This is a genomic window from Gordonia sp. DT219 (assembly GCF_049847065.1).
In the GTDB taxonomy this organism is placed as follows: domain Bacteria; phylum Actinomycetota; class Actinomycetes; order Mycobacteriales; family Mycobacteriaceae; genus Gordonia.
Genome location: NZ_JBNCNR010000008.1, coordinates 1 through 55573, shown reverse-complemented (window position 1 = coordinate 55573; position 55573 = coordinate 1). Strand labels below are relative to the sequence as shown.

The 55573-nt window shown below is 67.3% G+C and carries 56 protein-coding genes and 1 tRNA gene (1 of these 57 cut by a window edge); 21 read left to right on the top strand and 36 right to left on the bottom strand.

All coding sequences use genetic code 11. The annotated features are described in order from the left end of the window. The 8 genes from ACPXB3_RS11965 to ACPXB3_RS11930 all read right to left on the bottom strand — a co-directional run. Positions 1-558 carry the 5' portion of a TetR family transcriptional regulator gene (locus ACPXB3_RS11965; RefSeq protein ID WP_425727726.1) on the bottom strand. 147 nt of this gene lie to the left of the window's left edge, so 558 of the gene's 705 nt are visible here — the first part of the coding sequence; it begins with the start codon at positions 556-558; the stop codon falls past the left edge of the window. A gap of 74 nt (positions 559-632) precedes the next feature. After that, positions 633-1691 carry a phosphotransferase family protein gene (locus ACPXB3_RS11960; protein ID WP_425705103.1) on the bottom strand — a complete coding sequence of 353 codons (1059 nt, stop codon included), beginning with the start codon at positions 1689-1691 and terminating at the stop codon, positions 633-635. Between the two features lie 37 nt (positions 1692-1728). After that, on the bottom strand, positions 1729-2994 hold the full coding sequence (locus tag ACPXB3_RS11955; protein WP_425727725.1) for an acyl-CoA dehydrogenase family protein: 1266 nt from the start codon (positions 2992-2994) through the stop codon (positions 1729-1731). Positions 2995-3076: 82 nt separating this feature from the next. Further along, positions 3077-3898: an SDR family oxidoreductase gene (locus tag ACPXB3_RS11950; protein ID WP_425705105.1), complete on the bottom strand. Its 822-nt coding sequence runs from the start codon at positions 3896-3898 to the stop codon at positions 3077-3079. Between the two features lie 105 nt (positions 3899-4003). Then, positions 4004-5311 carry a PhoH family protein gene (locus tag ACPXB3_RS11945; protein WP_425727724.1) on the bottom strand — a complete coding sequence of 436 codons (1308 nt, stop codon included), beginning with the start codon at positions 5309-5311 and terminating at the stop codon, positions 4004-4006. Positions 5312-5628: 317 nt separating this feature from the next. Then, the gene (locus ACPXB3_RS11940; protein WP_425705107.1) at positions 5629-6501 is read right to left on the bottom strand and encodes an acyl-ACP desaturase; all 873 of its coding nucleotides are present in this window, start codon (positions 6499-6501) and stop codon (positions 5629-5631) included. A gap of 67 nt (positions 6502-6568) precedes the next feature. Beyond that, positions 6569-7900: a serine hydroxymethyltransferase gene (glyA, locus tag ACPXB3_RS11935; protein WP_425705108.1), complete on the bottom strand. Its 1332-nt coding sequence runs from the start codon at positions 7898-7900 to the stop codon at positions 6569-6571. Positions 7901-7961: 61 nt separating this feature from the next. Further along, positions 7962-9212, bottom strand: a complete 1251-nt coding sequence (locus tag ACPXB3_RS11930; protein WP_425727723.1) for a DUF885 domain-containing protein — start codon at positions 9210-9212, stop codon at positions 7962-7964. 172 nt (positions 9213-9384) lie between these two features. Here ACPXB3_RS11930 and coaA point away from each other — a divergent pair, with 172 nt between their 5' ends. Continuing rightward, the gene (gene coaA, locus ACPXB3_RS11925) at positions 9385-10326 is read left to right on the top strand and encodes a type I pantothenate kinase (protein WP_425705110.1); all 942 of its coding nucleotides are present in this window, start codon (positions 9385-9387) and stop codon (positions 10324-10326) included. A 15-nt stretch (positions 10327-10341) separates the two neighbouring features. Here the strand turns inward: coaA and ACPXB3_RS11920 are convergent, their stop codons facing one another. After that, a complete protein-coding gene (locus ACPXB3_RS11920) occupies positions 10342-10710 on the bottom strand; it encodes a cupin domain-containing protein (RefSeq protein ID WP_425727722.1) in 369 nt (122 codons plus the stop codon). A gap of 57 nt (positions 10711-10767) precedes the next feature. Here ACPXB3_RS11920 and ACPXB3_RS11915 point away from each other — a divergent pair, with 57 nt between their 5' ends. Beyond that, complete coding sequence (locus ACPXB3_RS11915; RefSeq protein WP_425727721.1) at positions 10768-11220, top strand: MarR family winged helix-turn-helix transcriptional regulator; 453 nt, start codon at positions 10768-10770, stop codon at positions 11218-11220. Positions 11221-11239: 19 nt separating this feature from the next. On the opposite strand, the gene ACPXB3_RS11910 is transcribed toward ACPXB3_RS11915, so the two are convergent. Further along, complete coding sequence (locus ACPXB3_RS11910; protein WP_425705113.1) at positions 11240-11488, bottom strand: hypothetical protein; 249 nt, start codon at positions 11486-11488, stop codon at positions 11240-11242. 253 nt (positions 11489-11741) lie between these two features. Between ACPXB3_RS11910 and ACPXB3_RS11905 the strand changes: the two genes are divergently transcribed. Next, positions 11742-11999, top strand: coding sequence for a hypothetical protein (locus ACPXB3_RS11905; RefSeq protein WP_425727720.1), 258 nt, complete (start codon positions 11742-11744; stop codon positions 11997-11999). Between the two features lie 484 nt (positions 12000-12483). On the opposite strand, the gene ACPXB3_RS11900 is transcribed toward ACPXB3_RS11905, so the two are convergent. The 3 genes from ACPXB3_RS11900 to ACPXB3_RS11890 form a co-directional block, all read right to left on the bottom strand. After that, complete coding sequence (locus ACPXB3_RS11900) at positions 12484-12780, bottom strand: hypothetical protein (RefSeq protein ID WP_425727719.1); 297 nt, start codon at positions 12778-12780, stop codon at positions 12484-12486. Positions 12781-13161: 381 nt separating this feature from the next. Beyond that, a complete protein-coding gene (locus ACPXB3_RS11895; protein WP_425705114.1) occupies positions 13162-13965 on the bottom strand; it encodes an isoprenyl transferase in 804 nt (267 codons plus the stop codon). A gap of 42 nt (positions 13966-14007) precedes the next feature. Beyond that, complete coding sequence (locus tag ACPXB3_RS11890; protein WP_425727718.1) at positions 14008-15117, bottom strand: hypothetical protein; 1110 nt, start codon at positions 15115-15117, stop codon at positions 14008-14010. A 65-nt stretch (positions 15118-15182) separates the two neighbouring features. Between ACPXB3_RS11890 and ACPXB3_RS11885 the strand changes: the two genes are divergently transcribed. From ACPXB3_RS11885 to ACPXB3_RS11870, 4 genes are all read left to right on the top strand, one after another. Next, a complete protein-coding gene (locus ACPXB3_RS11885; RefSeq protein ID WP_425705116.1) occupies positions 15183-15632 on the top strand; it encodes a MarR family winged helix-turn-helix transcriptional regulator in 450 nt (149 codons plus the stop codon). Positions 15633-15709: 77 nt separating this feature from the next. Next, on the top strand, positions 15710-16378 hold the full coding sequence (gene trhA, locus ACPXB3_RS11880; protein WP_425705117.1) for a PAQR family membrane homeostasis protein TrhA: 669 nt from the start codon (positions 15710-15712) through the stop codon (positions 16376-16378). Positions 16379-16486: 108 nt separating this feature from the next. After that, the gene (locus tag ACPXB3_RS11875) at positions 16487-17101 is read left to right on the top strand and encodes a ClpP family protease (RefSeq protein WP_425727717.1); all 615 of its coding nucleotides are present in this window, start codon (positions 16487-16489) and stop codon (positions 17099-17101) included. Continuing rightward, entirely contained in the window at positions 17098-17703 is a 606-nt protein-coding gene (locus ACPXB3_RS11870; RefSeq protein WP_425705119.1) for a ClpP family protease, read from the top strand. Before ACPXB3_RS11875 ends, ACPXB3_RS11870 begins: the two co-directional genes overlap by 4 nt. Before the next feature lie 19 nt (positions 17704-17722). Here the strand turns inward: ACPXB3_RS11870 and ACPXB3_RS11865 are convergent, their stop codons facing one another. From ACPXB3_RS11865 to ACPXB3_RS11850, 4 genes are all read right to left on the bottom strand, one after another. Further along, entirely contained in the window at positions 17723-18106 is a 384-nt protein-coding gene (locus ACPXB3_RS11865; RefSeq protein ID WP_425705120.1) for a helix-turn-helix domain-containing protein, read from the bottom strand. Positions 18107-18168: 62 nt separating this feature from the next. After that, positions 18169-19269 (bottom strand): 3-deoxy-7-phosphoheptulonate synthase, encoded by a 1101-nt coding sequence (locus ACPXB3_RS11860; RefSeq protein ID WP_425727716.1) that lies wholly within the window; start codon positions 19267-19269, stop codon positions 18169-18171. Positions 19270-19536: 267 nt separating this feature from the next. Beyond that, a complete protein-coding gene (locus tag ACPXB3_RS11855; RefSeq protein WP_425727715.1) occupies positions 19537-20013 on the bottom strand; it encodes a DUF732 domain-containing protein in 477 nt (158 codons plus the stop codon). 31 nt (positions 20014-20044) lie between these two features. Then, positions 20045-21079, bottom strand: coding sequence for an alpha/beta hydrolase (locus tag ACPXB3_RS11850; RefSeq protein ID WP_425705123.1), 1035 nt, complete (start codon positions 21077-21079; stop codon positions 20045-20047). Between the two features lie 178 nt (positions 21080-21257). Here ACPXB3_RS11850 and ACPXB3_RS11845 point away from each other — a divergent pair, with 178 nt between their 5' ends. Beyond that, positions 21258-21881, top strand: a complete 624-nt coding sequence (locus tag ACPXB3_RS11845; protein WP_425727714.1) for a histidine phosphatase family protein — start codon at positions 21258-21260, stop codon at positions 21879-21881. Between the two features lie 54 nt (positions 21882-21935). On the opposite strand, the gene ACPXB3_RS11840 is transcribed toward ACPXB3_RS11845, so the two are convergent. Beyond that, complete coding sequence (locus ACPXB3_RS11840) at positions 21936-22334, bottom strand: DUF4345 domain-containing protein (protein ID WP_425705125.1); 399 nt, start codon at positions 22332-22334, stop codon at positions 21936-21938. Positions 22335-22414: 80 nt separating this feature from the next. Here ACPXB3_RS11840 and ACPXB3_RS11835 point away from each other — a divergent pair, with 80 nt between their 5' ends. Beyond that, positions 22415-23017 carry a TetR/AcrR family transcriptional regulator gene (locus tag ACPXB3_RS11835; protein ID WP_425705126.1) on the top strand — a complete coding sequence of 201 codons (603 nt, stop codon included), beginning with the start codon at positions 22415-22417 and terminating at the stop codon, positions 23015-23017. A gap of 5 nt (positions 23018-23022) precedes the next feature. Here the strand turns inward: ACPXB3_RS11835 and ACPXB3_RS11830 are convergent, their stop codons facing one another. The 6 genes from ACPXB3_RS11830 to mca all read right to left on the bottom strand — a co-directional run bounded on the left by ACPXB3_RS11830 (position 23023) and on the right by mca (position 30304). Beyond that, entirely contained in the window at positions 23023-25020 is a 1998-nt protein-coding gene (locus ACPXB3_RS11830) for a thioredoxin domain-containing protein (protein WP_425727713.1), read from the bottom strand. Positions 25021-25147: 127 nt separating this feature from the next. Then, positions 25148-25999: a hypothetical protein gene (locus ACPXB3_RS11825; protein WP_425727712.1), complete on the bottom strand. Its 852-nt coding sequence runs from the start codon at positions 25997-25999 to the stop codon at positions 25148-25150. Continuing rightward, on the bottom strand, positions 25996-26757 hold the full coding sequence (locus ACPXB3_RS11820; RefSeq protein WP_425727711.1) for a helix-turn-helix transcriptional regulator: 762 nt from the start codon (positions 26755-26757) through the stop codon (positions 25996-25998). The genes ACPXB3_RS11825 and ACPXB3_RS11820 overlap by 4 nt, the downstream gene beginning before the upstream one ends. Before the next feature lie 52 nt (positions 26758-26809). Next, a complete protein-coding gene (locus ACPXB3_RS11815; protein ID WP_425727710.1) occupies positions 26810-29074 on the bottom strand; it encodes a 2OG-Fe(II) oxygenase in 2265 nt (754 codons plus the stop codon). 61 nt (positions 29075-29135) lie between these two features. Further along, complete coding sequence (locus tag ACPXB3_RS11810) at positions 29136-29441, bottom strand: hypothetical protein (protein WP_425705131.1); 306 nt, start codon at positions 29439-29441, stop codon at positions 29136-29138. Next, positions 29438-30304, bottom strand: a complete 867-nt coding sequence (gene mca, locus ACPXB3_RS11805) for a mycothiol conjugate amidase Mca (protein ID WP_425727770.1) — start codon at positions 30302-30304, stop codon at positions 29438-29440. Before mca ends, ACPXB3_RS11810 begins: the two co-directional genes overlap by 4 nt. A gap of 141 nt (positions 30305-30445) precedes the next feature. Here mca and ACPXB3_RS11800 point away from each other — a divergent pair, with 141 nt between their 5' ends. The 4 genes from ACPXB3_RS11800 (at position 30446) to ACPXB3_RS11785 (ending at position 33311) form a co-directional block, all read left to right on the top strand. Further along, the gene (locus ACPXB3_RS11800; protein ID WP_425705132.1) at positions 30446-30934 is read left to right on the top strand and encodes a DUF4307 domain-containing protein; all 489 of its coding nucleotides are present in this window, start codon (positions 30446-30448) and stop codon (positions 30932-30934) included. Beyond that, on the top strand, positions 30931-31683 hold the full coding sequence (locus ACPXB3_RS11795) for a queuosine precursor transporter (RefSeq protein WP_425705133.1): 753 nt from the start codon (positions 30931-30933) through the stop codon (positions 31681-31683). The genes ACPXB3_RS11800 and ACPXB3_RS11795 overlap by 4 nt, the downstream gene beginning before the upstream one ends. A gap of 136 nt (positions 31684-31819) precedes the next feature. Then, on the top strand, positions 31820-32311 hold the full coding sequence (gene greA / locus ACPXB3_RS11790; protein WP_425727709.1) for a transcription elongation factor GreA: 492 nt from the start codon (positions 31820-31822) through the stop codon (positions 32309-32311). Between the two features lie 175 nt (positions 32312-32486). Further along, complete coding sequence (locus tag ACPXB3_RS11785; protein ID WP_425727769.1) at positions 32487-33311, top strand: SGNH/GDSL hydrolase family protein; 825 nt, start codon at positions 32487-32489, stop codon at positions 33309-33311. A 52-nt stretch (positions 33312-33363) separates the two neighbouring features. Here the strand turns inward: ACPXB3_RS11785 and ACPXB3_RS11780 are convergent, their stop codons facing one another. From ACPXB3_RS11780 to ACPXB3_RS11770, 3 genes are all read right to left on the bottom strand, one after another. Further along, the gene (locus ACPXB3_RS11780) at positions 33364-34263 is read right to left on the bottom strand and encodes a hypothetical protein (protein ID WP_425727708.1); all 900 of its coding nucleotides are present in this window, start codon (positions 34261-34263) and stop codon (positions 33364-33366) included. Positions 34264-34352: 89 nt separating this feature from the next. Beyond that, positions 34353-35138 (bottom strand): DUF4352 domain-containing protein, encoded by a 786-nt coding sequence (locus ACPXB3_RS11775; protein ID WP_425727707.1) that lies wholly within the window; start codon positions 35136-35138, stop codon positions 34353-34355. A 121-nt stretch (positions 35139-35259) separates the two neighbouring features. Next, on the bottom strand, positions 35260-36045 hold the full coding sequence (locus ACPXB3_RS11770; protein WP_425705137.1) for a hypothetical protein: 786 nt from the start codon (positions 36043-36045) through the stop codon (positions 35260-35262). Between the two features lie 372 nt (positions 36046-36417). Here ACPXB3_RS11770 and ACPXB3_RS11765 point away from each other — a divergent pair, with 372 nt between their 5' ends. The 3 genes from ACPXB3_RS11765 (at position 36418) to ACPXB3_RS11755 (ending at position 38716) form a co-directional block, all read left to right on the top strand. After that, positions 36418-36726: a hypothetical protein gene (locus ACPXB3_RS11765; protein ID WP_425705165.1), complete on the top strand. Its 309-nt coding sequence runs from the start codon at positions 36418-36420 to the stop codon at positions 36724-36726. A gap of 113 nt (positions 36727-36839) precedes the next feature. After that, entirely contained in the window at positions 36840-37886 is a 1047-nt protein-coding gene (locus ACPXB3_RS11760; protein ID WP_425705138.1) for an ATP-binding cassette domain-containing protein, read from the top strand. Continuing rightward, complete coding sequence (locus tag ACPXB3_RS11755; protein WP_425705139.1) at positions 37883-38716, top strand: ABC transporter permease; 834 nt, start codon at positions 37883-37885, stop codon at positions 38714-38716. Before ACPXB3_RS11760 ends, ACPXB3_RS11755 begins: the two co-directional genes overlap by 4 nt. Here ACPXB3_RS11755 and ACPXB3_RS11750 read toward each other — a convergent pair. Beyond that, entirely contained in the window at positions 38698-42012 is a 3315-nt protein-coding gene (locus ACPXB3_RS11750) for a BTAD domain-containing putative transcriptional regulator (protein WP_425705140.1), read from the bottom strand. The genes ACPXB3_RS11755 and ACPXB3_RS11750 overlap by 19 nt on opposite strands. 80 nt (positions 42013-42092) lie before the next feature. Here ACPXB3_RS11750 and ACPXB3_RS11745 point away from each other — a divergent pair, with 80 nt between their 5' ends. Next, a complete protein-coding gene (locus tag ACPXB3_RS11745; RefSeq protein WP_425705141.1) occupies positions 42093-42608 on the top strand; it encodes an SRPBCC family protein in 516 nt (171 codons plus the stop codon). A gap of 29 nt (positions 42609-42637) precedes the next feature. Here the strand turns inward: ACPXB3_RS11745 and ilvA are convergent, their stop codons facing one another. From ilvA to ACPXB3_RS11730, 3 genes are read right to left on the bottom strand one after another with little or no spacing between them, the layout of a single operon-like run. Then, a complete protein-coding gene (gene ilvA, locus ACPXB3_RS11740) occupies positions 42638-43837 on the bottom strand; it encodes a threonine ammonia-lyase (protein WP_425705142.1) in 1200 nt (399 codons plus the stop codon). 53 nt (positions 43838-43890) lie between these two features. Beyond that, entirely contained in the window at positions 43891-45045 is a 1155-nt protein-coding gene (locus tag ACPXB3_RS11735; protein ID WP_425705143.1) for a cystathionine gamma-synthase, read from the bottom strand. 37 nt (positions 45046-45082) lie between these two features. After that, a complete protein-coding gene (locus tag ACPXB3_RS11730; RefSeq protein ID WP_425705144.1) occupies positions 45083-46483 on the bottom strand; it encodes a cystathionine beta-synthase in 1401 nt (466 codons plus the stop codon). Between the two features lie 129 nt (positions 46484-46612). On the opposite strand from ACPXB3_RS11730, the gene ACPXB3_RS11725 reads away from it, so the two are divergent. Beyond that, the gene (locus ACPXB3_RS11725) at positions 46613-47551 is read left to right on the top strand and encodes an SGNH/GDSL hydrolase family protein (RefSeq protein ID WP_425705145.1); all 939 of its coding nucleotides are present in this window, start codon (positions 46613-46615) and stop codon (positions 47549-47551) included. 31 nt (positions 47552-47582) lie between these two features. Here ACPXB3_RS11725 and ACPXB3_RS11720 read toward each other — a convergent pair whose 3' ends face one another. Next, positions 47583-48968, bottom strand: coding sequence for an MDR family MFS transporter (locus ACPXB3_RS11720; RefSeq protein WP_425727706.1), 1386 nt, complete (start codon positions 48966-48968; stop codon positions 47583-47585). Between the two features lie 86 nt (positions 48969-49054). Between ACPXB3_RS11720 and ACPXB3_RS11715 the strand changes: the two genes are divergently transcribed. After that, entirely contained in the window at positions 49055-49690 is a 636-nt protein-coding gene (locus ACPXB3_RS11715) for a TetR/AcrR family transcriptional regulator (protein ID WP_425705147.1), read from the top strand. 10 nt (positions 49691-49700) lie between these two features. Beyond that, positions 49701-50924, top strand: coding sequence for an acetyl-CoA C-acetyltransferase (locus tag ACPXB3_RS11710; protein ID WP_425727705.1), 1224 nt, complete (start codon positions 49701-49703; stop codon positions 50922-50924). A 77-nt stretch (positions 50925-51001) separates the two neighbouring features. Here ACPXB3_RS11710 and ACPXB3_RS11705 read toward each other — a convergent pair whose 3' ends face one another. The 3 genes from ACPXB3_RS11705 to ACPXB3_RS11695 all read right to left on the bottom strand — a co-directional run bounded on the left by ACPXB3_RS11705 (position 51002) and on the right by ACPXB3_RS11695 (position 55016). Further along, positions 51002-51865, bottom strand: a complete 864-nt coding sequence (locus ACPXB3_RS11705; protein WP_425705149.1) for a Bax inhibitor-1/YccA family protein — start codon at positions 51863-51865, stop codon at positions 51002-51004. A gap of 159 nt (positions 51866-52024) precedes the next feature. After that, positions 52025-52705, bottom strand: a complete 681-nt coding sequence (locus ACPXB3_RS11700; RefSeq protein ID WP_425727704.1) for a TetR/AcrR family transcriptional regulator — start codon at positions 52703-52705, stop codon at positions 52025-52027. Continuing rightward, the gene (locus ACPXB3_RS11695) at positions 52659-55016 is read right to left on the bottom strand and encodes an MMPL family transporter (RefSeq protein WP_425727703.1); all 2358 of its coding nucleotides are present in this window, start codon (positions 55014-55016) and stop codon (positions 52659-52661) included. The genes ACPXB3_RS11700 and ACPXB3_RS11695 overlap by 47 nt, the downstream gene beginning before the upstream one ends. A 177-nt stretch (positions 55017-55193) precedes the next feature. Between ACPXB3_RS11695 and ACPXB3_RS11690 the strand changes: the two genes are divergently transcribed. Next, positions 55194-55270, top strand: a tRNA-Leu gene (locus ACPXB3_RS11690). A gap of 45 nt (positions 55271-55315) precedes the next feature. Here ACPXB3_RS11690 and ACPXB3_RS11685 read toward each other — a convergent pair. After that, positions 55316-55573, bottom strand: a 258-nt coding sequence (locus tag ACPXB3_RS11685) for an HNH endonuclease signature motif containing protein (RefSeq protein WP_425727702.1), incomplete at its 5' end; no start/stop codon positions are given.

Here is a 55573-nt window from a genome sequence, read left to right as displayed (position 1 = left end):
CAATGCGGTCGCGGCCACGAGTGGGTCGAGGTCGGGATCGGCGAGACCGCGGTCCTGAAGGTCCTTGATGTGCCGGGCATTTCGGGTCGCGAACACCTGTCCGCGCCGGCGGCGCTTCTCGCGGAACTCCGGGATGTTGGCCGACACCTGTTCCAGGACGAGGCGCAGCTTCGCATTGCGCTTGTACGCCTCGAAGTATGCGCGATTGGCCGCCTCGAGGACCGCATACGGATCATCCTGCGCGCGGGTCTCCACGTGCGGAAGTCCAGGGTGGAGCATGTCCTCATGTGCAAGGGCCAGCACGGCGTCGAGGATCTCCTCCTTGCTGTCGAAATAGGTGTAGAAGGTCCCGGTCGAGCACTTCGCCTCGGCGGTGATGTCGGTCAGCCGGGCATCGGAGAATCCGTCACGCTCGAAGATCCGTCGGGCCGCCGTGATCAGTGCCGCCCGGGTGCGTTCGCCGCGCGCGGTGACCGGCGGAGCCTTTTCCCCGTCGGTCACCGCGAGCGGCGGCAACGAGTCGTCGCCCGGTCGCTTCGTCGTGTCACGTGCAGTCATACCGTCATCTTCTCACCGGCTCCATCGACCCCGGGTCCATCGACCCTTCCGGGGCCGACATCCCGGTCCTTCCACTACAGTCCGGCCGCATCGGCGACGGCACTCGCCTTGTCGACCAGAAGGTCGATGATGTCGCCGGTCGGCACCCCGGCGGCAGCACGGTTGGCCGGGTTGTCCTGAGCGCGCCGCAACACCCCCTCGGCGATGATCGCGACCTTCCACAGGCCGAGCGCATGCCAGAATCGCAGTGCCTGCGCATCACGGCCGCTGCGCTCGAGATACATCTCGGCCAACTGCTCGCGCGAGGGAAATCCGTCGAGCAGCTCCACCGGCGCCGCCAATGGGATATCCCCTGCCGCCGGCCAATACGCAAGGGTGCTACCGATGTCGGCGAGCGGATCACCGAGGGTCGACAGCTCCCAGTCGAGCGCGGCACGCACCGAGCCGGACTCCGGATCGACCATCACGTTGCGAATGTGGAAGTCGCCGTGCACCAGGCGGGTCTCGCGCTGTTCGGGAATGTTGGCCGACAGCCGCCCCGTCAGCTCGTCCAGGGCCGGTATCTCCCGGGTCTTGGATTTTTCCCACTGCGCACTCCACCGCTTGAGTTGCCGTGCGGCATAGGGCTTGTGGCTGGCGAGATCATTCAGTCCCACGTCCTCGAGATCCACCCGGTGAATGCGTGTCAGGGTATCGATCATCGACTCGGCGATGCGCCCACGCGTGGCCGGCGTCAACGCTTGCGCCGTCGGCATGCCGTCGAGCACCACACCGTCGACGTATTCCATCACCACCAGCGGCGCCGGGCTCACCGACTCGTCGGTGCACACGCCGAGGACCGCGGGAACCGGTACGTCCGTGCCGGCCAGCGCCGAGAGGATGCGCGCCTCGCGCACCACGTCGTGCGCCGACGCCAGCAGATTGCCCACCGGCGGCCGGCGCAACACCCAGCGCCCGCCCGCCTCGTCGGCGAGCAGATACGTCAGATTCGATTGCCCGAGACCGACTCTCGTGCAGGTCATCGAACCCTGCGGGCGGACCCCGATGCGCGCGAGCCACTCGCCGAGCGCTACGGCGTCGACCTCCGGGATCACGGCCAGCCCCGTCTCGTGAATCTTCCCTTCATTCACCATCGTCAACCCCCTCGCGCAGCGGCACGGCCACCATCACCTAGCGCGCCGACAATGCGTTGTCCGATACCCCGTCGACCTTCTCGGGCACGGCCGCCGACGTGCGGTACTGGCGTAGCTCCCGTCGCGCGATGGCACGCTTGTGGACCTCGTCGGGACCGTCGGCCAGCCGAAGCGTCCGCAGGTGCGCATAGGCCTCCGCCAGCGGGAAGTCGTCGGTCACACCGGCACCGCCGTGTACCTGGATGGCGCGGTCGACGATCTTGAGGGCCACATTCGGCGCGGCGACCTTGATCGCGGCGATCTCGGTGGCGGCGGCCTTGTTGCCCACCGTGTCCATCATGTACGCCGCCTTGAGCGTCAGCAGCCGCACCATCTCGATATCGATGCGCGCCTCGGCAATCCAGTCCGCGATGTTGGCGCGGTCGGCCAGCGCTCGCCCGAAGGTGGTCCGTGCCCCAGCCCGTCGGCACATGAGTTCCAGTGCGCGTTCGGCCATTCCGATAGCGCGCATGCAGTGATGGATGCGCCCCGGCCCCAGCCGCGCCTGCGCGATCGCGAATCCCTCGCCCTCCCCCTTGAGGACATCGGTGGCCGGCACCCGGACGTTGTCGAAGACCAACTCGCCGTGGCTTTCCCGGTCCACATACCCGAATACCGGGAGGTTGCGCAGGATCGTCAGGCCGGGCGCATCGGTGGGAACGACCATCATCGACTGCTGCCGGTGCGTCGGCGCACTCGGATCGGTCTTGCCCATCACGATCAGCACCTTGCAGTCCGGACGGACCGCGTTGGACGCGAACCACTTCCGCCCGTTGAGGACGTAGGAGTCACCGTCTCGGACCATCTGCAGCTCGATGTTCGTCGCATCCGAGCTCGCGACCGCGGGTTCGGTCATCGCGAAGGCCGAGGCGATCTCACCGTCGAGCAGCGGCTTGAGATAGCGCTCCTTGTGCTCATCGGTGCCGAAGAGGGTGAGCACCTCCATGTTGCCGGTGTCGGGTGCGTTGCAGTTGAACACCTCGGGCGCCCAGCCGACCCGGCCCATGATCTCGGCGAGATGGGCGTACTCCAGGTTCGTCAGACCCGGGCCCCAATCGGCATACGGATGGAACAGATTCCACAGCCCCTCGGCCTTCGCCTTGGCCTTGAGCTCGAGCAGGATCGGCGGCGTCGCATGCGGATTCGCCGACTCACGCATCTGCTGCGAATACACCGCCTCATTGGGGTAGATGTGTTCGTCCATGAAGGCCAGCAGCTTGCGGCGGTAGTCTTCGGCGCGCGGCGACGGCTCGAACAGGGTCATGCGACTTCTCCTCGATGAGAGCGTGGTGACTGATTGATGGGTCTGGTGATGAGTGAATAAGGCACGGTCCGCCAGGGCGGGCTCATGCATCCTGCGGCGCGAGCAGCGATGCCTGATAGCGGCGCATCCCGCGCAGCCACCGGTCGTAGTCGGCGCCTTTGTGGCGATACATCTCGAGCACTTGGGGGTGCGGCAGGATGAGGAAACGCTCGTCGGCGACGGAGGCCAGCACCAGCTGCGCCACCTCGTCGGGGGTGAGCACCGCGCCTGCGGTCTCCACCGCCCGCTGCATGAGGCGCCCGCCGGGCGTATCCGGGGTGGCGTCGGGACGCAGCAACTTGGTGTCGACGCCCATCGGACACAGGCAACTGACCCGAATTCCGGCGTCACCGTAGGTCGCCGAGAGCCACTCGGCGAATCCGACCGCCGCGTGCTTGGTGACCGAATACGTCGCCGACCCCAGCTGGGTCAGCAAACCCGCCGCCGAGGCGGTGCTGACGAAATACCCGCGGCCTCGCTCTGCCCACTCCGGGACGAGCCGGCGCGCGGCGCGCACGTGGGCCATCAGGTTCACATCGATGACGGTGGCCCAGTCGTCGTCGGTGGCCTCGAGGCCGGTGGCCCCGCCGATCCCGGCGTTGGCGAAGTACATGTCGACCGGGCCGAAATGCTCGGCGGCAGCGGCGATCACCTCGTCGATGTGCGCGTTGTCGGCAGCATTTCCCGAGCGCGCCACCACCTCTGCGCCGCGGTCGGCGATGGTCTTCGCCGTCGCGGTGACGGCGTCGGCGTCGAGGTCGGTCAGCACGACGCGGGCGCCCGCCGCAGACAGCGCACGGGCGATGGCTCCCCCGATGCCGCCACCCGCACCGGTGACGACGGCAACTGTGTTCTGGATCTCCATGATCCGTACCGTACTTGAACCCGGTTTCAAGTTCAAGGGCGGTGCGGGCTGCCGGTCGTGGTCCCGGGTCGGCCGGCGACGGTCACCGGCCGACCCGGGGCTGCGTCAGTAGACGGCGCCGGGAGCGAACTCCTCGAGCACCTCGGTGACCAGTGCGGCGATCGGTGAGCGCTCACTGCGGGTGAGCGTGATGTGCGCGAAAAGCGGGTGCCCCTTGAGCTTTTCGATGACGGCGGCCACCCCGTCATGCCGGCCGACCCGCAGGTTGTCGCGCTGGGCGACGTCGTGGGTCAACACCACACGCGAGCCCGAGCCGAGTCGCGAGAGCACCGTCAGCAGCACGTTGCGCTCCAGCGATTGCGCCTCGTCGACGATGACGAACGAGTCGTGCAGGGACCGACCGCGGATATGCGTCAGGGGCAGCACCTCGAGCATGCCCCGGGCGAGGACCTCCTCGAGCACCTCCGGCGATGCCAGCCCTTCGAGCGTGTCGAAGACGGCTTGCGCCCATGGACCCATCTTTTCGTCGGCACCGCCGGGTAGGTAGCCGAGTTGCTGGCCACCGACTGCGTACAACGGACGGAAGACCACGACCTTGCGCTGGGTGCGGCGTTCGAGCACGGCTTCCAGACCGGCGCACAGGGCAAGTGCCGATTTACCGGTACCGGCCTTGCCGCCGAGCGACACGATCCCGACCGTGTCGTCGAGGAGGAGATCGAGCGCCACCCGCTGCTCGGCCGAGCGGCCGTGCAGACCGAACACCTCGCGGTCACCGCGCACCAGCTGGACGGTCTTGGATTCGTTGACCCGGCCGAGCGCGCTCGACGAGCCCGGCCCGAGAAGGCGAACGCCGGTGTGGCACGGGAGTTCTCGAGCGGCATCCAGGTCGACGACCCCCTCGGCGAACAGAGTGTCGATGACCTCGGACGCGACATCGAGCTCGGTCATCCCCGACCAGCCGGAGACGACGACGTCCTGGGCGTGATATTCGTCGGCGGCAAGGCCGACGGCACCGGCCTTCACCCGCAGTGGGGTGTCCTTGGAGACGAGGATGACGTCGGCTCCCTCCGCCCGCAGGTTCAGCGCACACGCCAGGATGCGCGAATCGTTTGTGTCCGTGCGGAATCCGGCCGGCAGGACCGCCGGGTCGGTGTGGTTGAGCTCCACCTGCAGCGTGCCGCCGGATTCACCGATTCCGAAGGGCACATCGAGCCGCCCATGATCGAGCCGTAGGTCGTCGAGGAGCCGTAAGGCCTCGCGGGCGAACCAGCCGAGCTCGTGGTGGTGACGTTTGCCCTCGAGTTCGCCGATGACCACCAGTGGCAGAACCACGTGGTGTTCGGCGAAACGGGTGACCGCCCAGGGATCAGAGAGCAGGACGGAGGTGTCGAGGACGTAGGTGCGTGTGGTCACGTGGGCTCCTACAGTTGTGCGGCACCCGCACAAACCAGTTCAAGTCGACCGGCATGATCTCGGTCCGTTCTCGCCTCAGGCGAGATGGACGGGGACCGGGGCCGGCCCCCTCGCGTTGCTGTTGCACACCACGATTGAGAACCTCCCGGACGAACCGCTTCCCCGCGGCCCGTCACCCGTCAACGTACGCGGAATGCCCCGGCGCGGCGCGCCCCCGAAGGTGTGTCGGCGTGAATTCCACGTAAACGCCCGTATCGTCGGACGCAGTGACGCACTCGGCCGCCACGGCGGCCGAGTGCGTGCGCGGGAAGGCCGGATCAGCTGCCGGCGAGAGCGAGGATGCGCCGGCGTGCGGCCTGAGCGTCCGCGCCGAGTTCCTGGAGGCTCTCGAGTTTGAGGCCGTCGGCGATACTCGCGGCGATCGCGGCGTGGGTCTGGCCGTTCTCGTAATCGGCGATCAATGCGCGTTCGGCGTCGAAGTCGTCGATGTCGAAGCCGATCGGCTCGGTGGTCAGCCGGGCCAGCGCCTCGTCGACCGCGATGACGGTCGCATCCTGGTCGGCGACGAGGCCGGCGCCGAGGAAGTTCACGAAGGTGCGGGCCTGCAATTCGTCGTCAGCGCTGATCTTGACGAGGATCTGCTGATACACGTCGTCGGTCACTGCCCCCGACAGCCGCTTGATGAACTGCACGCACTGGTTCTCGTGCACGGCCATCAAGGCCAGGACGTCGAGTGGGCCGAGATCCCGCACCAGCTCCGGTCGCTGCCGATATCCCTTGGTCACGTGCTCGCGGCGGTGGTTTTCGGCGTCGACCGGGTTGATCGCGCGCCGCACGACCAGGTAGTCCCGCAGCACGACGGCATGCCGGTTGTCCTCGGCGGTCCACACACCCACCAACTGACGCCACTCGGAGAACGCCGGGAAGTGTATGGCGAGCAGCCGATGGTAGGACGGCAGGTTGTCCTTGGTGAGAAGCAGCGCGAGCGTGCCCGCACGCGCCTCGTCGGAGAGAGTCGCCTGGGCGGGGTCCCAATCGTCGCCACCGAGGAACGCGAAGTTGCGCCCGTCGTCCCACGGAATCCAGTCGTGCGGATTCCACGGCGTCGCCGCTGCGTGGTGATCCTCAGAGATCTCCGGAAGCGCCTTCTCGAGCGCAATGATCAGGTCGTCCTCGGTGAGTGCGTTCATCGCGCCCGAGGGTACGCCAAGGGTCCGCATCGACGGCAGGCCGGGCACCCTTCGAGTGCGCCGAGAGTCAGATCCGGCTCATCAGCCCCCACGACTCCAGGCCGTCGTAGAGGGGGAAGTCCAACGCGAGACGCGAGACGCGGGCGCGCAACGCCGACACATCCGCGCTCGGCCCGGCGGCCAGCGTGCCCGCGATGATGTCGGCGACCTCGGCGAATTGTTCGTCACCGAACCCGCGCGTGGCCAACGCCGGGGTACCGATCCGCAGTCCCGAGGTCACCATCGGCGGCCGCGGATCGAAGGGCACCGCATTGCGATTGACCGTGATCCCGACGTCGTGCAGCAGGTCCTCGGCCTGCTGGCCGTCGAGTGGGCTGTTGCGCAGGTCGACGAGGATCAGATGGACGTCGGTACCGCCGGTCAGCACCGATACCCCGGCCTTGGTGACGTCCTGCCCGGTGAGCCGATCGGCGAGGATCTTGGCACCCGACACGGTCCGGCGCTGGCGCTCGGCGAACTCCTCGGTCCCGGCGATCTTGAGCGCCACGGCCTTGCCTGCGATCACATGCATGAGCGGACCGCCCTGCTGGCCGGGGAACACCGCCGAGTTGAGCTTCTTGGCCCACTCCTGCTTGGCGAGGATGATGCCCGAGCGGGGCCCGCCGAGCGTCTTGTGCACCGTCGAGGACACCACGTCGGAGGCGGGCACCGGGCTCGGATGCAGCCCCGCGGCGACCAGCCCGGCGAAGTGGGCCATGTCGGTCCACAGGTAGGCGCCGACCTCGTCGGCGATGGAGCGGAAGGCGTCGAAATCGAGGATGCGCGGGTAGGCCGACCACCCGGCGACGATCACCTTGGGCCGGGTGTCGAGGGCGATCTTGCGCACCTCGTCCATGTCGACGCGGAAATCCTCTTTGCTGACGCCGTAAAAGGCGTTCTCGTAGAGCTTTCCGGAAAAGTTCAGACGCATGCCGTGGGTCAGGTGACCGCCGTGGGCGAGGTCGAGTCCGAGCAATGTCTCGCCGGGCTCCATCAGTGCGGCCAGCACCGCGGCATTGGCCTGCGCGCCGGAATGCGGCTGCACGTTCGCGAAGTCGGCCCCGAAGAGTTCTTTGGCCCGATCGCGGGCGATGTCCTCGACGACGTCGACGTATTCGCAGCCGCCGTAATATCGACGGCCGGGGTAACCCTCGGCGTACTTGTTGGTCAGCACGCTGCCCTGCGCCTGCAGCACCGCGCGCGGAACGAAGTTCTCCGACGCGATCATCTCCAAGGTGTCGCGCTGACGACTCAGCTCACCGTTCATCGCGGCGGCGACGTCGGGATCGAGTTCGGCCAGCGACATCGAATTCACCGGCGTCGAGTTCACGGATTGGGCGGACGAGGCGTTCTCGGTCATGCCCGCAAGTCTATGGCCATCGCGGCGAGCCGAATAATCCGCCCGGACCTCGCCGCATCGGTCAGGGTGTCGCACCCAGTTCCGCGCGTAGCGATGCCGGGATCAGCGGCTCGTCGAGCAGCCGGCCGAATCGGGTCGTGCGGTGGGCGCCGGCGATTGCGGGGGCGGCCGAATCGAGCCATTGCTGCAGCAGCCGGTAGCCCTCGACGTAGGTCGAGATGTACGCCCGCCACAACGGCGAGGTCAGGAATCGCAGCATCTGATGAGCCCGCTCCGGCGGCGCGAGCAGCCAGCGTTGCAGGAATTCGGCGGCGGTGTCGGCGTCGGTGTGCTGATCGTGCAGCATCCGCGCGGCGTCCTGACGCACGCCGAGCAGTCCAGCGGTGGCCCGGCCCACCCGCTGGGCTCGTCGCCCGTCGAACCGGAGTCCGAGATCGGCGTAGATCTCGGCCGCCCATATTCCCCAGTCCGGTCCGATGATCGCGCCGAGCGCGTGGTCGGCGAGTCCCTCGGCCATCAGGCATTGCGGCGTGTTGACCAGGAAGATCGTCTGCTCCTGTTGGCCGCCACCGACGAGCAGCTGCTCCTTGCGGCAGTGTTCGGTGTGGTGTCCGGGATAGGCCTCGTGCGCGATCAGCTGCGGCAGACTCGACATGTGTTGTGTCAGATCACCGTTGATCGCCACCCGCGACCGGTATCCGCCGAGGTAGTAGTTGAATCCCGACCACGGCTTGTCGGCGACGACCTCGAAATCGACGATCTCCGAGTCGGGCAGCGGATAGACCGCCCGCACCCGCTCGCGCAACGCGCCACTGAATGCGCGCACGCAGTCGTCGACCCGCTCGGGGGGTATCTCCTCGGCGCGCCGGTAGGCGGTGTACGCCGCCGTCAATGACTCCGCCGTGGCGCCCGGGACATCCAGCGCCACAGCGAGTTCGGCGTGCGCATCGCGATATGTCGCCGGATCGCCCGGCGCGATGTCGACGTCGAAGTAGGCACGGACCTCCTCGACGAAGCCGATTTCCTCGCCGGCGAACTTGCGCGCCGAACACTCCAATGCGCGCAGGTGCGCGGCGATGAATGCCGCCCGGCCCGGATCGAGGTCACCGGGCAGGTCGGTCTGCAGACCGCGTGCGGTGTCGGCCAGCCGGGACGGATGCGGCGCGGGCGCATTCTGCACTGCCGCACGCAGCGTCGGATCCCCGGTGTAGGCGTCGACGAACCCCTCCTCGAGGCGGTCGAAGGCCAGTCCCAGCAACAGATATTCGGTGACAACTCCAGACGGCGCCGCCGCCGGACGCGAAGAAGGCATACCGGCAGGCTACCGAGAACGCGGCGACAACCGATGACGCGAGCAGACAACGGACAGCCGCGGCGAGCGCGGCGAGTGCGAGGGCGCGGGACCGGGCGGCCGGGGTCCCCTTATAGGGTGGGTGCATGACGAGCACCTCAGTCGCGACCGTCACGGGTCCGGGGCGGCGCTGATGTCACGCCACTCCAGTGATCGCGATCCCAGTCTCTACATGGAACTGGACCGCAAACAGTGGCGTGAACTACGTGAATCGATGCCGATGGTGCTGACCTCCGACGAGCTCGCCCAGCTCGTCGGCCTCGGCGAACAGATCGATCTGACCGAGGTCGCCGAGGTCTACCTGCCGCTGTCGCGACTCATCCATCTGCAGGTCGCCGCCCGCCAGCGGCTGTTCGCTGCGACGTCGACCTTCCTCGGCGACCGGCGCGGCGACAAACAGGTGCCCTTCGTCATCGGGATCGCCGGCAGTGTGGCCGTGGGCAAGTCGACGACCGCACGCGTGCTGGCCGCCCTGCTCGCCCGCTGGGAATCACACCCGAAGGTCGACCTGGTCACCACCGACGGCTTCTTGTTACCCACCGCCGAGCTGCAACGGCGGGAGATCATGCACCGCAAGGGTTTTCCCGAGTCATACGATCGGCGTGCGCTGCTGCGCTTCGTGACCGAGGTCAAGTCGGGGGCCCGCGAGGTCACCGCGCCCGTCTATTCGCATCTGACCTACGACATCGTGCCCGATGTCCGCCACTACATTCGTCAGCCCGACATCTTGATCCTGGAGGGACTCAACGTCTTACAGACGGGCGAGACCCTCATGGTGTCAGACCTGTTCGACTTCTCCATCTACGTCGACGCCAAGACCACCGACATCGAGCGGTGGTACGTCTCGCGATTCCTGCAGATGCGCTCGACGTCGTTCGCCGACCCGAATTCACACTTTCACCACTACGCGTCGTTGACCGATGAGCAGGCGATGATCGCCGCACGCGACATCTGGACCTCGATCAACCTCCCCAATCTACGCGAGAACATCCTGCCGACCCGCCCGCGCGCCACTCTCGTGCTGCGCAAGGACAGCGACCATTCGATCAATCGGGTCCGCCTGCGCAAGTTGTGAATCCGGTTCCCGCGACTACTGCGCCCACGGCGGACTGATCTGCTGTCCCGATGCCGTCGTCGCCTGTAGGCCGGCAACGGCCGTGACCCACAGCGTCGCCTCATGCATACCCGGATTGTCCAGGCGCACTTCGCTGTCGGCCGGAACGAAGACGACCGCACCGACCTGAAGGGCCTCGGGACGGCCGTCGAGGTACAGCACCGGCTCGCCGCCCAGCACCAAGAAGATCTCCTCGCGGTCCACCCGGTGCGCCGTACCCTGCTGAGTGGGTCCGACAACCGTTCGCCAGGCGCATAATTCGGTGCTGCCGCGCGACGGGCTGACGAATGATTCAAATAGTGATCCGTGCATCCCATGCACGGTCGGCTGCGTGACAACAGGCATATCCCACTCCCTAGTTGGACAGATTATCTGTCTTTATAAGACAGTTAGACTGCCCTCATGTCAAGCCCGCTTCCCCCCATCGCCGATCTTCCGTTCCTACTGATGCGGGCCCAGGCGGCCGTCGCCGAACGCATCAACGATCAGATCGCCGCGCACGGCCACCCGGGACTGCGGCCGGTACACGGGGTGATCTTCGCGCGGATCGCCGCCGCCGGCGCATCGGTGAACGAGATCGCCGCGCACCTGGGTATCACCAAACAGTCGGCCGCGACGATCATCGAAGCCCTCGAGGCCGACGGTTACGTCTCCCGGCGCCCACATCCGACCGATCGCCGTGCGCGCCTCGTCGAACTCACCGACCGCGGACGCGGGGTCACCGAACTGGCCGCGCGTACTGCCGCAGCGGTGGCCGGCGAGATCGAGAGACAGATCGGGCGCGGTGCCATGGCAACCGCCCTCGATGCGCTACACCGCATGGGCGAGGGCACCCCGCCCCGGCCGGCATGGTGATCGGGACTTCAGGCGGCGCTCAGCTCGACTTCTTCTCGGCCCGCCTGGCCGGCCACTGCTCGACTGTGGTCGCGGTCTGCACGAAGTCACCGCGCGGCAACAGTCCGTCCGTACGCAGCGCCGACCCGCCGACGTTGATGCCGAGCACACACTTCGGGGAACCCGACTGCCGCGCAATGCCTTTGGCCAGATCGACCAGATCGAGGACGGCCGGCCCGGCCACCTCGACGTCGCCGCGCCCGGCCGAGTAGCTGCTCGGCGAGTTCATACCACTGAGCCGAGCGCACCACCGTCAGGACGTCGGGCGAGAGCAGTTCGCGATAGACCCGTTCCTGGGCGACCGTGCACTGGAAAGCACCGAGATCGCCGCAGTCAGTCGCGGACTGGAAGTCGTCACCGCCGAAGCCGGCACGAACGGCCGTGATGCCACCATCCGCGACTTGTCACGGATGGCTGCTCAACCCGCAACTCACCTCCACAACCCAGAAACACACCCACACGGAAGGCGCACAATGGACGTCATGAGCCCACCACCCCGCACCCACAGCACCCGTCGCGAGGAAATCCGCGCCGACCGCGCGCGACGCTCGACCGAACAGATCATCGCCGCCATCGACGCCGGCCACACTATGGCCGGAATGCCACTCACCGACGCCGACAAGGCCGCCATCACTCGCATCGACCGCGGTGAAACCACCATCGAGGAAGAACATGACCGCATGCTGGCCGAGTTCGCTGCAGAGCGAGCCAGCCAGCGCGACAGCCCCCACCGTCGGTGACAGCCGGCGGCGCACACCGAACTGCCGCACCCACCGTGTGTTCTTCACCTACTACCTCAACGAGGGCGGGTGGGACATCAACTGGCGCACCGTCGACGCCGTGCACGCCGCCCGCCACGCCAGCTTCCTCACCGACGATCCGTCCTGGTTTGCCGCGCAACTACGACCTGGCATACTCCCCGCCAGCGACACCGTCGGCTTCGCCCTCGCCGACACCACCGGCCTACGCGATGAGCAACGACCCGTGGATATCTTCACCGCCATGCTCGAACACCACGCAGCCGGCGGTGACGGCGAAACCTACGCCAGTCCGGATCAACCACACCACCCACACCCCACGGCCTCAGACCGCCCGCGACGACCATCGAGTCCACCCCAGCTCCACACCCGAAGCCCAAACCGCCCGAACCCCCGCTGCCGCCAACATCCGAATCTCGCCCACACCTTTGACCGGCTGGGCACATCATCAAAGAAGTGCCCGTCGTCAGGGTGCCGGCGCCATCCACGCCAACAGCGGCGACCGCCACACCATCCGCCCCAGCCGGCTGCGCCACGCGCCGTGCTTCGCCGCGAACAGCCAGTGACCGAACATCCACAGCCCGATCCCGGCGCCGAGCTCGATCACGTATCGCCACCCCGGCGTCGCACCGTGCACCACGAAGCCGCCGAGTCCGTCGAGCACCAGCAACACACCGGCCACCCGGCCCACGATCGACCCGAACGCCCACAACAAGATCAGTACAAGCACCGCGGCCGCGAGCAAGAACACCAGTCCGTCCATGATCAACGGTCCCCTCTCTGGTCAGGTCGATCCTCGGCGACTCCGTGTTGTGCTCGTAGTGTTCTCTCGCCCACCGACAATCTTCGACGTTGCCGTCTCGTCGGCGACTCGCCGCGATCGTCGACGGGCACGCTTCACTCGTTGATCGATAGGCGGGTGCGCGGTCATCCACGTCCCTTGCGCCTGCTTCGATAGATGCATGACCGCGGGAAATGACGGCAGGGCCAGGAACGACTCACCGCGGACAGGGGTCAGCATCGACCATGAAGCTATTTGCCCGGCACTCCGTCCATCGCCGGAACGGCGACGATCACAACAAGACGACTCGCTCGACTCCGCCCCGGCTGCCCCGTCTCGCCGGCAGCGCCCGGCCGCGGCGCGCTACTTACCGAACCGCCGATTCCGCGCCGCGTAGTCGCGCAGTGCGCGCAAGAAATCCACTCGCCGGAATTCCGGCCAGTACGCGTCGGTGAACCAAATCTCCGAATAGGCGCTCTGCCACAACAAGAATCCGGACAACCGCTGCTCCCCCGACGTACGGATCACGAGATCCGGGTCGGGTTGCCCTTTGGTGTAGAGGTTGCGGTCGATCGCCTCGACGGTGACCGCGTCGATCATCTGTTGCGGGGTCGCGCCTTCGCCGAGTTGTTCGGCGAGCAGGGCGCCCACCGCATCGGCGATCTCCTGCCGACCGCCGTAGCCGATCGCGACATTGACGTTCATCCCGTCGCAGTCCCGGGTGCGCTCGGATGCGGCGCGCAGCCGCTCGGCCACCGGCTCGGGCAGCTGCTCGAGTGTGCCCACGATGCGCACCCGCCAGTTGCCGTGGTGCGGGTCGCCGTCGGTGATCGGCGCGGAGATCTCGTCGACGATGTCGGGCACGATCTCCAGCAGCGCGTCGAGTTCTTCGGAATCACGCTGGAGGTTTTCGGTGGAGAGGAGGTAGATCGTCACGGTGGTGATGTCGAGTTCCGAACACCAGCCGAGCATGTCGGCGATCCGTTGTGCACCGACGCGGTGTCCGTGGCTGACGTCCTCGAAACCCGCCTCCCGCGCCCAGCGCCGATTGCCGTCGCAGATGATCGCGACATGGTGCGGCAGCCGCGTGGTGTCCATCAGCTGGATCAGCCGGCGCTCGTACACGCTGAGCATCGCGCCGCGCAGGCGATCGGGAAGCAGTTTCATCGGACACCAGCCTAACCGTCGTCCGGCGGCAACCGGATGAGGTCAGGCCACGACTTCCTCGGCGAGCTCCTCTTCCTGCGTCGGCGTCAGCTCCGCCGGTATCCGCTCGGTCGATGGCTGCTGTCCGGAACGCTCGTGCCGCCCGGCTCCGGTGCTCGCCGGGACGGCGGCCGGGGCCTGCCGACGACGCTCGACGATGCCGGCCACCACCACCAGGGCGGCGGCGGCGATCAGCCAGCCGATGACCTTGCCGACCGGGCCGGCGAGGGAGACCTGCGGGAAGTATGCGAGGTCACGCGCGGCCTCGTTGAACCCGGCGCCGATCCAGAAGTCGTGCAGGGCGGCGAAGAAGCGTGGTTGCAACTCGGGGGCGAAGACACCGCCGGAACTGGTGAAGTTGAGTCCGACGAATATCGTGACCATCGCCAGGGTCGTGAATCGGCCGATCAGTGGGTGGAGCCCGATGGCGAACAACATCGTGGCCAGCGCGTAGGGAATCGACAAGCCGAAGATCTGCCACTGCGCGCCGGGCAGCGCGTCGAAGCCGAACACCGCGATCAAGGTGAGGACGCCGGCGGCGAGCACCGCGGCTCCGACGGCCAGGCCCGCTCGGACGCGCAACGAGCGTCCGCCGGCGGCCACCGCGATGGCGATCCCGGTGCCGTAGGAGCCGACGGTCAGTGCCACGAGGAAGAAGAAGAGGCTCTGTCCGGATGGATCGCGGGAGGGGTCGGCGGCAACCACATCCACGACGTGCAGGGGTTGCTGATGGGCGACGGTGACCTGAGTGAAGATCCGCTCGAGCATCACCGCGGTCGGGTCCCCGGCCGCCGTCGACACCAGTAGTTGAGGGTTCGTGGCATCGGGCACGAAGGCCGCCGCGATCTCTCGGTGTTCGATCGCCGACCGGGCCTCGTCGACGCTCGTGACGGTGCGAATGTCGACGTGATCACCGAGATCCCGCTGAAGTTCCTGTGCGGTCACCGCGGTGGCGACCGTGTCGCCGACCACGTTCACCCGAAGCTCGTGCGGATCCGGCTTGTGGAAGCCGCCGAGATAGCACAGCGCCATCACGATCCCGATGACGAACGGGACGGCGACGTGCGCGGCGATCGTCTTGAGCGGCAACGCCGGATTGGGGGCCGATGACATGGGTGTACCTCTCTCACCAAGTCGAAGTTGCATTATGCAACCCCATTAAGTTGTAGAGTACAACCATGGATGCTTCCGAGCAAGCCTCGACCGCCGAACAGGTTGCCCAGGAATTGGTGACACTCTCGCGCCGATTGCGCAACGGCGCCCGTCAGATCTATGGGGAGGATGGGCTGACCTTCGTCGAGTACTCGTTGCTGACCCTCGTCGACGACCATCCCGGAATCAGCGCAGGCGCCCTTGCCCGCGCAGCGAGCATCGACAAATCCACTGCGAGCCGGCAATTGGGCGAGTTACGGCGACGCGACCTGCTCCGCCGCCACCACGACGCCTCGAGCCCGCGAACCCAGGCCCTCGAATTGACCGAGAACGCCCGGGTGATTCTCGGGCACATACGCCGACGCAGCGGCGCCGAGATCGCCGCACGATTGGCCGATTGGCCGCCGCAGGACATACAGCGATTCGCCGAGTTCCTGCACCGCTACAACAGTTCGGCGCCCCTGGACCCGATCTGAGCGACACCTCACCGGCATGCGGCACTGCGTCGGAGAACACCGCCATGCGGACACCAGGTTACGGTAGCGTAGGTTGCATGACCGCGCTGCTGACGACCCCGGCGGACGAGCCGCCCCGACTGCGCGGCGTCATCCACCACTACTCGGCGTATGTGGCCGTGGCCTGCGGCATCGCCGTCGTCGTCGGTGCCGCGTGCCTACGCGGTACCTCGGCGGCGCTCGCGTGCGCGACCTACGCACTGACCGTGATCGGCCTCTTCGCGGTCTCCGCGAGCTACCACCGCATCGCCTGGCGCACCCCGCGCGCACAGATCCGCATGAAGCGCGCCGACCATTCGATGATCTTCGTGTTCATCGCCGGTAGCTACACGCCGTTCTGCGTGGTGGCCCTACCCGACCCGGTCCGCTGGTGGGTGCTCGGCATCGTCTGGGCCGGCGCACTGGCCGGCGTCGCACTGAAACTCGCGTGGCCGGGCGCCCCACGATGGCTCGGCGTCGCCCTTTATGTACTGCTCGGCTGGGTCATCATCGCGGTGGCCCCGACCCTGATCTCCGACGCCGGCGTGCTGGTGATCGTGCTGCTGGTCCTCGGCGGGATCTTCTACACCATCGGCGGGGTGCTCTATGCGGTGCGCTGGCCGAACCCATGGCCCACGGTGTTCGGCCATCACGAGGTGTTCCATGTGTGCACCGCGATCGCCGCGCTGGCCCACTACGTCGCGGTCTGGCTGGTTCTGACCGCCTGACCACCGACCACGACACGACTGCCCCGGCGATTCTGCTCTGCGCGGTGTCCTCCTGCCGAGGGCAGCATCGGCTGTCCGGAGCCGTCATCGCGCCGCATGCTGAACCGCATGAGCGATGACAAGAGACCTCTGCCCTTGCGTAAGCACACCGCCGAAGGGCTACTGAATCAACGGATCCTGATGCTCGACTCGGCGCTCGACGACGAGATCGGCAGCCAGCTGTGTGCGCAGTTGGTGATGCTCTCCGCACATGACCCGATGACCGACATCGGCCTGTGGATCAACTCGCCGGGCGGGTCGGTACCGGCGATGCTCGCGATCATGGACACCATGGCGATCATCCCCAACGACGTGGTGACCGTGAACCTCGGAATGGCGTACAGCGCAGGGCAATTCCTACTCTGCTGCGGCACCCGCGGCAAGCGGTTCATCCTGCCCCACGCCAAGGTGCTGATGCATCAGGGATCGGCCGGGATCGGCGGCTACGCGCCCGACATCGAGTTGCAGGCCGACGATCTGCGCCACGTACGCGACACCGTCCTGGGCATCATCGCCGAGCGGACCGGACAGTCGCGGGAGCGCGTCTTCGACGACTCCCTGCGCGACCATGTGTTCACCGCCGCCGAGGCGCGCGAGTACGGCTTCGTCGACCACATCGTCGACTCGGTGGCCCAATTGGCGCCCACGGCGAGCGCCGCGGCCGGTTTCGGGGTATCGCGGTGAGCACCTACACGATTCCCAATGTCATCAGCCGGTCCCCGCAGGGCGAGCGGGTCATGGACGTCTACAGCCGCCTGCTCGACGACCGAATCGTCTACCTCGGCACCGAGATCGACGACGGCGTCGCCAACGCGTTGATCGCCCAGATCCTGCACCTGGACTCCGACAACCCGCAGGCGCCGATCGATCTCTACATCAATTCGCCCGGCGGGTCGGTGATGGCGACCTTCGCGCTCTACGACACGATGCAGTACTGCCACGCTCCAATTGCGACAACCTGTGTGGGACAAGCACTGTCGTCGACGGCACTCCTGCTGGCCGCAGGCGAGCCGGGCCGCCGCGCGGTGCTCCCCCACGCCCGTGTACTGCTCCACCAACCATCGGGTCAGGGCCGCGGCACGATTCCCGATCTCATCCTCGCCGCCGAGGAGATCCTGCGCACTCGCGAGGAGATCGAACAGGCGATGAGCCGACACACCGGCCAGGACGTCGCCACCCTGCGCCGCGACACCGACCGCGACCGGGTCCTGCGGGCGGGCGAGATCGTCGAATACGGCATCGCCGATCACATCATCGACGAGCGCATCCCGGCCGGAGATCGCTGAGCGGGCGCATCGGCGAGGTTCAGGCCGCCAGCGCCACCGGCCCCCGACACCTCTGCGGCACAGGCTGGTTCGACGTGCCGACGGACCGCATCGGGATCGCACCGGGAACCGAGCGCAGGGCCGGTACCGCGGCACGGGTCAGGTCGGCGGTCACCTCACGGGTGAGGTCGAGCAGCGTCAATCCCAGTGCCCCGGCCACCGCCGCCAGCAATTCACTCGAGGCGTCTTTGCGGCCGCGTTCGAGCTCCGACAGGTACTGACTGGACACGCCGGCGCGGCGGGCGGTTTCCACGAGCCGCTCGCCCCGCTCGTGGCGGTGACGCCGCAACACCCGGCCCGTCACCTCCCGCAGCAGTGGCTCCACGGCGTCACGGGTGTCGTCGAGCGATGTCCGATCGTCCATGCGGCGATCGTAGTTCCGCGGCGGCGAGCGCCCGGCCCGCTTCTGCTGTCAGCAGAACGGACTCAGTCGCGCGCCAGCTCGGCGAGCACGGCGGCGCTGGCCTCCCAGTCCATGCACTTGTCGGTGACCGACTTGCCGTAGACGAGCGGGTCGGCGTCGGGAGATTGTGCACCGGCTTCCAGGAAGCTCTCGAGCATCACCCCGCTCACGCGGGCCGGGTCGCCGGCTGCGCGCTGCGCGCGAATCGACGCCGCGATCTCATACGCAACCTGCGCCTGCCGAACGTGGTCTTTGCCGGAGTTGGCGTGACTGGCATCGATCATGACCCGGGCCGCCAGTCCCGCCTTGTCCAGCGCCGCCACCGCGTCGACGACCGAGGCGTCGTCGAAGTTGGGGCCGGCGGTGCCGCCGCGCAGAATGATGTGGCAGTCGGCATTGCCTGCCGACTCCACCAGCGCACCGTGGCCGAAATCGTCCACGCCGAAGAAGACATGTTGCGCCGCAGCAGCTTTGACCCCGTCGATCGCCACCTGGACGTTGCCGTCGGTGCCATTCTTGAAGCCGATCGGCATGGACAGTCCCGACGCCAGCTGACGGTGGACCTGCGACTCCGTCGTGCGGGCGCCGATCGCCCCCCAGGCGACCGCGTCGGCGATGTACTGCGGGCTGGTGGGTTCGAGGAATTCGCAGCCGACCGGCAGACCCAGGTCGATGATGTCGAGGAGCAGCGATCGTGCGGTTCGCAGACCACGTTCCACGTCGAAGGTGCCGTTCATGCCGGGATCGTTGATCAGGCCCTTCCATCCGACGGTGGTGCGCGGCTTCTCGAAGTACACCCGCATCACGATCTTGAGACTCGGTGCGTACTGCTGCGCCAGCGGGGCCAGGCGACGCGCGTAGTCGAGGGCGGCGACCGGATCGTGCACCGAACACGGCCCGATGACGACGAGCAGCCGGTCGTCGGCGCCGGCGAGGATCGCGGCGATCTCGTCGCGGTCCCGCTGCACCGTGAGCGCGCGGCGCGCCGTCAGCGGGAGTTCGGTGCGAATGGTGTCGGGCGACGGGATGGGCCGGAACGCCCTGATACGCCGATCCGAGGTCGATTCGGCGGCAAGAGTTGCCGATGCCGGCATCGAACGGGGCAGATCTCCGAGGGTGGTCACTTCTGGTGCCTTTCGCGGGTTGGGTGCCGTGTCGCCTTCATGTCCCACCCGCCGTTGCCACACCGGAGGCCCATGGAAATGACGAAAGCAGCGACCATGAGGTCACTGCTCGGGGCTCCGGGATGTACGTGCGACGCAATCAGCGCTTCATCGCAGGCTCACCCGGAGCCTCGATAAAGAAACGCCAATAGGCGCGCACGGTGCTGATCACGGAAGCGAGGCTACCACGACGCGTCACATCGCCCCAAAATCGTCCACGGACCGACCTCAGCAGAGACCTCTCGACGCATCGACGAAAGCCGCCACCTGCGCATCGGTGGCCTGTGTTCCGGTGGACTGCTTCATGACCGGGGCGGCGAACTGGCGCGCCGCATCCTCGCCACCGGTCTTGCGTACATGACAGACCGAGTGACCCAGCGAGACAGCGGTGTCCGGGTCGAGGTTGACCCCTTTGTCACGCAGCGTCGCCAGGAAGGCACTGCGGGCCCCCGACGCCGGCGGCGCCACCGTCTCGGCGGTGCCCTGGCTCGGCAGCTCGATCCGACTCGGCGGGGCCGACGGGGACGCCGACGGCGCCGGAGCATGCGACGACGTGGTGGTGCTCGCCGGGACGGAGGACGTCGCGGACTCGCTCGAGGTGGTGACCGAACCCGACGCGGCCGAATCAGCTGCGTTGTCGGAGCTGCCGCATCCGCCGAGCAGGACTGCGCCCAGGACGCACCCGGCGGCGAGAACGGCCCGCATGGGACCGCTCGCCGCCCGGCCTCGGCGGGCCTCAGGCACGGAAGAAGCCCCGGTTCAAGGCGTTGTAGACGGCATCCTGCCAGTACGGCCAGTCATGCATTCCCGACACGGGGTAGTCGGTCATGACCGGAACCCCGTTGATCATGGCCTGGATGTCGAAGGTGTGGGTCAGCGCCGAGGACAACGTCTCCAGCGGCACGCCCTGGATCAGCAACGCCGGATTCGCCAACACGGCCTGCGGGGTGGCGGTGTAGCCGGGAATGCCGCTGCCGGTGGACAGGAACAGCCGCAGGCCCCGCATCTTGCCGATCTGCACGAACGGGTCGTTGTCGAACCAGCGGGGACTCCACGGCGGTCCCCACATCGCGTCGACATTCATCGCAGGCGTGCCGCCGTCGATCGCCGGGAACACCATTGCCGCGCGGATCGCCGAGCGCATGCCCGGTGCGGTGATGTTGAGCAGCCCTGACAGTGAACCCGCGGCGTCGAAATCACGGCGGTTGTTGGCGGCGGTGATCAGGGCGGAGCTACCACTCATCGACACACCCATGATCGCGTAGTGCCCCGACGGCCCACGCAGCCCACGCGCATCCATTGCCCGGACCAGACTCCGGCTGACCACGCATCCCCACTTCTGGGTGTAGGTCTGCCGGCTGAAATTGTCCGGTGCGTTCCAGTCGGTGTAGAAGCTCTCATAGCCGCCGACCGGCTCGATCACGTTCACCCCGCGGTTGGCGAGGTCGGCCACATGGGTGCCGTGCTCCCAGCCGCTGGCGTCGTCGGTGGCGCGCAGGCCGTCGAGCAGCACGACCGTCTTGCGGTTGCCGGGGCGGGTCCAGGCGCGCACCTTGACCGTATGGGCGGGGCCGCCCGGGCTTTGCGTCGGCATCCCGCACGAGTCGATCCACCAGGTCTGCGCGGGCACTGCCGCCTGCGCGAATCCCTCCCCGACGACGAGCAGCGCACCAGCACTGGCCAGGCTGACCACGAGAACCAGAAGCCGGAGGGTCAACGATCGATGCCGTGGCCGCCGCCACGACCCACTTCTGTCCGCCACTCTCGACATCACACCGCTCCCATTCACTTCTTCACACACCGAGGTCATGCTCACGACCGAGGTTATCGACATTAGCGCACCGCCCGTTACTGCCCATACAGCGGCAAATCGGGCGAACCTCGCTGTAACGCAATGTGAATCACGACACACCTGGGTGGGAGCACGCACTCGGGTTAAGCTCATCGACGTGTCCTCTGACCGGCCCCGCCACCGCGTCCTGTTGATCCGCCACGGACAAACCGAATGGTCGCTGTCGGATCAGCACACCGGCCGCACCGATATCGACCTGACCCCCAAGGGCGAGGCCGACGCCTCGGCGTTGCATGGAATCGCCGAACGGATCGGCCTGCACAACCCGTATGTGTTCGCCTCACCCCGACGCCGAGCCCAGCGAACCGCCGAATTGGCCGGATTGCACGTCGACGAGACCGACGAGTTGTTCGCGGAGTGGGACTACGGCGACTACGAGGGCCTCACCCGTCTCCAGATCCAGGCCGATCACGAACCCGGATGGGCGATCTGGACCCACGGGGCGCCCGGCGGCGAATCGGTCGAGCAGATGACCCGGCGGGTCGACGCCGCCGTCGACCGGGTCGAGTCCCGGCTCGCGATCTCCGACGTCGTGGTGGTATCCCACGGCCACTTCTCACGCTCGTTCGTGTGCCGTTTCCTGCGGTGGCCCATCACCCAGGGCGCCGACATCGATCTGCGCCCCGCAGGTTCGGCGTTGCTCGCCGAGGCCGGCGGCGACCGCCGGTTGTCCGAACTGCGCGGGCCCGTCGGCGAATGGGCGTCGCCCACCTCGATCTGAGGTCGTCCACACCCGCCGACGCCACCAGCCTCCGCCCCGGAGAAGCGTTGTCGTTCAGACAGTTACGCCGCCGACCGCCGGCTTCGTGACCGCACGCAACAGGAAGTGGTTGACCACGGGGACGATCAATTCGACCGGCGTCATGATCAGGTAGAACCAGCTCGGCGTCCCGACCGTCACCCACGCGAGCAGACGGGCCAGTCCGCCGAGGAAGAACAGCAGACCGAGCAGATCGACGACTCGTGCCCGGCCGGGGACATCCTGTGCCGCCCAGACGAATCCGAGACCGTACGCCGCGAAGAGAATGTTGAAGAACCGCAGATCGGACTCCATCGTCGCGTCGACAGTGCCGCCGCCGATGTACGTCGTCTGCCCGAAGAACAAGTGCGCCAAGGCAATACCGAGGACGACCGACCCGAATATCACCAGCCATACACGGAAAGCCCTGAGCATTCATCACCTCTATTTCACTCGTGTGTAATAAGACGACGATAGGCTTCGGACCGAGCCGGGGCAAGGCCTAGGATGAAGCGATGCCGAGCCGCCGACGGATGTCACCGGAGGAACGCCGCGAGTCATTGCTCGACGTCGGGGAACGCCTTTTCGGTACCGGGGACTTCGAGGAGCTCTCGATGCAGGACATGGCAGCCACGGCCGGCGTCACGCGTCGGCTCCTTTATAACCACTTCCCCACCAAGGCCCATTTCTTCGGCGCAGTGTGGGAGCGGGCACACACCCGATTGCGGACGAAGGCATCGACCACGGCAACCGCCACCGTCCGAGACCGGATCGAGACCGCGCTCACCGCCTATCTCGACTTCTACGCCGAGAACCTTCCGCTCGTCCTGACCGCCAACCGTAGTTCGGTGTCTGCCGATCCCGCGGTGCGTGGGCCGATCGATCGCGTCCTGGCCTCGCTGTGGAATTCGTTCCTCGACGACGCCGGATGTACCGGTCATGCACGCGATCTGGCCGACGTGGGGTTCACCGGGTGGATTGCCTTCGTCCGCGCCGGCACGCTCGCCGCCCTGCTGGATCAAAAGATCACGCCCGAGGAGAACCACGAACTCTGCATGGCCGCACTCGACTCCACGGTCGGCGCGCACGTCGACCTCCTCGTCACGCGCCGGCACTGAGCGGCTCAGCGCAACGCGGCCTGCAGCTCGGTGACCTCGGTGACCGGTAGATCGCAGACGGTCCCCCGGCAGATGTACGCGGCGTCGGCACCACCGACGACGCCTCGGTCGTGCAGCAGCGGCAGCGAATCCCGTTGACCGGCAACCACAACCGCCCCACCAGGTGCGGCCCGGCGGGCGGCAGATGCGAGTCCCCCTGCGCTGTCGGCAGTTTGCGACACCGCGACCTGCAGGGGTCCGGCCACTCGGGCCTGCGCAACGGTCAGCCAGTGCCCCGCCGACCGGGGCACCTTGGCAGGCAACACCGCACCGCGACCGAGGGTGGCGTCGAGCAGATCGGCGTAGCGGGCGGCGCGCTCGGGCAGCGCGAGTAGCGATGCACTCAGCAGCGCCTCGGCCAGCAGCGAGGCACCTGCCGGAGTCGCCCCGTCGATCGGGTCGCGTGGCCGCGCGATCAGGTCGTCACCGGCGGCGTCGTACCAGCTACCCGGTTCGTCCGGGTCCGCGAACGTCGCTATCGTGCGGTCGAGCAGGTCCACGGCCTGCTCGCGCACCGCGATGTCGCCGGTCGCCTGATGCAGCGACAGCAGTGCGGTCACCAGTGCGGCGTGATCCTCAAGCGCCGCGGCGGGTTCACCGGCCACGCCGCCGAGCGATGCCCGGCGCAGCCGGCCGTCGCGGACATGTTCACGCAGCAGCGTCACGGCGATCTCGCCGGCGAGATCGACCCATTCCGGGCGGCTCAACGCCAGACCCGCCTCAACGAGGGCGGTGACGGCCATCGCGTTCCACCCGGTGACCACCTTGTCGTCCCGGGCGGGTTGGGGACGCTCGGCGCGCGCAGCGAGCAGCCGATGCCGTACGTCGGCGAATCGGGCGTCGTCGTCAGGATCGACGCATAGCTGCAGTGTCGAGGTGCCGTGCTCGAAGGTCCCCGACCCGGTGACACCGAAAAGTCCGGCGGCCCAACGGCCGTCGGATTCGCCCAGTACCTCGACGAGCTGCGCCGGGGTCCACACGTATGTCGATCCTTCGACGCCGGCGGCATCGGCGTCGAGGGCCGAGGCGAATCCACCGCCCACCCGAAGATCGCGGCGCAAGAACTCGACGATTTCGCCGGTGATCCGGATCGCCAGCGGGTCGTCGGTGATGCGGGCCAGATGCGCGTACACCCGCAGTAGCTGCGCGTTGTCGTAGAGCATCTTCTCGAAATGCGGTACCACCCAGTCGTCGTCGACCGCGTAGCGAGCGAATCCACCGCCCAGCTGATCGTAGATTCCGCCGCGGGCCATCACCTCGCAGGTGCGCCGGACGGCGTCGAGTGCCTCAGGGCTGCCGGTGCGTTCGCTGTGCCGGAGGAGTCCTTCCAGCAGCGCCGACGGCGGGAACTTGGGCGCGCCCCCGAAGCCACCGGATTCGCGGTCCTCGTCGCCGAGTACGGCGGCCACCGCATGCGCCAGGAGCCGGTCGTCGACGGGCAGCGAACCTGCCGGAAGCGCAGACGCGTTGGCGTGCAAATGCTCTCGCACCTGCACCCCGACCGCGGTCACCTCGTCGCGCCGCTGTGTCCACGCCTCGGTGATCGCGGTGAGCAACTGCCGGAACGATGGCATCCCGTTGCGCGGGGTACCGGGAAAGTAGGTGCCGCAATAGAACGGCTCGCCGTCGGGGGTGAGAAAGCAGGTCATCGGCCAGCCGCCCTGCCCCGTCATCGCCACGGTGGCGTTCATGTAGATTGCATCGATGTCGGGGCGTTCTTCGCGGTCGACCTTCACGCAGACGAAGCCGTCGTTCATCTGCGCCGCCGTCGCCTCGTCCTCGAACGATTCGTGCGCCATCACATGGCACCAGTGGCAGGCGGCGTAGCCGACCGACAGCAGCACGGGAACGTCGCGGCGCCGCGCTTGCGCGAGCGCGTCATCGCTCCATTCGCACCACTGCACGGGATTGTCGGCGTGCTGCCGCAGGTAGGGACTCGTCGCGGAGGCGAGACGATTGGCCATGACTGTGACTCCTCACGAGTGGCAGGCGTGCCACTTTCCTGAAGCGATGCACGGGCGTCCGGCGCGACTCCCTCTCGTCCAGCCTAGGAGGGTATGCCGGACCGGCGGCCGGGCGCGGTGCAACGCGTCAGACAGGAGGCAGCGCTTCACGCCACCCCGCGAAGACTCGGTCGATCTCTGCTGGAGCGACGAACGTGTCGAAGGCAGACTTGACTCGCTCGACACTCGCCGGGTCTTGCAAAACGCCGGCGGTCCACTCGACGCTCTGGCGGACGTCATCACCGATCTCGGGGTGGTCAAGGAACCCTGTGATGATCCGGACGGCGTCGTCCGGATCGGCCACGGCCATGAGCCGCCACAAGTCGCCGAGGTCCTTGTCGCGCACCCGGCCCTTGTGTGGCTCGCGCAGGCGTTCGCCCACCTTGGAACACTTGGCGAGGACGAGCGCAGGAATCTCGGCGACGTGGACCTCTGCCGAGAGTCGTGGATCGGCGAAGTCGATGATCGTCACCAGCGACCGGTTGAACGCCGCGAGTTCCAGGCCGAGGGCGTTGCCGACCGCGAGCTTGCCGTGTGCCGGCTGGAGAGCCGGAACGCCACGCCTGGTCCGGCTGGTGGTCCCCGATAGTCCGTGAGGAGCGAGCAGGTCGATCTTCTCGCGGAACGACCGCGTTCCGTCGGACTCGTCGTACGGCTCGCGACCCCAGAGACCGGGCCTCGCCGTGGTGCGGTGTTCGTAGCCTTCGCCGGCCAGGAGCGCCTCGATACTGGGCACCTCGCCCACCAACCCTGGTGTCACACCGAGATCACCGTCGCCCGTTGGCATTCCCGGCACGTCGAGGTTCATCGTGCGCAGCAGGACGGCATGCGCCCCGACCAGTGTCAGTGATTCGGAGTGGACCGCGAGGACTCCGACCACGTTGATGATCGCGCGGCGGCTCCACTCGGTCTCGTTGCGAGGCTCCTCGAACTCCGTCACGTCACTCGACGTCCCAACAGGATGTCAGCCTGCTCAGTCATGCGGTCGACACCGCCGTAGGCGTCGATGATGACCTGATCGCGTGCAACCACTGTCACACCGTCGACCAACACCCTGCCGAGTTCGCAGACCCCGTCGAAGGGAATCAGCGTGAGGCGTGTGCCGAACGAACCAGACTCTTTGCGTGCGAGCCCAACCGTTTCGGCTGCACGGTCGACGTCCTCGACGTACAGGACCGGCCAAGCTTCCCCCGCGCTGGAGCGATAGAGGTTCGCGCCAGTGTCGCCGGTCACGGCGTAGTCGAAACCAGCGCTGTGGAGAGAGTCGGCAACGTCATACGCGGTCGGCCCCGTCTTGAAGTCCACGGAACCCGAACGCCGCGTGAGACGAGCAGCGCGACCGGCACGGAACATCAGGTCGGCCTCCTTACCGCTGATCGCAAACCCCTTCTCGTCGACGAGCCCGATCCGAGCCCATCGTCGACGCCACACCTCGACGCCGGGCGCCACCGTGAGATCGAGCATCGGATCGAGTGCCAACCGCGCGGCGGCAATCGCAGAGACATCAGCCGAACTCGTGAATCCAATCGGCTCCCCCAACACCGCCATGATGTCCTGAGCCAGATCGAACGATGGGCTGACCGCGCCGGACTCGATCCGCGTGACGGTCGTCGGCGCGACATCGACCAGCGCCGCAAGCTGGCGGGCACTCAGGTCGTTGACGCGCCGCAGGGTCGAGATGCGCTCAGCGAGGTCCACATGAGCAGTCTAGATCAGAGTTGCAAATATGCAACGGGAGGCCACCGTCGACCTACTTCGATACTCCTCCGACCAGCCAGGCCAGGTCTGCCGCCGCTCGGTGACGTTCCGAGGCTTCGCGCTTGTGCAGGTCCGGCCGCTTGGCCAGCCGCAAGGTGTAGGGGCTGCCCTTTCGAATCGTGCGATGGGCGACCGGGAGCTCGGCGGCCTCGATCCGATGCTGGACGTGCTGGCGTCCGTCGGTTCGCAGCCGCCAATCGAGTTCGGTTGCATTGCGGTCGCCGAGGAAGCCCTGCAACGTCTCGCACCGGTCGCACCCGCACCCCGACCACACGATCGACCAGTCGTCTGCGGGTCGAGGCGGAGCGCCGAGCTGAGTCTCCAGTCGACACACGGCGTCATCGACCAAAGACGATGGCGCATCGGCACCGAGTCGGCGCAGCAGCGGAACCTCCAGATCGAGCACGCCGTCGTCGTAGTCCCTGAGGGCGCCGACGAACTCCTCGACCATCTCCGCGTCGGCCGCTCTCAAGAGCGCTTCCGCCGGGTTCACCAGCGACGCCATGCCTTCGGCCCGAGATCGCGGCCCCTCCGTCAGTTCCGCACCGAACGACTCCGACAGGATCGCCCAATTCTGTCGGCAGACATAACTGACGACGCTGACCGAGCCGGCCCGCCGCAGCTCCGATGCCAGGCCGGGCAGGGTCTCGTTCACCCATTCGCGACGTCCGTGTACCCAGCGTCCGTGCCAGTAGCCATCGACCGTGAACCAGGACTCGATCAATGTCTGCGCCCACACATCTCCGTATCGCGCGGCGACGCCCGCGAGCGCGGTGGCGTGATCTGCGGTCAGTGCATCGCCCGTGAGCTGCGTGAGCAGAAGCTGGGCAAGTTCGGCGTCATCGAGAGCATCGGCAACCGACAGGAGGCCGGTGAGCAGGTCCGAGTTACCGGCTCCGATGAAGTCGACCAGCTCCCGGGCGTCGGCCCGGGCGCGATCGAGGTCGCCCCCCTCGCTCAACCGGGCATCGAGCTCGGCGATCGCGTTGGGCAGGTCGGCCTCGGCGCGGGCGATGAAGTCCCGTGCCGTCGGCCAGAGCACGATCGCGGCTCGGCGATACCAACGGTCGAGGGTGTTGCCGTAGTTGCCCATGTAACCCTCGTACTCGGATTCGTACGGGATCAACGACGCCGTCGGGGTGACCGCGCAGACCTCACTCTCGTCGGGGTGCAGGCCAATCGACTCCCCGCGGCCCACGCCGGCACGTTTCCACCAGCCCAGAGTGATCTGGTCGTCGAGCAGCTCACCGACGTCGTACGACGGCTCACCGTCGTCGTACGCCTCGCTTTCTTCTCCTTCATCATCGTCGTACCGGTAGCGCCACGACGTGCCATCGTCGTAGGCGTTCCGCGTCTCCCGGATCTCCGCCAGCGCGAGTGCGTTCGCACAGCCGACACGGTCGGCGGCCGCCCGCAGTCGGTTCACCCACTCGACATCGCGGCCCTTGAGTCGGCCGGCGGCCAGCCCACGTTCGCTGTACTGGTGATCGAGCAGCACGGTGAGTCGGTTCGGCGCCCGAGGCGGCTCGCCGGACCAGTGTCGGATCACCGGTGTGGTGAAGTGTTCGCCGATCAAGGACGCCAACTCCTCGTCGGGGTCGATCTCGTCCTCCTCGACGTCGCGGGTGACGAGCAGGTTGAATGTCATCGTCACTCGCCGCCCGGAACGGACCGGGCGCACCTCGTGGACGCAGTCGGCGTAGAAGGTGACGAAGCCGATCGTGCTCCGGTCGGCGTGGCGGTACGCGCGGGTCTCCCCGCCGTGGCTGACCACGAGTTCCCCACCGGTGTGGACCGAGGGCAGCGACACCACAAGCGTCGCCACCATCTCGTCGTCCTTCTCCGAGTCCTGATGCGGCGCGAAGAACTGGTCCGGCCCGTAGACCAGCAGCGAATGCGGCTCCGCGCGCAGACGTGCCCCCCGCGGCAGACCGAGCTCCTCGTGCGCCTCGGCCAGCACGTCGTCGAGGACTTGGTCGAACGCGCCGCCCAGACTCACCTGGTCGGCGGTCAACTCCCAGGTGTCTCGCACCGACGTGTCGGTCAGGGTCTGCTCACCGAGCCCGAACATCGCCGGGCGCGCGACCGACACCAGCTTCCTCTCCTGCTGCGCGCCGATCGGAAGCTTCACCGGACCGACCGCTTCGACCGACAAGGTCACGCCTGCGGCCGGCGCCGACATCTCGGCGCTGAACGACCCCGCCGACTCATGGCCCTGCAACAACAGGGCTACCTTCTCCCGCGCAGACCTGACCACAACCGACAACCTACCAACGCCATCGGCGCAGTTCGGTCACGATGATCCGTCGGCGCCGTTATCAGGTGTCGGCGGACTTCTTCACCACGCCGGTGTCGTCGGCGACGTTCACCTCACCCGCCGGCTGGTCGCCGGGCGGGCTCACCGAATCGGTGCCCTCGTCGAACTCCTGGTCGGCCTCGGGATGGTTGGCGTCGAAGTTCTTCGGCAGCTTCCGCAGTTGCCGGTTCATCGACCAGATGAGCAGCGCGGTTCCGATGAGCAACAGGACGATGATCAGCAACCCCAGTGGTGAGGCCTTGCCGAACTCGGGACCCTGCGGCTCTTGCGCGGCCGCCAGGATCGCGGTGTTCAGTGGTGATGTCATCGAGGTACCTCACTGCTCGCCTCGACGCCCGCGAGCAGATCGCTCTCCGGGATCGAGGTCGTGACCCGGGTCTGCGCCAACTCGAATTCCTCGGTGGGCCAGAGCCGTTGCTGCCATTCGAGCGGCACCGCGAAGAACACACCGTTCGGGTCGATCTGGGTGGCGTGTGCCCGCAGCGCATCGTCGCGTTGTGGGAAGTACTTGCCGCACTCGACCTGGGTGGTCACCCGTGCCATCAGGTCGCCGCGACTCCCGTCCCACTTGCTCAGCCACTCCTTGAACGGGCTCTCCTGGCCGTGCCGCTCGAATTCGTCGGAGAAGAGCACCATCCGATCGCGGATGAAACCGTGTGTGTAGTACAACTTCGACACCGTCCACGGTTCGCCGGTGCCCGGGTAGGCGTCGGGATCGCCGGCCGTCTCGAACGCGGCGACCGACACCTGGTGGCACATGATGTGATCGGGATGTGGGTATCCGCCGTGTTCGTCATAGGTGATCATCACGTGGGGCCGGAACTCGCGCACCACCTTGACCAGCGCCTCCGTCGACACTTCGAGCGGAAGCGTCGCGAACGACCCCTCCGGCAGCGGGGGCAGCGGGTCGCCCTCGGGCAGCCCGGAGTCGACGAAGCCCAGCCACCGCTGCTCGACGCCGAGGGCGGCGGCGGCCTTGGCCATCTCCTCCTTGCGGACCTCGCTCATACGTTCCTTGATGCCCGCACGATCCATCGCCGGGTTCAGGATGTCGCCGCGTTCTCCCCCGGTCAGGGTCACGATGAGGACATCATTGCCCTCGGCCGCGTACTTCGCGGAGGTGGCCGCGCCCTTGCTCGACTCGTCGTCGGGGTGGGCGTGCACCGCCATCACACGGAATCCCCCGCCGGGGGTCGCAGTCGGGGCAACCCCATGCGTCGACGGTGTCGACGGATCTGATTCGGCGGTGTCGGTCTCGCGCACGGTTCCTCGCCTTCGGGTCGGTACTCCTGCCATGGTAGGTATTGACCCGTGAACAGTTCAGACGGGGGCACGCCACCGGGCCCCGACCTGCAGGATCGCCCCCACAGCGGCCCGCGGGCGAGTTATCCCGTCCCTCGTTCGGCGTCCAGTCGGCGCCTGTGGTTCATCGCACTGTCGGTTCTCGTGGTCGTCATCGGGGTCGTCCTCGCCCTCATCGGCTACCAGAAGTTCGCCGATCCCGACGTATCCGGTGAGGCCACCGGCTACCAGGTCCTCGACCCGTCCACCGTCGCCGTGCAGTTCACCGTCAACCGGGCGGATCCGTCCGAGCCGGTGGCCTGCGTCGTCCGCGCGCGTTCCAAGGACGGCTCGGAAACCGGGCGCCGCGAGGTCCTGATCGGCCCGGGCGAGGTCCAGGAAGGTCACCGCGTCGAGGTCAAGACCTCCCAGCCCCCGGTCATCGGCGAGGTGTTCGGCTGCTCGACCAGCGTGCCGGCCTATCTCACCGGAGCACCGGCCGCCGGGCGGCCGCGGTGACCGAGACCGCCACCCGCCAACGACGGGCCGTGTTCGCGACCGTCTCGAGCCCATATCTGCCGATGCTGACGGCGTTGTTCGTCGGCATCATGCTGATCAGCAACATCACCGGCACCAAGGGCGTGCTCCTGTTCGACCAGTGGCTGCACCTCGACGCCGGACCGTTCCATCTCAACGGACTCGTCACCGACGGCGCCTTCTACCTGTTCCCGCTGGCCTACGTCCTCGGCGACGTCATCAGCGAGGTGTACGGGTTCAAGACGATGCGCCGTGTCATTCTCGCCGGATTCGTCGTCCTGCTCATCGCGTCCGCGTGTTTCTGGGCGACGATTCATCTGCCCGCGGCGCCGTTCTATTCCGGCCAGGAATCCTTCAAAACCGTGGCCGGCGTCGTTCCGCAATTCTTACTGGCCGGATTGCTCGGATATCTCGCCGGTGAATTCCTGAATTCCTTTGTCCTGGTGAAGATGAAAGAGCGGGCAGGTGAACGGCGGCTCTGGGCGCGCCTCATCGGTTCGACGGTTGTCGGCGAGTTCGCCGACACTCTCGTCTTCTGTTCGATCGCAGCGTCTGCGCTGGGTATTTCGACGTGGGGCGACTTCATCAACTACACGATCGTCGGGTTCGTGTGGAAGACCTTGGTCGAGGTCGTCGTCATGCCGATCACCTATCTGGTCTGTGCGTGGCTCAAGCGGGCCGAACCCTCGTATGGGCAAGCACTGGAAGAAGCGCGCGCGGCATCATCCTGACGTGCATCCCTTCTCCTTCGCTGGTATCCTGGTCGGAAACACGGCTCCGCAAGGGGTCGTGTTGCTGTATTTGGAGCAGTCCACATGTTCTCGTGAAGACATCGCGAAGGACGCGGGCAACACAAAGGAGTAACCGATGACCGACACCCAGGTGACCTGGCTGACCCAGGAGTCCCACGACCGCCTCAAGGGCGAGTTGGATTCCCTGATCGCCAATCGTCCGGTCATTGCTGCGGAGATCAACGAACGTCGTGAAGAGGGAGACCTCAAGGAAAACGGCGGATATCACGCAGCACGCGAGGAGCAAGGGCAGCAGGAGGCCCGTATCCGTCAGTTGCAGGAGCTCCTCAACAACGCGAAGGTCGGCGAGGCACCCACCCAGTCGGGTGTTGCGCTGCCCGGTTCGGTCGTCACCGTCTACTACGACGGCGACGAGAAGGACACCGAGACCTTCCTGATCGCAACACGCGAAGAGCTCGCACAGGGCGACCTGGAGACGTATTCGCCCAGCTCGCCACTCGGGGCCGCGCTGATCGACACGAAGGTCGGCGAGACCAGTGAGTACTCCGTACCCAGTGGCGCGACGATCAAGGTGACGCTGGTCAAGGCCGAGCCGTACCACAGCTGAGCGCCAGACCGACTCGAGCAATCGCGGCCGCCCCGTTTCGGGGCGGCCGCGATTCGTCGTCAGTTGATCAATTACTCCAATTGCGGCCGGAGCCACGGGTGAACCTGTTACAAAAACAGATGTGAAACTGCTCGCCCACGTGCGCACGTTGGGGGTCACCATCACGGCAGCGGCAATGTTCGCCGCCGTCCTCGGTGCCGGCTCCGCGACCGCAGCGCCACAGCATCAGCTCTCCTATGTCAACCTCGGTGACAGCTATTCAGCCGGTTCGGGCGTGGTCCCGACAGCGCCGGGAACGTTGCCCGATTGCATGCAGTCGAGCGCGAACTACGCACACCTCGTCGCCCACCGGTTCGGGTACCGCTTCACCGATGCCAGTTGCGGCGGCGCGCAGACCGGCGACTTCTTCGCCGCGCAGTACAAGGGACTGCGCCCGCAACTCGACGCGATCGGCCCGAACACAGACCTCGTCACCTTGATGATCGGGGGCAACGACGGCATGGTCTTCGCCGGAACCGTGCAGAAATGCCTCACCGCGGCCGCCGAGGCGTTGGGACGTGGCTCGCCGTGCAAGGACACGTACGGCGATTCCATCGTCCGCGAGCTCCGCACCGTGACGTTCCCGAAGCTCGTCAACGCGATGGCGGCCGTCCGCGCCAAGGCACCCAACGCTCGCGTCGCGGTGATCAGCTACCCGTGGATCATGCCGTCGAAATACGAACCGTGCCCGGCCTTCCCGGTCGCTGCAGGCGATGTGCCCTATACCTACGAGATCCAGTCGACGTTGAACGATTCGCTTCGCCGCGCCGCCGCGCAGACGGGCGTCACCTACGTTGACGCAACGACGCCGTCGGTCGGCCACGACAGCTGTAAACCGGTCGGCACACGCTGGATCGAGCCGATCCTCACCACCGAGCAGATGGTCCCGGTGCACCCCAATGCGCTGGGCGAACGGAAGATGGCGGACATCACCGCGCGCACGCTCGGCCTCAGCCGCTGAGCCACCGACCACGGTAGTTCTTCCCGTGCTTGGGTTTTCGCCCGATCGACTTTCATGCTGCCTGCAGTACGGTGACGCCCGCCGACGCCGTCGGCATCGTTTGCGGACGAAGGCGGTTGTCGCCCATGGCGTGTGCGAGCTTGATGGCGAGTTCGACGACGGGCGTCAGATTGTCGGCGACTCTCATCCCGTGGAAGATGTCGATCACCGTCGCCTCGGTGAGGACCGACCGCTTCCAACCCTCGCTGCGTAGCGGCTGGAGTGCACGGCTGCGGGTCAATGCATGGAGCACCATCTCAGGAACCCGCCGGGCCCGGCCGTCGGCCGATCCGGCGGGCATCGGCCCCCACGGCCGCCACAGCAATGCGTCGACGGTGACCTCGGGCATGGTCGGCATCCCCGATCCCAGTACCTCCTGGACATACGCCTGCGGCTCTTCGAACAGGAGCAGTCCGCTGGGGCCGAGTCCGCTGAGGGTATCGGTGCTGAGGGTATCGGTATGGCGCACGTCGGCATCGATCTCCGCGAGCACCGCGGTCGCGGTCGCCGGCACCCATGTCGGCCGAACCTCGGCGAGTGCCGCACTGACCTGCGTCGCGGTCCGCAGCAGCCCGCGCACGTCGCGCAGCATGAGCGCATCGTCGACCGAGTCGTCGTACAGACGCGCGAACGCATCGGTGTGGCCCTTGCCCCGGCGTTCCATGGCGTTCATGCGCTTGTCACTGTCTGCGAGACGACGTTCGATGACTTCGATGTACTGCGGCCACTCGGCCATCAGGTACCGATACGTCACCGCCAGGGTGGAGTGCACGACCGGCGCCCACCCCGGGCCCCACGGCGAGACCGTCTGCGCCTGCGGATCTTTCGCCTCACGGAATTCCCGCTCGAGATCGGTGCGCCAATCCTTCTCGGTTGCGGCGCGCTTCGGTGTGTGGTGATGTCGTCGTCCCATACGCAGCAGCGTAAGTCCGTTGCGGCCCAGCCCCGACGAAGAATTCCACAGGGCACCAGAGGTGCCCTGTGGAGCACACGCGTCCTTCGTCAGCCGAGGTTGACCTTCACACCGCCGGAGAACATCGAGTCGTGCAGTTCGATGGCGGCCGGGACAGCATCCTTGGGCATGTCGAAGACGACCTTCGCCGTCACCGTGTTGCCGGGATTGATGTTGTCCCACACCGGGATATCGGAACCGCCGAGCGCGATCTGCGCCGACGTGCTGGGCTCGAACTCACGCTTCTGGCCGTCGAGCAACTTCTGGTCCGACGGCGTGAAACCGTATGCCTTGTCGGAGATGTTCTTGACGGTCATCGTGACGACCACGAACTGTCCCTGTGCCTGCTCTGTCAGATATGGGTTGTCGCCAACGCTGGCGAGCCCCTTCTCCACGCCGGTCACGACGAACTCGAACTTGCCGTCACGCACCGGGGTGTTGAGCCCGGCAGTCTGTTCGCCCCCGCCGTTGTTGCGCGGAGCTGCCGGCGCGCCATCGGGCGCCGAACCGCTGGGCGCAGAGCTGTCGGAGCCGCCGGTGCTGGTGGCCACCGCGATGATCACGATGAGCACGACGACGGCACCGAGAATCCACGGCCACTTGCGCTTCTTCTTGGGCGGCAACGGGTTCGGCTGCCCTGGAGCCCCGTACTGGGGCTGACCGTACTGGGGCTGGCCGTACTGGGGCTGGCCGTACTGGGGCTGGCCGTACTGGGGCTGGCCGTACTGGGCCGTTCCGGTCGGAGGCACACCGGGCGGGGACGGCGGCAGCGGGCTCGTCGCCTGCGGGTCGGTGGCGTTCGCGTCGGGCGCACCCGAATCCTGGGAAGTGGACATCTCGATCTCCTTCGAGCCGGTGCGGTGCCCGGGAAGTGGGCTCCGCCTCGCGACACACTGTCCTCAGGAGGTCTGACAAATCCGTCGATTCCGTCATCCGATCGGATGAATGCCGGTTATCTCATGCGACGTCGGGTGCCCGGCCTGCAACCAGGCCGGAGCCGGACCGCCGGAGACCGATTTCTTTGTCACACAACGCTTGCCCGATCTGCGTCAGCACCTCTATCCACGGCACCATCGAGCTTCCGGGCAGGACATCTTCGTGGCCGACCGGGACGGCAAAGCCCGTCGCCTCGTGCAGCATCGACGATTCCCACGACGGCTGCGGCGGGTCCAACAGATCGCCACGTGTCAGTGCCACGATCGCCAGCGTGGTCTCGGCGTCGACAACTGCGTCCTCATCGACACCACTTGCGTCGATGAGACCTGCGCCGAGACACTCGGGGCAGACCTCCCGTCCGGCGGTACCGAGCGTCCACCACAGCACCCCGTCGAGATCGAATTCCGATGATGGTGAGCGGTCATCGGAACTCCGCTGCACCACCCGGGCCGGCGGCTTCTCGAACAGGATCAGCCCCTCCGGCCCCAGTCCGGCCAGCCCGCTCGTATCCCCGGCGCCGACGTCGATCGCCGACACCACCGACACGACGGTGTCCGGTACCCAGATCGGGGTGGTTGCCTCCAATGCCTCGAGCGCGTTGGACGAGTAGTCGAGGAGGTCATCGATCTCCCCGAGGGCCATCGCCTGCTCCATGCCCGCGCGACGAGCATCGATGGTCTCGTCGTCGCCTGGAGCGCGGTCTTCGGCCGCCAACTCCGCGAGCCGCGCCTGAATGTCGGCCAGACGGTGTTCGGCATTGTCCTTCATCAGCATTCCCAGAACATTCACATTCAGGTATGCGTCCATCAGCGACTGTCGAATCCGGAATACGCTCAGCGGCCCCCACAGCTCCTGCTCCGATACCCCCCGCTCCGATATCCCCTGCCCCGACGGCTCCGCTGGAATCGGACCGCGGCGGACCCGCCTGCCGGCGACTGCGGCCGCCCGATCCGCCCGCCGCGCCTGTGAGCGCGCCCGTTTGACCCCTCGCTGCCGTTTCTGTCGCTTCGCCATGACCGAGGAGGTTAGGGCCGATCGGCGTGACCGCCGGGAATCCATCCACAGCCGGATCCGGAGATCACAGCTTTTCCACAGGCTGCTCGAAGACCCGCACCAACCTGGGGGTTCATGGTGGTCTCATCGACCTCACCACAACCGTGAACGGAGAGTCCGATGCACATGCACAAACCGGCACCCGCGGTGCCGCTGATCGTCCTCACCGAGGATCGGGCGGTGGGTGCCCACGCCGCGGTCCTCTTCGACGCCGGTGCGCCCCTGGCCGTCGTCAGCAGCGCCTACTCCGACGTCGTGCCCTACATGCTCGGCAACAACGGGCATACGGTCGCGCTCGTCGCCGACGTCGATGACCCCGAGCAGCTCGCCGCTGCCATCCGCACCGTCGAATCCCGGCTGGGCCCGGTCGGATCGGTTGTGCGTTACCGCTCCGATCTGCCGGCCGAGGCATTTCCTTCGGTGACCGCCGCCTGACCACCCCCGACGCCCGTCTCCACTGCCCGCCCACGGGATGGACGACAGACACCACCGATGCCGTGTAAGCCGATGTAAGAGCGGCGACAGCGCCACCGGTCATGGTGATCACCATGACCACAGCACTCACCACCAGTCCGGCCCGGGGCGGATCGGTTCCCGGAACCGAGCTCGCCATCGAGGCCCACGGACTGGTCAAGACATTCGGACGCAATCGCGCCGTCGACGGCGTGGATCTGGCCGTTCCCACCGGTTCGGTGTACGGCGTACTCGGACCCAACGGGGCCGGGAAGACGACGACGGTCAGCATGCTGGCCACCCTGCTACGCCCGGACGCGGGTACCGCGAAGGTGTTCGGCTACGACGTCGTCGCCGACGCGGTCGCCGTGCGTTCACTGGTCGGCGTCACCGGGCAGTACGCCTCGGTCGACGAGGACCTCACCGCCACCCAGAACCTCGTCGTGTTCGCCCGGCTCCTCGGATTCTCCCGCAAGGCCGCCCGGACCCGCGCCGACGAACTTCTCGAGGAGTTCTCCCTCAACGATGCCGCCGACCGCCCGCTGAAGAACTTCTCCGGCGGGATGCGCCGTCGCCTCGATCTCGCGGCGAGCCTCATCGACACCCCGCCCCTGTTGTTCCTCGACGAGCCGACCACCGGCCTCGATCCGCGGACCCGCGCGCAGATGTGGGACACCATCCGCAACCTGGTGCGGCGCGGATCGACGGTCCTGCTCACCACGCAGTACCTCGACGAGGCCGATCAGCTTGCCGACCGCATCGCCGTCATCGATCACGGCCGCGTGATCGCCGACGACACCGCTGACGGACTCAAGAACTCCATCGGCGCGGCCACCTTGCAACTCACCCCGGCCGATCGCGGTGACGCGCCGGCGGTCGCCGCGATCGTCGAGCGGTTTCTCGGTGAACCCGCGTCGCTGTCGGCGGAGGCCGGCCGGATCTCGGCGTCGCTGCACCGACCCGACCTCGTGCCCGACATCCTCATCGCCATGCGTGAGCAGGGCATCACCGTCGACGAGATCAACGTCCAAAAGCCCAGCCTCGACGAGGTTTTCATGACGCTGACCGGCAAACCTGCCGAGGCCGACGAGAACACCGACGAGCCCAGCACCGGATCCACCACCGAGGAGACCCAGCCATGACCACCACCCTCGACCGCACCAGTCCGGCGCCCATCACCACCCGCGATGTCCGCGACAAGGTGAAAACCTCTGTCAGCCTTGCCGAAACGGCACGACAGTCGTTCACCATGGCATATCGCGGAGTTCTCAAGATCCGGCACAATCCGGAGCAGCTGTTCGACGTGACGCTGCAGCCGATCATCTTCACGCTGATGTTCACCTACATCTTCGGCGGTGCCATCAGCGGCAACATCTCGTCCTATCTGCCGGTCATCATCCCCGGCATCATGGTCCAGACCGTGATCACCACGTCGATCGTCACCGGCACCCAGCTCCGCGAGGACATGGACAAGGGCGTCTTCGACCGATTCCGTGCCCTGCCGATCGCGCGTATCAGCCCCCTCGCCGGTGCTCTGCTCGCCGACATGATCCGCTACCTGATCGCGACGACCCTGACCATCGTCATGGGCGTCATCATGGGCTGGCGGCCCGATGTGCTCGGCGCGATCGGCGCGGCGTTGCTGGTCATCCTGTGCAGCTTCGCGATCTCCTGGATCTTCGCCCTCATGGGCTGCCTGATGAGCAAAGCCTCTGCCGTACAGGGTATCTCGATGCTCATCCTGTTCCCGCTGACCTTCATGTCCAACGCCTTCGTACCGGTCGACACGATGCCGGGCTGGTTGCAGGGCTTCGTCAATGTCAATCCCATCAGCCACCTCGTGACCGCGGTCCGTGAGCTCACCGCCAACGGCCACGTCGGCATCCACGTGGTCTGGTCACTGATCGGGGCGGCTGTCATCACCGCGGTGTTCGCGCCGTTGGCAGTACGCGCCTACATGCGCAACGCCTGATCGTTTTCCGGATGTCTCGACGCCAGGATGGTCCGCACCTGCGTGGCCGCCTGGTGTCGAGACATATCGGCGACCACAGCGGACTCGGCCGCCCACTCCGCATCCGAGAAGCCCGTCAGTTCTTGCATGTGGTCGCGTGCGTAGACGAACCCCGGGTAGTCCAGCCGGGCGCGAAGCCGCAGTCCCGCCATCATCAGTCGGGCTCCGTCACCACGAGTCGCCGGGTCGGCGCACAGGGTGTACCCGGCGGCCAGGGCCATCGCGCCGGCCTGCGGCGAGTCACGCCACCCGAACGCCGACAACGTCGCGGCCACCCCCTCGCCGAGAATCGGAAGGTAGCTGCGTGCCCGATCGACTCGGCCCACCCGCATCAATCCGATCACGACGACACTGACCATCATCAGCATCCCGGGATCCTGCGCGCCCAGCGGATGTTCGGTCGCCAGCAGCACGCCCGCCCGGTGATAGAGGCCGCCCGCGACTTCGCTGTTGCCCCGCGCGAATTCGAATTCCGCGTGGGCAAGCATCATCGCGGCGCCGAGTTCCGGATCACCTTGTGGGTCAGGTTGTTCGGGCGTCCATCCGTCGGACAGACCGGCCAATTCGACGGCCGCCGCGGCCAGGTCACCGAGCGCGACCAGCGCCACCACGAGATACGTACGCGTCTGGATCTCGTCGTCGTAGGCGCCGAGCCGGACGAGTTCGTCGATACCCTTGCGGTAGTGCACGACGGCCTCACGCCAGTACGTCTGCTGCCCCAGGATGCCGCCGAGACTGACCTCGACCATCGACGACATCCACGAGTCACCACTCGTCATCGCCCGGTCCTGCAATTCCATTCCGTCGCGCAGCGCGCCCTCGAGATCGCCGAGATTCTCCCGCAGGTTCATCCGGGCCGCGAGGGCCGTCGTCACCACCCGGTCCGCGCTCGCGCCGATCCCACGGACGATGTGGCGCACCGCCCCGAGGGGGGTCCGGCTCAGCGCACACGCCGACAACAGGTCCATCGGCTCGTCATACGTCGCCTCCGGTCGGTACAGCACGCGCAGGTGAAAGCGGGCGGTGGCGAGCAACCGCACGTCGCGGCGCATCATCACTTGATGCACGCTCGAGGTCATCAGGGTCGCCTGCCAGTCGCGGCGCAGGCCGGCGTCGGACACATTCCGTGGCGGGGTCGGAATTATCGTCAGAATCCTTGTGCCCCAGGACATCACCTCGGCATGTAACCCGCGCGACATCCAGTAGGCGGCGAGTACCGGATAGACACGGATCACCGTGAGCAGTGCATCCGAGAGTTCCTCGGAGCCATGGCGATGAACCTCACCGGCCACCTCATCGAGGCAGCCGCGCAGCACCCAGGCAAGATTTTCCGCGTCCGCGGCGACCGTGGCCACGAGGACGTCGTCGACCCCCTCGTCGTAGCGTGCGGTCACCGCGCCGGAGAAGTCGCGGGCCCAACGCCACATACTCTGTTGCACCTGCACGGACTGTGCCGGCGAGGCCGCGAGCTTGTCCTCACCGAATTCGCGCACGGTCTCCAGCATCCGGTACCGCACCCGCCCGTCACTCTCGACGACGGTGAGCAACGACTGGTTGGCCAGTGCGGCGAGGGTGTCGTGGAGCCGGAACCCGCGGTAGCCCAACACCGTCTGCGCGGCATCGGCGTCGAACCCGCCGGGGAATCGGCACAGCCGCGTCAGTGCGACACGCGCGTCGTCGTCGAGGAGTTCCCAACTCCAGTCGATGACCGCATACAGGGTGCGATGCCGGTCGGGCGCACCGCGATCGGCGCCGCGCAGCAACGCGAATCGCTCGACGAGCCGCGCGCGGATCTCCTCGACGGTCATGGTCCGGATCCGTGCGGCCGCAAGCTCGATCGCGAGCGGCAGACCGTCGAGATGCCGGCACAGCTCTGCGACGTGTTCGGGCTCCAGCACCGCATCTGGTCGTACTGCGCGGGCGCGGGCGGTGAACAATTTCACCGCCGATCCCGCGGCGTGCGCGTCGAGGGTCGGCAGCAGATGAATGCGCTCGGCGGCCAGCATCAGGGGTGCGCGGCTGGTGACCACCACCCGGATGGTGTCGTCGGCCGCCAACAGGTCGGCCACGACCTGGGCGCAACGCTCGATGACCTGCTCACAGTTGTCGAGGATCAACAACACATCGCGGCCCCGGATCGCGTCGAGGAGCCGGGCTTGCAGATCCCCGACATTCAGCCGCGGACGATTGCCGCTGAGGTCGGCCTCGCCGACGCCGAGCGCCGCCGCGATGGCGGGCACGACGTCGTCGTCTGCGCGGATCGGCGCCAGCGGCACATAGAACACCGACGCCCCGGCCTCGACGAGTAGATGACCCACGCGATTGGCCACCCGCGTCTTGCCGACGCCGCCGGGACCCTGGATCGTGACCACGCGACTCTCGTCGAACGCGGCCACGATCGCGTCGACGTCATCTTGTCTGCCGATGAGTTCGGTGGTGTCGGAGAGCAGGCCGGCGCCACGCCCCAACCGGGTCGGGCGTGCGGCATCGGTGGGCCCGGGCACCGCCGCGCCGCCGGAGCCGGCCAGCAACTCGTTGTACAGGGTGGTGATCGGAGCACCGGGGTCGACGCCGAGTTCGGCCGAGAGTCGTCGACGCAGCGCGCCGTAGACAGCGATCGCATCGGCACCACGCCCCTGATCGGCCAGCACCTGCATCAGGTCGAGGTGCGCGGTCTCATCGAGAGGATCGGTATGACAACGTCTTTCGGCAATCATGCGTGCGGTGGCCGAGTCACCCGACCGCCTCGCCGCAGCGAACCGCGACCTATCGAGGCGATCGGAGAGCTCTTGCGCGCGGGCACCCAGCCGGTCGACGAGGCCGCCGGGGGCGTCGATCCCGAGATCGTCTCCCGGTGCGCCCCGCCACCATCGCGCGGCCCGGCGCAGAGTCGGGTCATCGTCGGCGCCGGCCAGCTCGTCCACCACGTCCAGATCGGTTCGGCAGCCCACCAGCCGATAGCCGCTGCCCGAACCCTGAAGGTGCTCGGAACCGAGGAGTTGACGCAGCCTCGAGATCTGGGTGTGCAGCGCCGCGGCCGGCGACCGCGGCGGCTCGTCACCCCACACATCGGCGATGAGCCGGTCGGCCGAGCGCGTCCGCCCGTCGGCGAGCGCCAGCGAGGCCAGTAGCCGTTTGGCGCGGATTCCCGGGACCGGTCTGACCGACGGGATCTCCGAATCCGAATCAGGGTGCGACGCAGCGATGATCGAAACCGGACCGAGCAGCCCGATGATCACGTCCCCTTCGTTCGCCACCCCGCCAGCGTAGTGGAACCGATGGCCGGAGATTTCCTACAGCCATGTCCCGGCGACGCAGCACTCGCTACTGTCGAGCGATGGCACGCACGTATGATCTCGAACCCTTTGACCTCGACTTCTTCGACTCGGCACCGATCTCCTACCGGATCGAGGTGAACATCCCCGTGTCGCCACAGCGCGCGTGGGCGGAGTTGACCCGGCAACACACCCTCGACTGGTGCAAGGCCATCAAGTCGGTCGAGTTCACCTCCGCGGCCCCGTACGGGGTCGGCACCACCCGCCGCGCGAGGCTGGCGCCGGGGTTCGTGACGCTCTCGGAGTATTTCTTCGACTGGACCGAGGAGCCGGCGAACGCCACGTACCGCAACGCCTTCCGCGTCGCGTCGGTCAACGTTCCGGGGATGCGGCGGTTCGGCGAGTACACCGAGGTCACCCCGGCGGCGGTCGGTGCACGCCTGGTGTGGACGTTCGCGCTCGAACTCGGTCCGTCGCGCGCCCTCAACGCGTTCTCCAATCCGGCGTCGGTGCCGGTCTTCAAGACGATCGAGTCCGACACCCTGCGGCACTTCGCGCACCTGAGCCCACAGACCTGACCGACGATGCCGGTCGGCAGACAGCGCGTTCAGCGCAGAAAACCCGCCCGGACCAGGGCCGCCCGCACCACGGCCTGATGATCGGGCCCGCGGGTCTCGGCGCTCACCGTCACCTGCACCTCGCCGAGCGCAAGCCCTTGCGCCACACGCGAATGCACGACGTCGACCACGCTGGCGCCCTGCTCGCGCAGCATGTCCAACAGCGAGATGAGACCACCGGGACGATCGGGCACGGTGGCGGTGACGGTCAGAAAGCGGCCTGCTGCGCGCAGGCCCGTCGTAGTGACGTGACTGAGGACGAGCGGATCGATGTTGCCGCCCGACGCCACCACGCACACCTGCCCCGACAACTCGCCGCAGACGCCCTCGACGACGGCGGCCACCCCGGCCGCGCCGGCCGGTTCGACGAGGAGCTTGGCCCGCTCGAGTATGAGCAGTAGAGCTCTCGCCAACGCGTTCTCGGGCACCGTCACCACCTCGTCGACGAGTTCGGTGACATGCGCGAACGGCACGTCACCGGGTCGCGCCACCGCGATGCCGTCGGCCATGGTGTTCATCCGCGTCGCCGCCACCGGCGCACCGCGTGCGAGCGATTGCGGCCACGCCGCCGCCTGCGCGGCCTGCACGCCGATGATCCGAACGTCCGGGCGCACCGGCTTGACCGCTGCCGCGATCCCGGCGATCAGTCCCCCACCACCGAGCGGCACCACGATCGTCGACACGTCGGGCATCTGCTCGCAGATCTCGACACCGACCGTCGCCTGCCCGGTCACGATGTCGCGATGATCGAACGGATGGATCAGGACCGCACCGGTCCGGTCGGCGAATTCGGATGCGGCGAGCAGGGATTCGTCGATGGTGGCTCCGACGAGTTCGACCTCGGCGCCGTAGGCGCGGGTGGCCGCGATCTTGGGCAGCGCCGCCCCGACCGGCATGTACACGCGCGCCGAGATACCCAGGCTGCTCGCCGACCACGCGACGCCCTGCGCATGATTGCCGGCGCTCGCGGCGACGACGCCCCGCTCACGCTCCTCGGCGGAGAGCCGACTGATCCGGTAGTAGGCGCCGCGTGGTTTGAAAGACCCTGTGCGCTGCAGGTTTTCACACTTGAGCCAGACATCGGCGTCGGCGCGTTCGCTCAGGACCCGCGAGGCAACCATGGGTGTGCGGCGCATGACCGGGGCCAATGCCGCGACGGCGTGGGCGATCTCGGCCTCGGTGATCAACATGGTGCACGCCAAATTACCCGCCCTGCGCGGTCACCGCAGCCGAAGCCGGCCGGCTACTGCAGGGCCTGCTCCAGGTCGCCGAGGATGTCGTCGATGTCCTCGATGCCCACCGACAGACGCACCAGATTGGCCGGGACCTCCAGCAGCGAGCCGGCCGTCGACGCGTGCGTCATGGCACCGGGATGTTCGATGAGGGATTCGATGCCGCCGAGGGATTCGGCGAGGGTGAACACCTCGGTGCGCGCACAGAACTTCTTGGCCTCCTCGATGCCGCCGGAGACCAGCACCGACACCATCCCGCCGAAGCGCTTCATCTGCTTGCCGGCGATCTCGTTGCCCGGATGGGTTGTCAGTCCCGGGTACAGCACGCGTTCGATGTGGTCGTGGTTCGAGAGGTAGTCGACGACGGCTTCGGCGTTGTCGCAGTGCTTTTCCATCCGCACGGCGAGGGTCTTGATGCCGCGAATGGTCAGGTAGGCGTCGAACGGTCCGGGCACCGCACCGGCCCCGTTCTGCAAGAAGGCGAACGCGTCGTCGAGTTCGGCATCGTTGGTCACCAACGCCCCGCCGACGACGTCGGAGTGGCCGCCCAGGTATTTGGTGGTCGAATGCAGCGCCACGTCGGCGCCGAGCACCAACGACTGCTGCAGGTACGGCGTGGCAAAGGTGTTGTCCACCACCAGTTTTGCGTTCGCCTCGTGGGCGATCTGGGCGAGTTGCTCGATGTCACCGACGTTGAGCAGCGGGTTGGTGGGGGTCTCCACCCAGACCAGCTTGGTCTGCGGCGTGATCGCCGCGCGGACGGCGTCGGCGTCGGTCACCGGGGCCACCGAGTAGGTGATGCCCCACTGCGTGAAGACCTTGTCGATCAGCCGGAAGGTGCCGCCATATGCGTCATTGGGGATCACCAGGTGATCGCCGGGACGCAGCGTGGCGCGCAACAACGCGTCGGTGGCCGCCATGCCGGAGGCGAATCCTCGTCCGTAGGTGCCACTTTCGATGGCTGCGAGGTTCGCCTCGAGCACTCGGCGCGTCGGATTTCCGGTGCGGGCGTACTCGAATCCGTCACGCAGGCCGCCGACCCCGTCCTGGGCGAAAGTCGAACTGGCGTAGATCGGTACGTTGACGGCCCCGGTGCGGGCGTCGGGATCGTAACCGGCGTGGATGGCTTCGGTGGCGAAGCCGCGGCGGCGGCGGTGCAGGCTCACGTGAGAACTCCTCGCTGAGTGGACGTCGGGTGCCGGGTCAGCCGGCGGTGATGGTCGGATGGGTGCTGACGAAGGCCAGTAGATCGTGGCGGGTGATGACGCCGGTCGGTTTGCCGTCCTCGACGACCATCAGCGCGTCGGTGTCCGAGAGCGCCTTGGTCGCCGCCGAGACCGGTTCGCCGGCCCCGATGAGCGGGAATGGTTCTCCCATGTGCGCCGAGACCGGATCGGCCAGACTGGCGCGTCCCTCGAACACCGCACTCAGCAGATCCCGCTCGGTGACCGCACCGGCCACCTCACCGGCCATCACCGGGGGTTCGGCACCGACGACCGGCATCTGCGATACACCGTATTCGCGCAGGATCTCGATGGCATCGCGCAGCGTCTCCGACGGGTGGGTGTGCACCAGATCGGGCATTGCCCCGGTCTTGCCGCGCAGCACGTCGCCGACGAGGGGTTCGGTGGCCTTCGCGTCGAGCGGGGTGCGCAGGAAGCCGTAGCTGCTCATCCACTCGTCGTTGAAGATCTTGGCCATATAGCCGCGTCCGCCGTCGGGCAGCAGGACGACGACGACGGCGTCGGGGCCCTCGCGCCGCGCGACCTCCAGTGCGGCGACGACGGCCATCCCGCACGATCCGCCGACGAGCAGACCCTCTTCGCGGGCCAGGCGCCGGGTCATGTCGAACGAATCGGCGTCGGAGACCGCGATGATCTCGTCGGGCACGCTCGGGTCGTAGGCCGCCGGCCAGAAGTCCTCGCCGACGCCCTCGACCAGGTAGGGCCGGCCGGTGCCGCCGGAGTAGACCGACCCCTCGGGATCGACGCCGACCACCTTGACCGAACCGCCCGAGACCTCCTTGAGGTAGCGCCCGGTGCCGGTGATGGTCCCGCCGGTCCCGACGCCGGCCACGAAGTGGGTGACCGTGCCGTCGGTGTCGGCCCAGATCTCCGGGCCGGTCGTCTCGTAGTGACTCTGCGGTCCGGCCGGGTTGGCGTACTGGTTGGGTTTCCAGGCGCCGTCGATCTCCCGGACCAGCCGGTCGGAGACGTTGTAGTAGCTGTCGGGATGCTCCGGGGCCACGGCCGTGGGGCAGACGACGACCTCGGCCCCGTAGGCGCGCAGCACATTGCGCTTGTCCTCGCCGACCTTGTCGGGGCACACGAACACGCAGTGGTAGCCGCGCTGCTGCGCGACCAGGGCCAGCCCGACGCCGGTGTTGCCGGAAGTGGGTTCGACGATCGTGCCGCCGGGCTTGAGTTCACCGGATTTCTCGGCCGCCTCGATCATCCGCAGGGCGATGCGGTCCTTGCTGCTGCCCCCGGGATTGAGGTACTCCACCTTGGCCGCGACGATGCCCGAACCGGGCGTGACCACCGAATTGAGTTTGACCAGGGGTGTGTTGCCCACCAGGTCGACGACGTGATTGGCGATGCGCATGACCTCATGGTCCCAGAACGACGCCCGAGAGTTCCATCCGACGTCGGTTCGGCCATCGCCGCGCGCCCTCCGGCTCGCCGACATGCGGATCCACCGGTGGCTCCCGGGTTGATCGCTACGCTGGCAGTCGTGACCGGTCCGCACTCCACCGACCACCGCCTGCTTCGAGATCTCGGAACCACCGCCGCCGCGGCCACCACCGCCGCGGGACTCACGTGGGGCGGCTACAACCTGCTCGTCTGGCAGGCCCAAAAGGTCCGCACCGTCATCCCGCATCGCACCGACGACGCCCCCGATGGTGACGGCATCTACCGTCGCGACGGCAGCGGGCCGCACCGCGTCACCCGCGACAACCGCGCCGAGATCGGATTGCATCTTGCGGTTTTCGGTGACTCCACCGCGGCCGGACTCGGCGCCGACACCGGCGTGCAGACACCGGGCGCACGCCTGGCCCGGCGCGTGGCACTCGACACCGGCCAGGTGGTCCGATACAGCAACAAGGCGATCGTGGGCGCCACGTCGAAGGGGTTGGGCGCCCAGATCGATGCCATGCTGATCGCCGGCGATCACCCCGACGTCGCGGTGATCCTCGTCGGCGCGAACGACGTCACCGCACGCAACGGCATTCGCACCTCGGCCAGTCGGCTCGGCGCCGCGGTCACCCGGTTGCGGACCATCGACACCGAAGTGATCGTCGGGACCTGCCCGGACTTCGGGGTGATCACCGCGATCCCGCAGCCGTTGCGCAGCGTCCTGCGGGTGTGGGGAATGCGGCTGGCCGCGCGCCAGAAGGCCGCGGTGCTCTCGGCCGGCGGCCGCGCGGTGCCGATGGCCGATCTGCTCTCCGAGGATTTCCGGGACGCCCCAGATCGGATGCTCTCCTTCGACAGGTATCACCCGTCGGCCGACGGTTACGAACTCGCCGCCGACATCCTCCTGCCCGAAGTCCTTGCCGCCCTGGGCCAGTGGGGTCCCGAGCCGCTGCCGCAACCGCCCGAGGTGTCGCCGTCGGTGGACAACAGCAAACTCACCGACAAGATCCTGCGGGTCGCGCGCGACGTGCGATGAGCCCCGGCCGGGCACGCGACCCGGCGATCGTTCACTCTGCGCGGGCGTCCGGTAGGAGAAGTGCGGCCACCGCACCGGCCGCCGCCAGCGCGCTCGCCCACCAGAACGCGTCGCTGAATCCGGTGCCCGCGCCCATCCCGGCGGTGAGCACCACGGCCAGCAACGCCGTCCCGAACGACCCGCCCACCTGCTGAAATGCCCTGGTCAGCATGCTCACATCGTGTCGGGCGGCTCCCGGCAGGCCCATGAATCCGGCGGCCATGACCGGCGAGAGCAACGTGCCCAGGCCGAATCCGCGAACCAGCAGCACCACCATCAACCAGATGGTGTTCGTATGCGCCCCGGCGAATGCGAAGGGCACCGTCGCGAGGGCCACCACCGCGAAGCCGGTGACGGCCACCCATCGGGCCCCGATGGTGTCGGTCAGGCGGCCGGCGAGGCTGCGTGTGGCCAGCGCCCCGACTCCCTGCGGGATCAGCAGCAGCGCCGCCTGCAGCACCGAGTCGCCGCGCACCTGCTGAAAGTACAACGGCATCAACAGCATCACGCCGGCCGACGCGATACCGAAGAAGCACAGGCCCACCGACGACGCGGTGACCGATCGCCGCCGCAGTTCACGCACGTTGACCAGGGGCCGGCCGGATGTGCGCAGCGCGTGCCAGGTGAACCCGGCCAACAGCACCGCGCCGATGACCACCGGAACGACGACGTCGGCCCGGCCGATTCCATTGTGCGCGTTGGACAATCCCAGCAGGAGCGCGATGAGACCCGGTGCCAGCAGGAGTAGCCCTGGCACGTCCAGTCGCGTGCCCGCCGTCTTGTCGGAGGGAATGCGCCGGGCGAGGATCAGCGCGAGGATGCACAGCGGCACGTTCACCAGGAACAGCCAGCGCCAGTTGAGCCAGTTCAGGATGACGCCGCCGACGACGGGTCCGAGAATGGGTCCGAGCGCCGTCGGCAGACTCACCATCGCCACCATGCGCCCGAGTGCCACCCCACCGGAGGCCGCCACCAGGATCGAGGTCATCAGCGGCATGATCAGGCCGGCACCGAGTCCCTGCAGCACCCGAAACGCGATGAGCGAGCCGATGTTCCACGATGCCGCACACGCCACCGAGCCCGCGAAGAAGAGGCCGAGGCCGGCCGTCCACGCGGCCCGGGAGCCGAATCGGGTGGCGGTCCAGCCCGCGAGGGGCACCGCGACGGCGAGCGCGAGCAGATACCCGGTACTCACCCATTGCACGGTGCTCAGCGGCGCGTGCAGATCACGACTCAACCCGGTGAGCGCGATGGTCACGATCGTCATGTCGAGGACCGGGGCCACCAGGCCGGCGATGACGGCCCAGGCGACGCGGCGCGCCTGGGGCGGGATCCCTTGCTCCGACGGGGATGGGACACGCGCAGTCTCGGTGGACATCGCACTCCTCGATTCGTTCAGAAGTCAATAAGATACATTCTCGTATCTTCTATCCACACACTATGCCGCTCGGTTAAGATACGCAAGTGGATCTTGATGACCCGGACAAGCCGACCCGACGACGCGGCGCCGAACTCGAAGCGGCGATCCTCGACGCCGCGTGGGAGCAGCTCCGCGAGCGCGGATACGGCGGGCTGACGTTCGAGGCGGTCGCCGAACGCGCCGGCACCAGCCGGCCGGTGCTCTATCGCCGCTGGTCCAATCGGGCCGAGCTGGTGCGCGCGCTGATCGCGCGCCGCGGCCAGGTGGCCGCACCCATCTACCCCGACACCGGCACGCTGCGGGGCGACGTGCTCGCCGCATTGCGCGACGCCAACCGCAATCGCTCCGACATCGTCGTCATGTTCAGCGCCACCCTCGGCGAGTACTACGCCGAAACCGGCGCCACCCCCGGCGATCTGCGCGCCATCCTGATCGGCGAGCGGACGACCGCCATGGAGAAGATCCTGGATCGCGCCGTGCAGCGCGGCGAGGCAGATCCCGATCGGCTCACACCGCGGGTGGCGGGGCTGCCGTTCTCGCTCTACCGGCACGAGGTATTGATGACACTCGCACCGGTGCCCGACGAGACGCTCGAGCAGATCGTCGACGAGGTCTTCTTGCCGCTGGTGCGTCCCACGACGCCGCCGGGCTCGCCACCGGCCGCGGAGGGCGTGAAGTAACGTGGGCCACATGCCTGAAGCCGTGATCGTTGCCCATGCCCGCTCCCCTATCGGCCGTGCCGCGAAGGGGTCTCTCAAAGACATTCGCCCGGACGAGTTGTCCCGTCAGATGATCGCCGCCGCGCTGGCCAAGGTCCCCGAACTCGACCCGAAGGACATCGAGGACATCCACTGGGGAATCGGCCAGCCCGCCGGGCAGGGCGGCTACAACATCGGCCGCGTGCTCGCCGTCGAGCTCGGCTACGATCACATCCCCGGCGTGACCGTGAACCGCTACTGTTCGTCGTCGCTGCAGACGACCCGGATGGCATTGCACGCCATCCGTTCCGGCGAGGGTGATGTCTTCATCTCCGGCGGCGTGGAGAGCGTCTCGAGCTTCGGGATCTCCGGCGGTGCCGACGGCGCCCCGAACTCCAAGAACCCGAGCTTCGACGACGCGCTCACCCGCACCGAGAAGGCCGCGGCGGGTGGCGCCCCGAAGTGGCACGACCCACGCGAGGACGGCCTCCTGCCCGATGTGTACATCGCGATGGGCCAGACCGCCGAGAACGTCGCCTCCTTCACCGGGATCTCCCGCGAAGACCAGGACCGCTGGGGCGTGCGCAGCCAGAACCGTGCCGAGGAGGCCATCAAGTCCGGCTTCTTCGCGCGCGAGATCGATCCGGTGACCCTGCCCGATGGCACCGTCGTCAGCACCGATGACGGGCCCCGGGCGGGCACCACCTACGAGAAGGTCAGCCAGCTCAAGCCGGTGTTCCGACCCGACGGTGTCATCACCGCAGGCAACGCTTGCCCGCTCAATGACGGTGCGGCCGCCCTGGTGATCATGAGCGACACCAAGGCCAAGGAGCTCGGTCTGACGCCGCTGGCCCGCGTCGTGGCCACCGCCGCCACCGGATTGTCACCGGAGATCATGGGGCTCGGTCCGATCGAGGCGATCCGCAAGGTGCTCAAGGTGTCGGGGATGTCGTTGTCCGACATCGATCTCGTCGAGATCAACGAGGCTTTCGCGGTGCAGGTGCTCGGTTCGGCCGCCACGCTGGGCATCGACCACGACAAGCTCAATGTCTCCGGCGGCGCGATCGCGCTGGGCCACCCGTTCGGCATGACCGGCGCCCGCATCACCACCACACTGCTCAACAACCTGCGGACCCACGACAAGACCTTCGGCATCGAGTCGATGTGCGTCGGCGGCGGTCAGGGCATGGCGATGGTGCTCGAGCGCCTGAGCTGATAGCCACGACAGACGAACAACCCCGCCCCGGAAGATTCCGGGGCGGGGTTGTTCGTTGTCGGTTCTGTGGTCCGCCGCTAACGCGACTGGAAGTAGCTCAGCAGACGCAGGATCTCGACGTAGAGCCAGACCAGGGTGACGGTCAGACCGAGGGCCACACCCCAGGCTGCCCGTTCGGGGGCGCCGGCACGGATGAGGCGGTCGGCGGCGTCGAAGTCGACGAGGAAGCTGAATGCGGCCAGTGCGATACACACCAGCGAGAAGATGATGGCGATCGGGCCGCCGTCGCGCAGGATGCCGGCGCCACCGGTGAACAGGCCCATGATCAGGTTGCCGACCATCAGGACGATGACGCCGATGAGTCCGGCGAACAGCATGCGGGTGAATCGGGGGGTCACCCGGATGGCACCCACCTTGTAGACCAGAAGCATGCCGAAGAACACACCGAAGGTGCCGAGGACGGCCTGCCCGATCAGGGCGCCTGCACTGGTCCCACTGACCACCCAGTTGGCGAAGACGTAGGAGAGGGAGCCGACGAACAAGCCCTCGAACACCGCGTAGGCCAGCACGATGGCCGGGTTGTCCTGCTTGCGTCCGAACGATGCGACGAGCACCAGGACCAGGCCGACGATGGCGCCGACGCCGCAGAGCAGACCGGCGATCGCGGGATTGGCCGAGGAGAGAAAATACGACACGATCGCCGACACCGTCAGCACACCGAGAGTGATGGCCGTCTTGGTGACGACGTCGTCGATGGTCAGCTGCCGCGTCGCCGCCGGCGCGGGCTGCTGGGTGTACGGCGGGACCTGCTGACCGTACTGGCCGCCGTACATGGCTGCCTGACCGGCACCGGCCGCACCGGTGCCGAAGCCCGCATAGCCACCGGCCTTCTGATTGTCGCGGACGACGCCGCGCATCACCGGATTGCTGCTATCTCGCACCTGGCGCTCCCTATCTGAACGTGAGTGGACGTATCTGGACGTGAGTGGACATCTCGTCTCGGGGGAACAACGGGTGATCGCCCCACGGAGTTCCGACTTTACCTTCTCTTGACCATCACTGTCGGGGGCCGGTGCGGGCCCCCGGGCACCGCTGCGGCGTCAGCTATCGCGCAGCCGGGCCAGGAACCCGCGGAGTGCGTCGGGTTCGCGGCACTCGGCAACGCCCATCACCACCCGCCCCAGGCACACCGACCGCAGCATCGTCTCGGCGCGGGCCAGATCGTCACCCCAGTTCAAGCTGGGTTTCGAGATCATCAACGACGCGATGCCGTGCGCGGCGGACCACCATTCGAGGACGATGTCGGCCACCTGCGACGCCGGGAACATACCCGCCTCGGCGAGTTCGCCGACAGTACGCGAGAAGTGCACGAATGCCGATGCGGCGAGTATCTCGTCGACTTTCGAAAGGTTGTCCGCGGTGATCCGGGCGAAGGCCTGGCGGTAGAGCACGGGGGTGTCGAGGGCGAACCGGATGTAGGACATCCCCAGGGACAACGCTCGCTCGAGTGGATCGTCGAGGCCCGCCTCCGCCCGTGCCATCTGCTCGTCGAGTTGCCCGAAATAACGTGCGCACACCGCGTCCAAGAGGGCATCTTTGTCGGCGAAGTGCAGGTAGATCGACGGTGGGGTCACCCCGACCCGGGTCGCCACCGCCCTGATCGACACCGCCGCGGCCTCCTTCTCGTCGAGGAGCAGGTCGGTGGCGGCGTCGATGATCTCGTCGGCCAGCAGCTCACCCGACCCGCGGGGAGATCGGGTTCGCCGCCTCTGGATACTCACGGGACTCCTGTTCAGGGGGTGCGGGCTGATCGGGGGTGGGCTGGTCGGACGGTCGCGGGTCGGTGGTGGGTGGTCGGTCGGGGCCGCCCTCGGACAATCCGATGCGATCGTGCAGAGCTCGCAACGGCCGCGGGGCCCACCAGTTGGCCCGCCCGGCGATCCGCATGAACGCCGGCACCAACAACATCCTGATGATCGTCGCATCCATCAATACCGCCAATGTCAGGCCCACGCCGAACATCCGCATGAACGACACCTCCGACGCGGCAATTCCGGCGAACACGATGCTCATCAACAGCGCAGCCGCGGTGACCACCCGACCGGTGCGTGCGAGGCCGACGGCCACAGCGTGGTCGTTGGCCTTGCGCGTCCGGTCCGAGGCGAGCCATTCCTCCCGGATACGCCCGAGCAGGAACACCTCGTAGTCCATCGACAAGCCGAAGGAAATGCAGAACATCAGTACCGGCATCGTCGCCACCAGGTATCCGGTCGCGGTGGTGCCGAGCCCGCCGAGGTGCCCGTCCTGGAAGAACCACACCATCGCGCCGAACGTCGCCGACAACGACAGCACGTTGAGGACCAGCGCCTTGAGCGGGAGCACGACACTACCGGTGAACAAGAAGAGCAGGATGAAGGTCGCGATCGCGATCACGCCGAGTACCCACGGCAGATGCCCGTAGATGGAGTCGACGGTGTCGGTGTTGGTGGCTTGTAGCCCCGCGAATTGTGCGGTCATGCCCGCCGGTACCGCGACCGCACGTAGCGCGGTGAGCTCGGCGGCGCCGGCGTCGGTCAGGGGCTCGGCACTGCCGGTCACCGACAACAATGCGGTGGCCTGATCGCCACCCGTGCCGATGTGGAGGTCGGCCGGCTGCGGCGGCGCCACCTGCCGTCCCTCGACAAAGGTGCCCGCGGCTCCCGACACCGAGCTCACACCGTCGGCGCGGGACAGTGCCTGTGCGTATTCGGTCCTGGCCTGTGCGTCACCCCCGGTCACGACGACAGTCGTTGCGCCGGAAAGGTTTTCGGTGAACTCGGTACGGGTCTCCTGTGTCACCTGATGCACCGAGGCGTCTTTGGGTAAGACGCGGTCGTCGGGGAAGCCGAAGGTGATCGACGCGAACGGTGCACCGAGCACGAGCAGTATCAAGATCACTGCTGCACCCACCGGAACGGCGTGCCGCAGTACCCAACTGACGAATCGGTACCACGCGGACCGTTCGATCGGCACGGAGGTCGGTGGCGGGCGCCGGAACAGTCGGCGGGCGGCGCGGCGGACGTCGAGGGCGTCGATCCGGGCGCCGAGCAATACCAGGATCGCGGGGGTGAGCACGAGGGCGGCGACCACCGCCACGACCACGACGCCGAGGCCGGCATACGCAAACGATCGCAGGAAATACATCGGGAAGATCGCCAAGGCGCACAACGACAATGCGACGGTGATGGCGGAGAATGCGACGGTGCGTCCGGCGGTGTGCATCATCACCCCGATCGCCGAGCGGGTGTCGCGGCCGGCGGCCAGCTCTTCGCGATATCGGGTGACCAGCAGCAGCGTGTAGTCGATGGCCAGCGCCAAACCCATTGCGGTGGTGAGGTTCAGCGCGAAGATCGAGACATCGGTCAGTGATCCGATGACGCGCAGCATCGCGAAGGTCACCACGATCGCGACCACACCGACGAGGATCGGCAGCAGCGCCGCCACCACTCCCCCGAACACGATGATCAGGACCAGGAAGCTGATCGGGATCGCGATGGCCTCGGCGACGGCGAGGTCACGTGTGGTCTGTTCGTTGACGTCATGGAAGACCATCGCCTGACCGCCGGCGCGGATGGTGATGCCGTCGCGAGTGCCGCTGTAGTGCTGGGCGATCTCGTCGGCGTAGCGCGGTGCGTCGTTCTCACCACCGGCGATGGTCGCAACGATGAGCGCCGACGACTTGTCCTTGCTCAACAATGCGGGCGCCAAGTCAGGATTGGTCCAGACCGACACGATCTGTTGCTGCACGTGGCTATTGGCGGATAGTTCGGAAATGATCTGCCGTCCGGTGGCGACAGCCGCCGGATCGGTCGCCATGTCCGTGCCCGGCGCACCGTCGAGTTTGAGGACGATCTGTGGACCGCCGCGACCGAAGGTGTCGTCGATGACCGCGGCGGCTTTGGCGGATTCGGAATTCGGATCCTCGTAGCCGCCGGCGAGTAAGTGACTCGCCGCCGACGCGCCGTAGAGACCGCCACCCACGAGGAGGATGAAGGCCACGGCCAGAACGCTTTTCGGGAAACCGGTCACAAGTCGGGTCAGACGATCCAGCATGGCCACTCCAGCCGTGGAAGGACGGTTACCCCCGTTAAGTTATCGGTAGTAAGTCAGCGCGTCAACCCTTTTGTCCATCGTTTGACGACGCGAATGTGGGTCGGCCGCGGGCACAAGGGACTCAGCCGTCCATCCGCCGACGCCGACACAACGCACTCGTGGCATGCTGTGGGTCGCGCCCCTATAGCCCAATTGGCAGAGGCAGCGGACTTAAAATCCGCACAGTGTCGGTTCGAGTCCGACTGGGGGCACCAGGCTTCCGCAGTTTCGCACCAGGACCACTTGGTTCATTCCGAACGTCAGCGTGGGTGGGTGGTGATGGTCTGTCCGGTATCGCGGTGACGCCAGGTGACGGTGCGGTCGATGTTCAACGTGGGCCGCCAGATTTCCAAATGTTTGCGTTGATGATCGGGACGGCACAACGGAATCAGATCCGCGGGCAGCGTCCAACCCCCGGCCCGCGGATCGGCATGATCGAACGCCACCACATGGTCGAGTTCACACGCCTCCGCAGGCATGCCGCAGTACGGGAACCGACACCACAGATCGGTACCCAA

What these genes read in the sequence shown, in the direction of transcription:
- ACPXB3_RS11835 (WP_425705126.1), top strand. Translation starts at nt 22,415, where the DNA reads ATGCCGAGCCGCCGACGGATGTCACCGGAGGAACGCCGCGAGTCATTG.
- ACPXB3_RS11720 (WP_425727706.1), bottom strand. Translation starts at nt 48,968, where the DNA reads ATGTCCACCGAGACTGCGCGTGTCCCATCCCCGTCGGAGCAAGGGATC.
- ACPXB3_RS11875 (WP_425727717.1), top strand. Translation starts at nt 16,487, where the DNA reads ATGAGCGATGACAAGAGACCTCTGCCCTTGCGTAAGCACACCGCCGAA.
- ACPXB3_RS11810 (WP_425705131.1), bottom strand. Translation starts at nt 29,441, where the DNA reads ATGACATCACCACTGAACACCGCGATCCTGGCGGCCGCGCAAGAGCCG.
- ACPXB3_RS11780 (WP_425727708.1), bottom strand. Translation starts at nt 34,263, where the DNA reads ATGGGACGACGACATCACCACACACCGAAGCGCGCCGCAACCGAGAAG.
- ACPXB3_RS11900 (WP_425727719.1), bottom strand. Translation starts at nt 12,780, where the DNA reads ATGGACGGACTGGTGTTCTTGCTCGCGGCCGCGGTGCTTGTACTGATC.
- greA (WP_425727709.1), top strand. Translation starts at nt 31,820, where the DNA reads ATGACCGACACCCAGGTGACCTGGCTGACCCAGGAGTCCCACGACCGC.
- ACPXB3_RS11905 (WP_425727720.1), top strand. Translation starts at nt 11,742, where the DNA reads ATGAGCCCACCACCCCGCACCCACAGCACCCGTCGCGAGGAAATCCGC.
- coaA (WP_425705110.1), top strand. Translation starts at nt 9,385, where the DNA reads ATGTCACGCCACTCCAGTGATCGCGATCCCAGTCTCTACATGGAACTG.
- ACPXB3_RS11915 (WP_425727721.1), top strand. Translation starts at nt 10,768, where the DNA reads ATGTCAAGCCCGCTTCCCCCCATCGCCGATCTTCCGTTCCTACTGATG.
- ACPXB3_RS11840 (WP_425705125.1), bottom strand. Translation starts at nt 22,334, where the DNA reads ATGCTCAGGGCTTTCCGTGTATGGCTGGTGATATTCGGGTCGGTCGTC.
- ACPXB3_RS11955 (WP_425727725.1), bottom strand. Translation starts at nt 2,994, where the DNA reads ATGACCCTGTTCGAGCCGTCGCCGCGCGCCGAAGACTACCGCCGCAAG.
- ACPXB3_RS11890 (WP_425727718.1), bottom strand. Translation starts at nt 15,117, where the DNA reads ATGTCATCGGCCCCCAATCCGGCGTTGCCGCTCAAGACGATCGCCGCG.
- ACPXB3_RS11910 (WP_425705113.1), bottom strand. Translation starts at nt 11,488, where the DNA reads ATGAACTCGCCGAGCAGCTACTCGGCCGGGCGCGGCGACGTCGAGGTG.
- ACPXB3_RS11920 (WP_425727722.1), bottom strand. Translation starts at nt 10,710, where the DNA reads ATGCCTGTTGTCACGCAGCCGACCGTGCATGGGATGCACGGATCACTA.
- ACPXB3_RS11755 (WP_425705139.1), top strand. Translation starts at nt 37,883, where the DNA reads ATGACCACCACCCTCGACCGCACCAGTCCGGCGCCCATCACCACCCGC.
- ACPXB3_RS11940 (WP_425705107.1), bottom strand. Translation starts at nt 6,501, where the DNA reads ATGAACGCACTCACCGAGGACGACCTGATCATTGCGCTCGAGAAGGCG.
- ACPXB3_RS11855 (WP_425727715.1), bottom strand. Translation starts at nt 20,013, where the DNA reads ATGCGGGCCGTTCTCGCCGCCGGGTGCGTCCTGGGCGCAGTCCTGCTC.
- ACPXB3_RS11830 (WP_425727713.1), bottom strand. Translation starts at nt 25,020, where the DNA reads ATGGCCAATCGTCTCGCCTCCGCGACGAGTCCCTACCTGCGGCAGCAC.
- ACPXB3_RS11710 (WP_425727705.1), top strand. Translation starts at nt 49,701, where the DNA reads ATGCCTGAAGCCGTGATCGTTGCCCATGCCCGCTCCCCTATCGGCCGT.
- ACPXB3_RS11765 (WP_425705165.1), top strand. Translation starts at nt 36,418, where the DNA reads ATGCACAAACCGGCACCCGCGGTGCCGCTGATCGTCCTCACCGAGGAT.
- ACPXB3_RS11770 (WP_425705137.1), bottom strand. Translation starts at nt 36,045, where the DNA reads ATGGACGCATACCTGAATGTGAATGTTCTGGGAATGCTGATGAAGGAC.
- ACPXB3_RS11730 (WP_425705144.1), bottom strand. Translation starts at nt 46,483, where the DNA reads ATGCGCATCGCCAATCACGTCGTCGACCTGGTGGGCAACACACCCCTG.
- ACPXB3_RS11865 (WP_425705120.1), bottom strand. Translation starts at nt 18,106, where the DNA reads ATGGACGATCGGACATCGCTCGACGACACCCGTGACGCCGTGGAGCCA.
- ACPXB3_RS11775 (WP_425727707.1), bottom strand. Translation starts at nt 35,138, where the DNA reads ATGTCCACTTCCCAGGATTCGGGTGCGCCCGACGCGAACGCCACCGAC.
- glyA (WP_425705108.1), bottom strand. Translation starts at nt 7,900, where the DNA reads ATGACCGAGAACGCCTCGTCCGCCCAATCCGTGAACTCGACGCCGGTG.
- mca (WP_425727770.1), bottom strand. Translation starts at nt 30,304, where the DNA reads ATGGCGGTGCACGCCCACCCCGACGACGAGTCGAGCAAGGGCGCGGCC.
- trhA (WP_425705117.1), top strand. Translation starts at nt 15,710, where the DNA reads ATGACCGCGCTGCTGACGACCCCGGCGGACGAGCCGCCCCGACTGCGC.
- ACPXB3_RS11695 (WP_425727703.1), bottom strand. Translation starts at nt 55,016, where the DNA reads ATGCTGGATCGTCTGACCCGACTTGTGACCGGTTTCCCGAAAAGCGTT.
- ACPXB3_RS11760 (WP_425705138.1), top strand. Translation starts at nt 36,840, where the DNA reads ATGACCACAGCACTCACCACCAGTCCGGCCCGGGGCGGATCGGTTCCC.
- ACPXB3_RS11950 (WP_425705105.1), bottom strand. Translation starts at nt 3,898, where the DNA reads ATGGAGATCCAGAACACAGTTGCCGTCGTCACCGGTGCGGGTGGCGGC.
- ACPXB3_RS11745 (WP_425705141.1), top strand. Translation starts at nt 42,093, where the DNA reads ATGGCACGCACGTATGATCTCGAACCCTTTGACCTCGACTTCTTCGAC.
- ACPXB3_RS11930 (WP_425727723.1), bottom strand. Translation starts at nt 9,212, where the DNA reads ATGCCTTCTTCGCGTCCGGCGGCGGCGCCGTCTGGAGTTGTCACCGAA.
- ACPXB3_RS11895 (WP_425705114.1), bottom strand. Translation starts at nt 13,965, where the DNA reads ATGAAACTGCTTCCCGATCGCCTGCGCGGCGCGATGCTCAGCGTGTAC.
- ilvA (WP_425705142.1), bottom strand. Translation starts at nt 43,837, where the DNA reads ATGTTGATCACCGAGGCCGAGATCGCCCACGCCGTCGCGGCATTGGCC.
- ACPXB3_RS11850 (WP_425705123.1), bottom strand. Translation starts at nt 21,079, where the DNA reads ATGTCGAGAGTGGCGGACAGAAGTGGGTCGTGGCGGCGGCCACGGCAT.
- ACPXB3_RS11785 (WP_425727769.1), top strand. Translation starts at nt 32,487, where the DNA reads ATGTTCGCCGCCGTCCTCGGTGCCGGCTCCGCGACCGCAGCGCCACAG.
- ACPXB3_RS11960 (WP_425705103.1), bottom strand. Translation starts at nt 1,691, where the DNA reads ATGGTGAATGAAGGGAAGATTCACGAGACGGGGCTGGCCGTGATCCCG.
- ACPXB3_RS11885 (WP_425705116.1), top strand. Translation starts at nt 15,183, where the DNA reads ATGGATGCTTCCGAGCAAGCCTCGACCGCCGAACAGGTTGCCCAGGAA.